General features: G+C 71.7%; 55 protein-coding genes and 1 riboswitch (2 of these 56 only partly in view). Of the genes, 41 read left to right on the top strand and 14 right to left on the bottom strand.

What is annotated here, in order from left to right; all coding sequences use genetic code 11:
* From DB033_RS14180 to DB033_RS14160, 5 genes are all read left to right on the top strand, one after another.
* Positions 1 to 1283, top strand: the 3' portion of a protein-coding gene (locus DB033_RS14180) for a sulfate adenylyltransferase subunit 1 (protein WP_111767606.1). 88 nt of this gene lie to the left of the window's left edge; only the last 1283 of its 1371 coding nucleotides appear in the window; its start codon lies beyond the left edge, outside the window; its stop codon occupies positions 1281 to 1283.
* Between the two features lie 52 nt (positions 1284 to 1335).
* Positions 1336 to 2547 carry an ABC transporter substrate-binding protein gene (locus DB033_RS14175; RefSeq protein WP_111767605.1) on the top strand — a complete coding sequence of 404 codons (1212 nt, stop codon included), beginning with the start codon at positions 1336 to 1338 and terminating at the stop codon, positions 2545 to 2547.
* Between the two features lie 5 nt (positions 2548 to 2552).
* Positions 2553 to 3371 (top strand): ABC transporter ATP-binding protein, encoded by an 819-nt coding sequence (locus tag DB033_RS14170; protein WP_111767604.1) that lies wholly within the window; start codon positions 2553 to 2555, stop codon positions 3369 to 3371.
* Positions 3364 to 4278, top strand: coding sequence for an ABC transporter permease (locus DB033_RS14165; RefSeq protein WP_111767603.1), 915 nt, complete (start codon positions 3364 to 3366; stop codon positions 4276 to 4278). Before DB033_RS14170 ends, DB033_RS14165 begins: the two co-directional genes overlap by 8 nt.
* A 589-nt stretch (positions 4279 to 4867) precedes the next feature.
* The gene (locus DB033_RS14160; RefSeq protein ID WP_111767602.1) at positions 4868 to 5569 is read left to right on the top strand and encodes a sirohydrochlorin chelatase; all 702 of its coding nucleotides are present in this window, start codon (positions 4868 to 4870) and stop codon (positions 5567 to 5569) included.
* 1046 nt (positions 5570 to 6615) lie between these two features.
* On the opposite strand, the gene DB033_RS14155 is transcribed toward DB033_RS14160, so the two are convergent.
* Together DB033_RS14155 and DB033_RS14150 are read right to left on the bottom strand one after the other, a co-directional pair.
* Entirely contained in the window at positions 6616 to 7518 is a 903-nt protein-coding gene (locus tag DB033_RS14155) for a DNA-3-methyladenine glycosylase family protein (RefSeq protein ID WP_111767601.1), read from the bottom strand.
* Between the two features lie 16 nt (positions 7519 to 7534).
* Entirely contained in the window at positions 7535 to 7699 is a 165-nt protein-coding gene (locus DB033_RS14150; RefSeq protein ID WP_157970695.1) for a hypothetical protein, read from the bottom strand.
* A gap of 84 nt (positions 7700 to 7783) precedes the next feature.
* On the opposite strand from DB033_RS14150, the gene ychF reads away from it, so the two are divergent.
* Positions 7784 to 8863: a redox-regulated ATPase YchF gene (gene ychF / locus DB033_RS14145; protein WP_111767599.1), complete on the top strand. Its 1080-nt coding sequence runs from the start codon at positions 7784 to 7786 to the stop codon at positions 8861 to 8863.
* A 176-nt stretch (positions 8864 to 9039) separates the two neighbouring features.
* The gene (locus tag DB033_RS14140; protein ID WP_111767598.1) at positions 9040 to 9240 is read left to right on the top strand and encodes a hypothetical protein; all 201 of its coding nucleotides are present in this window, start codon (positions 9040 to 9042) and stop codon (positions 9238 to 9240) included.
* A gap of 53 nt (positions 9241 to 9293) precedes the next feature.
* Here DB033_RS14140 and DB033_RS14135 read toward each other — a convergent pair whose 3' ends face one another.
* From DB033_RS14135 to mptB, 6 genes are all read right to left on the bottom strand, one after another.
* A complete protein-coding gene (locus tag DB033_RS14135) occupies positions 9294 to 9689 on the bottom strand; it encodes a VOC family protein (protein ID WP_111767597.1) in 396 nt (131 codons plus the stop codon).
* A gap of 12 nt (positions 9690 to 9701) precedes the next feature.
* A complete protein-coding gene (locus tag DB033_RS14130; protein ID WP_111767596.1) occupies positions 9702 to 10436 on the bottom strand; it encodes a dienelactone hydrolase family protein in 735 nt (244 codons plus the stop codon).
* 319 nt (positions 10437 to 10755) lie between these two features.
* Positions 10756 to 12078 carry an HNH endonuclease signature motif containing protein gene (locus tag DB033_RS14125; RefSeq protein ID WP_111767595.1) on the bottom strand — a complete coding sequence of 441 codons (1323 nt, stop codon included), beginning with the start codon at positions 12076 to 12078 and terminating at the stop codon, positions 10756 to 10758.
* A 367-nt stretch (positions 12079 to 12445) separates the two neighbouring features.
* Positions 12446 to 12748 carry a hypothetical protein gene (locus tag DB033_RS14120; protein WP_111767594.1) on the bottom strand — a complete coding sequence of 101 codons (303 nt, stop codon included), beginning with the start codon at positions 12746 to 12748 and terminating at the stop codon, positions 12446 to 12448.
* 155 nt (positions 12749 to 12903) lie between these two features.
* The gene (locus DB033_RS14115) at positions 12904 to 13131 is read right to left on the bottom strand and encodes a hypothetical protein (protein WP_111767593.1); all 228 of its coding nucleotides are present in this window, start codon (positions 13129 to 13131) and stop codon (positions 12904 to 12906) included.
* 116 nt (positions 13132 to 13247) lie between these two features.
* On the bottom strand, positions 13248 to 15965 hold the full coding sequence (gene mptB, locus DB033_RS14110) for a polyprenol phosphomannose-dependent alpha 1,6 mannosyltransferase MptB (protein ID WP_157970694.1): 2718 nt from the start codon (positions 15963 to 15965) through the stop codon (positions 13248 to 13250).
* Between the two features lie 68 nt (positions 15966 to 16033).
* Positions 16034 to 16144, top strand: a riboswitch (TPP riboswitch).
* 40 nt (positions 16145 to 16184) lie between these two features.
* Here mptB and DB033_RS14105 point away from each other — a divergent pair.
* The 7 genes from DB033_RS14105 (at position 16185) to DB033_RS14075 (ending at position 23977) form a co-directional block, all read left to right on the top strand.
* The gene (locus tag DB033_RS14105) at positions 16185 to 17315 is read left to right on the top strand and encodes a thiamine ABC transporter substrate-binding protein (RefSeq protein ID WP_111767591.1); all 1131 of its coding nucleotides are present in this window, start codon (positions 16185 to 16187) and stop codon (positions 17313 to 17315) included.
* Positions 17316 to 17329: 14 nt separating this feature from the next.
* Positions 17330 to 19069: an ABC transporter permease gene (locus tag DB033_RS14100; protein WP_111767590.1), complete on the top strand. Its 1740-nt coding sequence runs from the start codon at positions 17330 to 17332 to the stop codon at positions 19067 to 19069.
* On the top strand, positions 19066 to 20064 hold the full coding sequence (locus DB033_RS14095; RefSeq protein ID WP_111767589.1) for an ABC transporter ATP-binding protein: 999 nt from the start codon (positions 19066 to 19068) through the stop codon (positions 20062 to 20064). The genes DB033_RS14100 and DB033_RS14095 overlap by 4 nt, the downstream gene beginning before the upstream one ends.
* Before the next feature lie 52 nt (positions 20065 to 20116).
* Positions 20117 to 20980, top strand: a complete 864-nt coding sequence (locus DB033_RS21475) for a (deoxy)nucleoside triphosphate pyrophosphohydrolase (protein ID WP_240615907.1) — start codon at positions 20117 to 20119, stop codon at positions 20978 to 20980.
* 227 nt (positions 20981 to 21207) lie between these two features.
* The gene (locus tag DB033_RS14085; protein ID WP_205843904.1) at positions 21208 to 22185 is read left to right on the top strand and encodes a transporter substrate-binding domain-containing protein; all 978 of its coding nucleotides are present in this window, start codon (positions 21208 to 21210) and stop codon (positions 22183 to 22185) included.
* Positions 22186 to 22310: 125 nt separating this feature from the next.
* The gene (locus tag DB033_RS14080; RefSeq protein ID WP_111767588.1) at positions 22311 to 23117 is read left to right on the top strand and encodes an amino acid ABC transporter permease; all 807 of its coding nucleotides are present in this window, start codon (positions 22311 to 22313) and stop codon (positions 23115 to 23117) included.
* A 5-nt stretch (positions 23118 to 23122) separates the two neighbouring features.
* Positions 23123 to 23977 (top strand): amino acid ABC transporter ATP-binding protein, encoded by an 855-nt coding sequence (locus tag DB033_RS14075; RefSeq protein ID WP_111768312.1) that lies wholly within the window; start codon positions 23123 to 23125, stop codon positions 23975 to 23977.
* Positions 23978 to 24128: 151 nt separating this feature from the next.
* Here the strand turns inward: DB033_RS14075 and DB033_RS21680 are convergent, their stop codons facing one another.
* Complete coding sequence (locus DB033_RS21680; protein WP_276309217.1) at positions 24129 to 24260, bottom strand: hypothetical protein; 132 nt, start codon at positions 24258 to 24260, stop codon at positions 24129 to 24131.
* A gap of 297 nt (positions 24261 to 24557) precedes the next feature.
* Between DB033_RS21680 and typA the strand changes: the two genes are divergently transcribed.
* The 6 genes from typA (at position 24558) to DB033_RS14045 (ending at position 34898) form a co-directional block, all read left to right on the top strand.
* A complete protein-coding gene (typA, locus tag DB033_RS14070; protein WP_170315559.1) occupies positions 24558 to 26417 on the top strand; it encodes a translational GTPase TypA in 1860 nt (619 codons plus the stop codon).
* Between the two features lie 44 nt (positions 26418 to 26461).
* Positions 26462 to 28213: an ABC transporter substrate-binding protein gene (locus DB033_RS14065; RefSeq protein ID WP_111767586.1), complete on the top strand. Its 1752-nt coding sequence runs from the start codon at positions 26462 to 26464 to the stop codon at positions 28211 to 28213.
* Positions 28214 to 28482: 269 nt separating this feature from the next.
* On the top strand, positions 28483 to 30318 hold the full coding sequence (locus tag DB033_RS14060; RefSeq protein WP_111767585.1) for an ABC transporter substrate-binding protein: 1836 nt from the start codon (positions 28483 to 28485) through the stop codon (positions 30316 to 30318).
* 155 nt (positions 30319 to 30473) lie between these two features.
* Entirely contained in the window at positions 30474 to 32012 is a 1539-nt protein-coding gene (locus DB033_RS14055) for an ABC transporter permease (protein WP_111767584.1), read from the top strand.
* A gap of 7 nt (positions 32013 to 32019) precedes the next feature.
* Entirely contained in the window at positions 32020 to 33114 is a 1095-nt protein-coding gene (locus DB033_RS14050) for an ABC transporter permease (protein WP_240615906.1), read from the top strand.
* Entirely contained in the window at positions 33111 to 34898 is a 1788-nt protein-coding gene (locus DB033_RS14045; protein ID WP_111767583.1) for an ABC transporter ATP-binding protein, read from the top strand. Before DB033_RS14050 ends, DB033_RS14045 begins: the two co-directional genes overlap by 4 nt.
* Before the next feature lie 27 nt (positions 34899 to 34925).
* Here DB033_RS14045 and DB033_RS14040 read toward each other — a convergent pair whose 3' ends face one another.
* Positions 34926 to 35561 carry a PH domain-containing protein gene (locus DB033_RS14040; protein ID WP_157970693.1) on the bottom strand — a complete coding sequence of 212 codons (636 nt, stop codon included), beginning with the start codon at positions 35559 to 35561 and terminating at the stop codon, positions 34926 to 34928.
* Positions 35562 to 35924: 363 nt separating this feature from the next.
* Between DB033_RS14040 and DB033_RS14035 the strand changes: the two genes are divergently transcribed.
* The 8 genes from DB033_RS14035 to dapC all read left to right on the top strand — a co-directional run bounded on the left by DB033_RS14035 (position 35925) and on the right by dapC (position 44518).
* Positions 35925 to 37604, top strand: a complete 1680-nt coding sequence (locus DB033_RS14035; protein ID WP_205843902.1) for a peptide ABC transporter substrate-binding protein — start codon at positions 35925 to 35927, stop codon at positions 37602 to 37604.
* Positions 37605 to 37791: 187 nt separating this feature from the next.
* Positions 37792 to 38718 (top strand): ABC transporter permease, encoded by a 927-nt coding sequence (locus tag DB033_RS14030; RefSeq protein WP_111767580.1) that lies wholly within the window; start codon positions 37792 to 37794, stop codon positions 38716 to 38718.
* On the top strand, positions 38711 to 39709 hold the full coding sequence (locus DB033_RS14025; RefSeq protein WP_240615905.1) for an ABC transporter permease: 999 nt from the start codon (positions 38711 to 38713) through the stop codon (positions 39707 to 39709). The genes DB033_RS14030 and DB033_RS14025 overlap by 8 nt, the downstream gene beginning before the upstream one ends.
* Positions 39706 to 41454 (top strand): dipeptide ABC transporter ATP-binding protein, encoded by a 1749-nt coding sequence (locus tag DB033_RS14020; RefSeq protein ID WP_111767579.1) that lies wholly within the window; start codon positions 39706 to 39708, stop codon positions 41452 to 41454. Before DB033_RS14025 ends, DB033_RS14020 begins: the two co-directional genes overlap by 4 nt.
* An 83-nt stretch (positions 41455 to 41537) precedes the next feature.
* Entirely contained in the window at positions 41538 to 42380 is an 843-nt protein-coding gene (gene mshB / locus DB033_RS14015) for an N-acetyl-1-D-myo-inositol-2-amino-2-deoxy-alpha-D-glucopyranoside deacetylase (protein WP_111767578.1), read from the top strand.
* Positions 42377 to 42955 (top strand): hypothetical protein, encoded by a 579-nt coding sequence (locus DB033_RS21150; protein ID WP_205843901.1) that lies wholly within the window; start codon positions 42377 to 42379, stop codon positions 42953 to 42955. The genes mshB and DB033_RS21150 overlap by 4 nt, the downstream gene beginning before the upstream one ends.
* 136 nt (positions 42956 to 43091) lie before the next feature.
* Positions 43092 to 43418, top strand: coding sequence for a ferredoxin (gene fdxA / locus DB033_RS14000; protein WP_157970692.1), 327 nt, complete (start codon positions 43092 to 43094; stop codon positions 43416 to 43418).
* 2 nt (positions 43419 to 43420) lie between these two features.
* Entirely contained in the window at positions 43421 to 44518 is a 1098-nt protein-coding gene (gene dapC, locus DB033_RS13995) for a succinyldiaminopimelate transaminase (protein ID WP_240615904.1), read from the top strand.
* Positions 44519 to 44573: 55 nt separating this feature from the next.
* On the opposite strand, the gene dapD is transcribed toward dapC, so the two are convergent.
* The gene (gene dapD / locus DB033_RS13990) at positions 44574 to 45518 is read right to left on the bottom strand and encodes a 2,3,4,5-tetrahydropyridine-2,6-dicarboxylate N-succinyltransferase (RefSeq protein WP_111767575.1); all 945 of its coding nucleotides are present in this window, start codon (positions 45516 to 45518) and stop codon (positions 44574 to 44576) included.
* Between the two features lie 24 nt (positions 45519 to 45542).
* Positions 45543 to 46532, bottom strand: a complete 990-nt coding sequence (locus DB033_RS13985; RefSeq protein WP_111767574.1) for a hypothetical protein — start codon at positions 46530 to 46532, stop codon at positions 45543 to 45545.
* Between the two features lie 87 nt (positions 46533 to 46619).
* Here DB033_RS13985 and dapE point away from each other — a divergent pair, with 87 nt between their 5' ends.
* The 12 genes from dapE (at position 46620) to DB033_RS13930 (ending at position 55976) form a co-directional block, all read left to right on the top strand.
* Positions 46620 to 47687, top strand: coding sequence for a succinyl-diaminopimelate desuccinylase (dapE, locus tag DB033_RS13980; RefSeq protein ID WP_111767573.1), 1068 nt, complete (start codon positions 46620 to 46622; stop codon positions 47685 to 47687).
* Positions 47688 to 47808: 121 nt separating this feature from the next.
* Positions 47809 to 48576 (top strand): LOG family protein, encoded by a 768-nt coding sequence (locus DB033_RS13975; RefSeq protein WP_420814075.1) that lies wholly within the window; start codon positions 47809 to 47811, stop codon positions 48574 to 48576.
* 117 nt (positions 48577 to 48693) lie between these two features.
* On the top strand, positions 48694 to 49887 hold the full coding sequence (aroC, locus tag DB033_RS13970) for a chorismate synthase (RefSeq protein WP_111767571.1): 1194 nt from the start codon (positions 48694 to 48696) through the stop codon (positions 49885 to 49887).
* Entirely contained in the window at positions 49884 to 50426 is a 543-nt protein-coding gene (locus DB033_RS13965; protein WP_240615902.1) for a shikimate kinase, read from the top strand. Before aroC ends, DB033_RS13965 begins: the two co-directional genes overlap by 4 nt.
* Positions 50423 to 51538 (top strand): 3-dehydroquinate synthase, encoded by a 1116-nt coding sequence (gene aroB, locus DB033_RS13960; protein ID WP_111767570.1) that lies wholly within the window; start codon positions 50423 to 50425, stop codon positions 51536 to 51538. Before DB033_RS13965 ends, aroB begins: the two co-directional genes overlap by 4 nt.
* Positions 51539 to 51604: 66 nt before the next feature.
* Positions 51605 to 52678, top strand: coding sequence for a M24 family metallopeptidase (locus tag DB033_RS13955; protein WP_111767569.1), 1074 nt, complete (start codon positions 51605 to 51607; stop codon positions 52676 to 52678).
* 44 nt (positions 52679 to 52722) lie between these two features.
* Positions 52723 to 53286 (top strand): elongation factor P, encoded by a 564-nt coding sequence (efp, locus tag DB033_RS13950; RefSeq protein ID WP_111768308.1) that lies wholly within the window; start codon positions 52723 to 52725, stop codon positions 53284 to 53286.
* A gap of 75 nt (positions 53287 to 53361) precedes the next feature.
* Complete coding sequence (gene nusB, locus DB033_RS13945) at positions 53362 to 53781, top strand: transcription antitermination factor NusB (RefSeq protein WP_111767568.1); 420 nt, start codon at positions 53362 to 53364, stop codon at positions 53779 to 53781.
* 402 nt (positions 53782 to 54183) lie between these two features.
* A complete protein-coding gene (locus DB033_RS20760) occupies positions 54184 to 54321 on the top strand; it encodes a hypothetical protein (RefSeq protein ID WP_157970691.1) in 138 nt (45 codons plus the stop codon).
* Positions 54318 to 54911 carry a PRC-barrel domain-containing protein gene (locus tag DB033_RS13940; protein WP_111767567.1) on the top strand — a complete coding sequence of 198 codons (594 nt, stop codon included), beginning with the start codon at positions 54318 to 54320 and terminating at the stop codon, positions 54909 to 54911. Before DB033_RS20760 ends, DB033_RS13940 begins: the two co-directional genes overlap by 4 nt.
* Positions 54911 to 55342, top strand: a complete 432-nt coding sequence (locus DB033_RS13935) for a PRC-barrel domain-containing protein (protein ID WP_111767566.1) — start codon at positions 54911 to 54913, stop codon at positions 55340 to 55342. Before DB033_RS13940 ends, DB033_RS13935 begins: the two co-directional genes overlap by 1 nt.
* 79 nt (positions 55343 to 55421) lie before the next feature.
* On the top strand, positions 55422 to 55976 hold the full coding sequence (locus DB033_RS13930; protein ID WP_111767565.1) for a hypothetical protein: 555 nt from the start codon (positions 55422 to 55424) through the stop codon (positions 55974 to 55976).
* A gap of 229 nt (positions 55977 to 56205) precedes the next feature.
* On the opposite strand, the gene bldD is transcribed toward DB033_RS13930, so the two are convergent.
* Positions 56206 to 56688 carry a transcriptional regulator BldD gene (bldD, locus tag DB033_RS13925; RefSeq protein WP_111767564.1) on the bottom strand — a complete coding sequence of 161 codons (483 nt, stop codon included), beginning with the start codon at positions 56686 to 56688 and terminating at the stop codon, positions 56206 to 56208.
* A 240-nt stretch (positions 56689 to 56928) separates the two neighbouring features.
* Between bldD and pyrR the strand changes: the two genes are divergently transcribed.
* On the top strand, positions 56929 to 57507 hold the full coding sequence (gene pyrR, locus DB033_RS13920; protein WP_111767563.1) for a bifunctional pyr operon transcriptional regulator/uracil phosphoribosyltransferase PyrR: 579 nt from the start codon (positions 56929 to 56931) through the stop codon (positions 57505 to 57507).
* Here pyrR and DB033_RS20755 read toward each other — a convergent pair.
* A protein-coding gene (locus DB033_RS20755) for a hypothetical protein (protein WP_157970690.1) crosses the window boundary here: on the bottom strand, positions 57458 to 57671 show its 3' portion. 158 nt of this gene lie beyond the right edge of the window; only the last 214 of its 372 coding nucleotides appear in the window; the start codon falls outside the window, past its right edge; it ends in the stop codon at positions 57458 to 57460. The genes pyrR and DB033_RS20755 overlap by 50 nt on opposite strands.

The raw sequence follows: 57671 nt of genomic DNA, 5'->3' as shown, positions 1-57671 counted from the left end.
CCACACTGGTCGGACGGCTTCTGTTCGACTCGAAGTCGGTGCTGAGCGACACGCTGGCCGCCGCCGAGCGGACCTCCACGGCCCGCGGCTCGGACACCGTCGACCTGTCGCTGCTGGTCGACGGCCTGCGCGCCGAGCGCGAGCAGGGCATCACGATCGACGTCGCCTACCGGTACTTCGCGACCGACAAGCGGACGTTCATCCTGGCCGACACCCCGGGACACGTGCAGTACACGCGCAACACCGTCACCGGGGCGTCCACCGCCGACCTGGTGATCATCCTGGTCGACGCCCGCACCGGGGTCGTGGCGCAGACCCGGCGGCACGCCACCGTGGCCGCCCTGCTCGGCGTCCCGGAGATCCTGCTGGCGGTCAACAAGATCGACCTCGTCGACTACGACCGTGACGTGTTCGAGCGGATCACCGCCGACTTCGGTGCCTTCACCGCCGGTCTCGGGATCCCGGCGGTGGTCGCGATCCCGATCTCGGCCCTCAACGGCGACAACGTGGTGACCCGTTCGGAGCGGATCTCCTGGTACGACGGGCCCAGCGTGCTGGAGCACCTGGAGACCGTCGAGGTGGCCGACGCCCGGTCCGGTGCCGCGTTCCGGTTCCCGGTGCAGTACGTCATCCGGCCCGGCTCCGATCACACCGCCGACCCGGACTACCGCGGCTACGCCGGACGTGTCGCGGCCGGCACCGTACGGCCCGGCGACGCGATCGTGGTGCTGCCGGACGGTCACCGCACCACCGTCACCGGCGTCGAGACCGCCGACGGGCCGAGGGCCGTCGCCGTCGCCGGCGACTCGGTCACGCTGCTGCTGGCCGACGACATCGACATCGCCCGCGGCAACCTGATCGCCGCCGCCGACGACGCGCCGGAACCGGTCAACCAGTTCACGGCCACCGTCACCCAGGTCAACGAGAAGGCGCTCAAGCCCGGGCAGCGGTTGCTGCTCAAGTACGGCACCACGACGACCCGCGTGATCGTCGGCGCCATCGAGCACCTGCTGGACATCGACACCCTCACCGAGCTCGACGGCGCCGCGTCGCTGTCGCTCAACGACATCGGCCTGGTGTCCCTGCGCACCGCCGAGAGTCTGCCCATCGACCCGTACCAACCGAGAGGAGCAGTGGGAGCTTTGCTCATCATCGATCCCGCCGACGGCACCACGCTGGCCGTCGGCATGGTGGGTGACCGCCGTGCGGCGATCACCGCCGGTTCCGACATCCGATGTCAGGCCGCCGCGACCGAGAACGACGCTCTGACCCCTGGCCCGTAGCGGCCGTCCGGCTCCGCCACGACGGCGGGGCCGCCGAGAACCCGAGGAACCCATGAGTACCGCACGCCGTTTCCCCTTCTTCGCCGCCCGCCCCGCCCGGGTGATCGCCGGCACCGCCCTCGCCGCGCTGGTGCTCAGCGCCTGCGGCGGCAGCGACTCCGGGTCCGGCTCGTCGACGACGTCGACCAGCCCGAGCCCGTCGAGCAGCGCCTCCCCGGCCAGCAGTGCCGGCTCCGGGAGCACCGGGACCGCCGCCGGATCCGACACCGGCGCCGCCGGGGCCACCCAGGACTTCGGCGCCGAGGCCGACACCCTGCGCCTGGGGTACTTCGGGAACCTCACCCACGCCGCCGCCGTGCTCGGCGTCGCCGACGGCACCTTCCAGGAGGCGCTGGGCGACACGACGCTGGAGACCTCGGTCTTCAACGCCGGCCCCGCCGAGATCGAGGCCCTGACCGGCGGTGCCATCGACGCCGGCTTCATCGGCCCCAACCCGGCCATCAACTCCTACGCCAAGTCCTCCGGTGACTCGCTGCGCATCGTCGCCGGAGCCACCGCCAACGGTGCGGCGCTCGTCGTCGCGCCGGACATCAACACCGTGGAGGACCTCCGCGGCAAGACCATCGCCACCCCGCAGCTGGGCGGCACCCAGGACGTCGCGCTGCGCAAGTACCTGCTGGACAACAACCTGCTGGTCGACACCACCGGCGGCGACGACGTCAGCATCGCCAGCCAGGACAACGCCACCACACTCGACCTGTTCAAGAACGGGGACGTGCAGGGCGGCTGGCTGCCGGAGCCGTGGGCGTCCCGGCTGATCGTCGAGGCCGGCGCCAAGGAACTGGTCAACGAGAAGACCCTGTGGGACGACGGGCAGTTCCCGACCACCCTGCTGATCGTGTCCCGCACGTTCCTCGAGCAGTACCCGGGCACCGTGGCGAAGCTGCTGCAGGGCCACCTGGCGGAGCTGGACAAGATCGAGGCCGACCCGGCGGACGCGCAGACCCGGTTGAACGACGCGCTGGCCGAGGTGGCCGGCAAGCCGCTCGCCGACGGCGTCATCTCCCGGGCGTTCGCCGAGATCACGCCCACCTACGACCCGCTCGCCAACCACCTCACCGAGCTCGGTGAGGACGGCGTCAAGGCCGGCACGTTGAAGGAAGTTCCGGACCTGTCGCAGATCTACGACCTGCGCATCCTCAACCAGTTGCTGGTCGCCGACGGCAAGAAGCCCGTCAGCGCCGGCGGCTTCGGACAGGAGTAGCCCCGATGGCCCTCGTGACGGACACCGACAGCGCGACCGCGGCGGTCGCGACCGCGGCACCGGCGGCACCGGAGTACAGCGTCGTCCTGGACGGTGTCTCCAAGATCTACCGGACCGGCGCGAAGCCGGTGCAGGCCCTGGACACCGTGACGCTGAAGGTGCAGCCGGGGGAGTTCGTCTCCCTGGTCGGCGCCTCCGGCTGCGGCAAGTCCACCCTGCTCAACCTGGTGGCGGGGCTCGACCAGCCGACGGCCGGGACGGTCACGTCGGTGTCGCGGCCGGCCCTGATGTTCCAGGAGCCGGCGCTGCTGCCGTGGCTGTCCGCGGGCCGGAACGTGGAACTGGCGCTGAAGTACGCCGGAGTGCCCCGCAAGGAGCTCCGCGGCCGGGCCGAGGAGCTGCTGGAGACGGTCCGCCTGGGCGGCACCCACAAGCGCCGCGTCCACGAGCTGTCCGGTGGTCAGAAGCAGCGGGTCGCGATGGCCCGGGCGTTGGCCCAGAACTCCCAGGTCCTGCTGATGGACGAGCCGTTCGCGGCGCTGGACGCCATCACCCGGGACGTGCTGCACGACGAGCTGGTGCGGATCTGGACCGCGACCGGCCTGTCGGTCATCTTCGTGACGCACAACGTCCGCGAGGCCGTCCGCCTCGGGCAGCGGGTCGTGTTGCTGTCGTCCCGCCCCGGCCGGGTGGTCCGGGAGTGGGCCGTCGACATCCAGGGGCACCGCACCATCGAGCACCCACTGGTGGGCGACCTCGCCTCCGACATCACCGTGAGCCTGCGCGAAGAGATAGCCCGTCACGCCGGGGACAAGAATGCCTAGCGCGCTGGAGACGACCCGCGTCGTCGGCGGGCAGGACTACGAACCCGCGGACGCGGCCGCGGTCAACGCCGGGCTAGACGCGCTCGAGGCGCACACCGAGGTCAAGACCCCGCTGGTGAAGAAGTTCGCCCGGTCGGTGCTGCCGCCGTTCCTGGCCATCGCCCTGTTCATCGGGATCTGGCAGTGGGCGTTCGCGATGAAGTTCAAGCCCGACTACGTGCTGCCGTCACCGGCCACCGTGTTCGACACCCTCGTCGGGCTGTTCGAGTCCGGCCGGGCGTTCGAGGTGGTGTGGACGAGCCTGTCGCGGGGGATCCTGGGCTTTGCGATGTCGGTGGTCATCGGCACCCTGCTGGGCCTGGCGATCGCCCGCAACCGCTGGCTGCGCGCCAGCGTCGGGCCGCTGATCACGGGGCTGCAGTCGCTGCCGTCGATCGCGTGGGTGCCGCCGGCGCTGCTGGTGTTCGGGCTGACCAACACCACGTACTACGCGGTGGTCCTGCTCGGTGCGGTGCCGTCGATGGCCAACGGGCTCATCTCCGGCGCCGATCAGGTGCCGCCGCTGTTCAACCGCGTCGGTCAGGTGCTGGGGCTCGGGCGCTGGGGTTACATCCGGCACATCCTGCTGCCGGGTGCGCTGCCCGGCTACCTCGCCGGTCTGCGGCAGGGCTGGGCGTTCGCGTGGCGGTCGCTGATGGCTGCCGAGCTGATCGTCACCACGTCGAAGCTGGGCTTCGGGCTGGGCCAACTCATGGACCAGGGCCGGGCGCTGTCCGAGATGGACCTGATGCTGGCCGCGATCGTGCTGATCTTCGTCATCGGGGTGGGCATCGAGGTGCTGTTCTTCCGGCCGCTGGAGCGGGCGGTGCTGCACTCCCGCGGGTTGCGGCCGGCGGGCGGGCGCTGATCCCGGCTGGGCACATTCCTCCCCGATTCGGGTAGGGATGTGCCCGCGTCGGGGTGGGGGCGGTTTTTTCGTGGAGCTGGTGTGCGACGTCGGGGTGGGGCGGCGTACTCCCCGGTCTGTGCACGGATGCGGCGACGGTGAGGCTGGGCGGATTGCTTCCGGGTCTCGGTAGGGATGTGTCGACGTCGGTGTCGGGGCGGGCGCATTTCTCCCCGCTCGCGGTGCTGGTGTGCGACGTCGGGGTCGGGCGGCGCGCTCTCCGATCCAGGTACGCATGTGACCATGGCGAGGCTGGGCGGATTCCTTCCGGATCTCGGTAGGGATGTGCCCACGTCGGTGTAGGGGCGGGCGAATTCTTTTCCGCTCGCGGTGGGGATGTGCAGCGTCGGTGTAGGGGCGGGCGAATTCTTTCCGCTCGCGGTGCTGGTGGGCGACGTCGAGGCTGGGCGGCGTCCGCTTCTGATGCCGGCCCGAGGTGAGCACGCCGGGTTTGCGGAATCCCCGGTTTCGGTGCGGGTGAGCCCACACCGGGACTCGGCGGATCCCTCTCCGATTCGGGCCGGGCAGTGCCCGCAGGGATGATGGACCGATGTTGCCGCTGGTGGGGTTGGCCCACGGATCACGTGACCCGCGCGCCAGTCCGGCCACCGAGGAGTTGCTGGCGGCCGTCGCCGCGCTGCGTCCGGGGCTGCGCGCGGTCCCGGCGTACCTCGACCTGGCCGAGCCCGACCTCTCGGCGGCCTTGACCGCGCTCGATGTGCCGGAGGCGGTGGTGATGCCGCTGCTGTTCACCCAGGCCTTCCACGCCGACGTCGACACCCCGTCCGCGATCACCGAGGCATCCGCGGCGACGGGCACACGCATCCGCCGGGCCGGGATCCTCGGAATGGGCCCGGCGGTGCTCGCCGCGCTGCAGCTGCGCGCCGTCGAAGCCGGGATCGCCGACATCGACGGCATCGTGCTCGCCGCGGTCGGCTCGTCGTCCGCCTCGGCCAACGCGGCCGTCGGTGAGCTGGCCGCGCGCTGGGCCGCCGAGCGCACCGGACCGGTGCGCGCGGCATTCGCGACGGCGGGGCAGCCCAAGGTGCGGGCGGCCCTCGAGGCCGTCGCCCAGTCGCTGGACCCGCCGGCCCGGGTCGGCGTGGTGCCCCTGTTCGCCGCTCCCGGGTTGCTGCTGGACGTCATCGCCCGGCACGCCGCGGTCTTCGACGCCCCGGTGGCCGAGCCGCTCGGGGTGGAGCTGGCGCCGCTGATCCTGCAGAAGTACGACGAGGTCGCCGGCGGGCGGTGAGGCGATGGACGCGTCTGCCCTCCCTGCGGAGTGAGCAGATCCGGATTCGCGCGGCAGATCCGAATGGGCCACCGAGTGCGCGGGTGCCGGCAGGGTGAGCAGATCCGTACCTGTGCGGTAGACCCGGGGTGGGACGGACTCGTGACTGGCTCTGGCGTCGTTCGGGGCCGCTGTGCTGCGTCTGCCTACTGAATGCGGGTGTGCCGACCCTGCAGGGTGCGCAGTTCCGTTTCCGTGCGGCAGACCGGGGTGGGACGGGCTCGTTCGTGAGCGGCTCTGGCGTCGTTCGGCGCCGCTGTGCTGCGTCTGCCTACCGAGTGTGGGTGTGCCGACCCTGCAGGGTGAGCAAGTTCGTATCCGTGCGGCATGCCGGGGTGGGGCGGGCTGGTGCGTGGCCGGCTCTGGCGTCGTTCGAGGCCGCTGTGTTGCGTCTGCCTACTAAATGCGGGTGTGTCGACCCTGCAGGGTGAGTAGATCCGTATCCGTGCGGCATACCGGGGTGGGGCGGGCTGGTGCGTGGCCGGCTCTGGCGTCGTTCGGCAAGCCTGCCCCGCCTCCGCTGCGTCCGCGGATCCATTCCGGGTGTGCCCACCCTGCAGGGTGCGCAGATCCGTATCCGTGCGGCAAACCCGGGGTGGGAGGGGCTCGTTTGTGACCGGCTCTGGCGTCGTTCGGCGTCGATGGCTTACGTCCACCGTGTCTGCTCACCGAAAGCGAGCGTGCCCGTCCTGCAGGGAGGTAGACCCGCTTCGTGGGCTGGACCCGGGCGCGTGAGCGGTGGTCCGCTTCGTTCCCCGCGTGTGCCCACCGAATGCGGGTGTGCCCACCCTGCAGGGTGAGCAGACCCGAGTTCGTGAGGCAGACTCGCGCCCAACGACTCCGCACGACCCCCCGCGCGCTCAGCCCGCCCCCGCGCGCTCAGCCCGCCCCCGCACGCTCAGCCCGCCCCCGCACGCTCAGCCCGCCCACCGACGCCGCACGAACCCCCCCCGGCGTTCAGCCCGCCCCGGGCGTTCAGCCCGCCCCGGGCGCGCGGCCCCGGGCACTCAGCCCGCCACGGCAGGCAGCCGGGACGCCCGCCACAGGTGCTGCCCGGCGTAGGACCGGTAGGGCGCCCAGCGCGTGCCGTGCGCCGCGAGCTCCCGTGCCGTGTCCGGCAGCCCGAGCCGACCGGCCCCGGTCCGCAACGCCAGATCTCCGGTCAGCAGCTCGTCCTGCTCGCCCAGGACCCGCATCGCGATGTACTGCGCCGTCCACGGCCCGATCCCGGGGCGGGCCATCAACTCCGCGGTCAACGCGGCCGGATCCAGCCCCGGGGCGACGACGAGCGTGCCGTCCGCGAGATCCCGGGCGGCGGCGACCAGCGTCTCGGCCCGGCGCCGGGGTCCGCCGATCTCCACGGCGGACAGCTGGGTCAGCTCGGCCGGTGAGACGAACAACCGGGTCAGCCCGGGTCGTGCCAGCGGTGCCGGCAGCCGGGCGCCGACCGACGCGGTGAGCTTCCCGGCGGCGGTGCGGGCGGCGGCCACACTGACCTGCTGCCCGAGGATCGTCCGCACGATGATCTCGTCACCGTCGACCATCCCCGGTACCCGGATTCCGGGGATCGCGGCGACCCGGTCGGTCAGCGCCGGGTCGGCGGCGAGGTGAGCGTCGATCGCCACCGGATCGGCGTCGGCGTCCAGCAGCCGGTGCACCAGGTCCAGAACGACGGCATGGTCCCGGGGGTCGGCGTCGCCGGTGACCTGCACGTCCGCGGAGTCGTCGAACTCGATGCCCAGCACGGCCGGGCCGTGCGGCAGCCGGAGGGTCCGTTGGTAGCCGGTGTCGGTCACGACCTCGACCTCGGGGACGGCCCGGATGCGCAGGTACCAGAGCAACCCGTCGGCGTCGAAGGGCAGCCGGACGCTGATGGTCGTGCTCACGACGTGCCGGGCGGAAGAGCTCACCCGGTGAGTATCCGCATCAGCCGCGACGGTGCTTGCGCGCTTCCTGCTCGCGGCTGGCCATCCCGCCTTCGCCGCCGCGATCGGTGGGACCGGGGGCGAGGTTCACGTCGCCGTCGGGGAGCGGTTCGGTCGGGTCCTCCTCGGGGCCGGTGTGGAGGTCGTCGTCCGGCGATGTCGTCATGACGGTGTTCTGCCCGGTGACGGGCGTCTCGAACACCGCGCGGGCGGCGTCCGAGGACCTGCATCCTCACTAGACTCGACCGACGTGACCCTCACTCTCGGCATCGTCGGACTGCCCAACGTCGGCAAGTCCACCCTGTTCAACGCGCTGACCAAGGCGGATGTGCTCGCCGCGAACTACCCGTTCGCCACCATCGAGCCCAACGTCGGCATCGTGCCGCTGCCCGATCCGCGGCTGGACAAGCTCGCCGAGGTGTTCTCGTCGCAGAAGATCGTGCCCGCCGTGGTGTCGTTCGTCGACATCGCCGGCATCGTCAAGGGCGCCAGCGAGGGTGCGGGGCTGGGCAACAAGTTCCTGGCCAACATCCGTGAGGCCGACGCGATCTGCCAGGTCGTGCGGGTGTTCGCCGACGACGACGTGGTGCACGTCGACGGCCGGGTCGACCCGCTGGCCGACATCGAGACGATCAACACCGAGCTGATCCTGGCCGACATGCAGACGCTGGAGAAGGCGATCCCGCGGCTGGAGAAGGAAGCGCGGATGCAGAAGGACCGGCGCACGGTCCTCGAGGTCGCCCAGGCCGCGCAGGCCGTGCTGGACTCCGGTGCGACGCTGTTCTCGGCGCAGAAGAAGATCGACCTGGACGTGCTGAAGGAACTGTCGTTGATGACGACGAAGCCGTTCCTGTACGTCTTCAACGCCGACGAGTCGGTGCTCACCGACGACGCGAAGAAGGCCGAGCTGCTCGCTGCCGTCGCGCCCGCCGACGGCGTGTTCCTCGACGCGAAGGTCGAGTACGAGCTGCTGGAACTGGACGACGAGTCGGCGCTGGAGCTGCTCGAGTCGGTCGGCCAGGAGGAGCCGGGGCTGCACGCGCTGGCCCGGGCCGGCTTCCACACCCTGGGGCTGCAGACCTATCTGACGGCGGGCCCCAAGGAGTCGCGGGCCTGGACGATCCACCAGGGCTGGACCGCGCCGCAGGCCGCCGGCGTCATCCACTCCGACTTCGAGAAGGGCTTCATCAAGGCCGAGGTCATCTCCTTCGACGACCTCGTCGCCGCCGGCTCCGTCGCCGCCGCCCGCTCGGCCGGCAAGGCCCGCATCGAAGGCAAGGACTACGTCATGCACGACGGGGACGTCGTGGAGTTCCGCTTCAACGTGTGACGGGCGGTGCCCTTCTTCAAGGAGCCGCCCCCGGATCCGGCCATCGACACGTTCCGCGACGGCATCGCCGTGCTGGGCCAGGACGGAGAGATTCGCGGCCACGTGGCGACGTCGGTGGGCGCCTTCGGCACCCTTGGCGCCCACGGTCCCGCCAGGACTGGGTCTGGTTCATCCTCGTGTGGTCCGACGGCACCCGTGAGCGGCCGTTCGAGGATTATCCGCCGTGGAGCTGGGTCGCCGAGATGTCGGAGGGTTTCTTCGACTGGGACGTCCGCCCGGGTGATCCCCGGTCCGGACGGTACGAGGTGGAGTGGATGAACGCGGATGACGCCCGACGGGCCTGGGCGGAACTCTCCATCCGGCCGGAGTACTTCTGACTTCGGCAGGTCGCCAGTCTGAGACCGCGCGAAGGAGTCTTGGGGGGTCTGAGTCAGTCCTCGTAGCCGATCAGCCACCGCACCCCAAAGCGGTCGGTGACCTGACCGTCGGAGGCGCCCCAGGGGCGCCGCTGGAGCGGATCGACGTCGCTGCCGCCGTCGGACAGGGCTTCGAACCAGGTCGTCAGGGTCTCCGGGTCGGCGGTGCCGAGCAATGAGAACAGCACGCCCTCGATCCGTACGGTTGCCTCGCCGGCCGCGGCGTCGGCGGCGAACAACGCCACCGGTCCGTGCAGGATGCCGTGGGCGATGGCGTCGGGTGGGCCGTCATCGCGGGCGAAGTCGGCGAAGGTGTGCAGCGTCAGCTCACCGCCGAAGACGTCCCGATAGAACGTCAAGGCTTCCCGGGCCGTGCCGGGGAGCGTCAGGTACGGAATGGGTGGCGTCATCGGGACCTCCGGTCAGCGCCCGGTGAAGAACGACACGGCCTCGGCGATGGCCAGATCGGTGAGGACCGGGTCGTGACGGGGGCCGATGTCGCGCATGAAGGCGTGCTCACCGCCGGCGTAGACGTGCACTTCGGTGTCGGTGTGGCCCGCGGCGTAGAGCGCGGTGAGGATCTGCAGCCGCGCGTCGGCGGGAACGTGCGGGTCCTGGGACCCGAAGACGATGAGCAACCGGCCCTGGATGTCGGCGGCGCGGGCGAGCGACCCCGCGTCGGCGTCGGCACCGAGGGAGCCGTTGTGCACGCCGGTCGGATAGAAGCACACGGTCGCCGCGACCCGCGGGTCGAACGCCGCCCGGAACGCGAGGTGTCCGCCGATGCAGAAACCGGTCGCGAACAGTGCGCCGACGTCCTCGCGGTCGCCCAGATAGTCGAGGGCGGCGATCCGGTCGGCGTCGAAGGAAGCGACCGGCGTGGCGGCCGCGCCGCCCATCCCGGCGGCCTTGCCCGCGTCGTCGAAGTCGAGCGCGACCCCGGCCAGCTCGCCGTGGGGATAGATCTCCGGGACGCACACCACGAAGCCGTGGGCGGCGAGGCGCCGCGCGGTCCGCAGCGTCGACTCGGTCAGCTGGAAGATGTCGGTGTAGAGCAGCAGACCAGGCCAGGTGCCGCCGCCGATCGGGGCGATGACCTTCGCGCGGATCGGCCCGCCGGGGGACGGGATGCTGACCTCGACCTCGTTCAGTTTCACGGGCGGGAGCCTAGCGGTGGGACGGACCCGAGGGACGGTGGAGCCGAGCGTGTGAGGTCTCGACCACGGGCGCGCGGCCGTCGGTCACCGGAGCAGCAGACCCGGGCGGCAGGGCACGCGGAGAGGTCACCACGACCAGTGCTGCAGTGAGGATCGCGCCCTTTTCGCCACCAGAACCGCTGCGTTCGCACGGGGTTGAACGAGGCCAGTGACACTGCTCAGGCACATCGGCGAGAACATCGTTCGACGAACATCGCATCGATGATGAAACACTTCAAAGAATGCTGTCGCCGAGGTGCGGTGTGATGGGCGGCCGTCATCACGTGCCGGGCGCCAGAGAATGCACGGTGTTGCGCCGCGGTGATCGTGCAGGGTCGACCCAGGCTGGTGGGATGAATTCCGGGAATCCGTCGTCGGAAATTTGAACGCGCCATTCGTTTTTGTGGACCTCGGAATGGTGATACTGGCAGAGCAGGCAGCCGTTGCGATAACTGGTGTCGCCGAGGTCGCGCACCCACCATCGGATGTGGTGGACGTCGGTGAACGCGGGTGGCCTGTCGCAGCCGGGGAAGGCGCACCCGCCGTCCCGCAAGGTGATGGCTCGGCGGACGGCTCGCGGGAACGTACGAGCGGATCGGCCGATGTCGAGGACCTCGCCGTCGCCGCCCAGGACGGCGGGGATGACGGTGGCGTCGCAGAGCAGTCGGCGGGCCGCAGCCGGGGTGAGGGTGGTGCCGCCGGCCGTGACCGCCGAGCCGATCTGCCGACGGAGGACGTCCCAGTGCAGGGTGACCGTGACGTGCGGCCGCTCGCCACTGTGAGTGGGCAGCGTCGCGTGGGTCATCGCCAGGCGCACGACCTCGACGAGAGCCTGGGCGCGGCGGGTGGCCGCCGGACGAGCGTCCTTGACGCCGTCGGCTCCGGGTCGGGGCGCGGCCAGCCCTTCGATCGCACTCCGGAGGACTTCCACCGACAGGTCATCCAGCTTGCCGTTGATGCTGGTCAGACCGGTCGACGAGCTGCGCGCTCCGATGGTGAACATCACGTGTGAAGACGGATCCCGGTCGTCGAGCGTGCCGTCCGGGTTGAGAGCCTCGGCGAGGTGCTGGGCGACCCGTCGGAACTGGTCGGGGTCGAGGTCGAGCGCATGGGCGACGAGAGCCTGCTCAGCCTCAGACCGGGTGTCGGCGTCCACCGCCGGTGGGAGCCGGTGCATCGTGCCGATCACCGTGGCCGCCGCGTCGCGATCGATCAGGCCACTGGTGACGGCAGCGCCCAGCACGGGCAGAGCCGCGGGCGTCTCGCCGCCCGACGGCAGGTCCTGCGCATGAATTGCCCGAGCGGCACGTAGCCGTGCCGAGGCGTCGCGGGCAGGGATGTGCAGGGCCGCCTGCAGCAGCGACTTCGTGGACGAGCAGGAGCGGGCCGCGGCCAGGCCGCGCTGGTCGGCCTCGTCGGTCCAGGCGACCTGTGCCGCCCACACCAGACGAGCCAGCGTTTCGAGCCTCCGACCGACGGCGAAGAAGTCCTCGTCGAGGAGCTTGGCGAATTCGCCGTGGATCAATTCTTCGGTGCCCGCACACACCTCCGAGAGAACGGCGTGGCCGTCTTCCGCGGTGGCGAATCCTGTGCGTTCGAACATATGTCCAGAATAGCAACGACCACCGACGATGACCCGACTCTGTCCACACCCGGAAATGGCTTCTGAAATGCTTGGCGCGACGGGCCCTTCACGGGTGCTGTCGGCACGCGCACCGCCGACGAGCGCCCGGTGGCGGTAGCGATGGCGATCATGCAACGGGAAACATCGCGGGCCTCAGACCTAACCGGGTTCTGCGCCCGGCGCGGCTCTCCCTCGGGGGCTGCGACGCCGACGCGGTCGCAGCCGTCGGATGAAACCGCCCACCGTTGCACCAGCCAGTCTCAGTTGAATGCCACGGACCACCGAACCCCAGTTCGTCCGCGCCTCAGAGTCCAGGTGCATCCGTCACGCGACCGCGGCGCGACGCCTAGACGAACACCGGCGTCGTCCCCGGCAGCACCAACCCGCGGAGCTCGAACTCCTCACCCTCGGGCGCCGGCGTCTCACCCATGCCGAGCCGCTGCACCACCTGCGGCCAGACGTCGGCCACGAACCGTAGGTAGGCGTCCCGCGACTGCCAGGCCTCGAGGATCTCGAAGCCGTCGGCCGTCTCCCAGGCCAGGTGCGCGAGCATGCCGTTGTCGCCGCCGGCGATCTCCTTCACCACGGCGTGCATCGCGTCGTACGCCGCGATCGGCATCGGGACCCGGAACCGCACGGAGTAGGTCATGGCGCCCTCCTGACGCTGTCGTCCCCCCGAGCGCCTTCATCGTGCGCGCCCCGCCCGGGCCGCACGACCGCCATCCGGGGCATCCGCAGCTCCCACCGCCGTCGACCCCGCCCGACGCGCAGGTCACGACCCGGACCGCTCAGCGGCACCTCAGGTCAGCGCCGTGCCGATCGGACGAGTCCGGCGACCACCAACGCCACCCCGACGCCGGCCATCGCCAGGTGCACCACCGCGGACCCGACGGGATCGTCCGCGGTGGTGGCGGTGAACACCCCGGTGAGATGCACCAGGGCCACCACGAGCAGCGCCACCCCGGCGACGCCCAGCCGCAGTCCGGGACGCGTCGCGGGCAACAGCTGGTGGCGGGGGTTCGGGCTGGTCATGGTGTCCTCCGGGGTCGCGCGCCGCGGGTGCGGTCACCCACCCAGCCTGTCGCCGGTCCGCCGGGTACACCGTCCACCGACCGGACGCACCACCGGGGGAGCCGCCGGTCCGCCGATCAGAGCGCGTCGAACGCCTTCGCGTACCGGAACGGCCCGGCCATCGACGGGCGCCAGGCGGTCAACGTCCGCAGCTGGAAGTAGTCGCCCCAGCCGGCGTCCGGCGATGCGACCCCCACCGACGACGCGGCGACGAAGCCGAATCGTCCGTAGAACGCCGGCTCACCCAGCAGGCCGACCGCCGGCTCGCCGACCGCGTCGGCCGCACCCAGCACCGCGTGCATCAGCGCCGCGCCGATCCCACGGCCCTGTCTGCCGGGGGAGACCCCGATCGGCCCCAGCCCGGCGCACGGCGTCGATCCCACCGAGCCGCGGCTGCACAGGACGTGGCCGACGATCTCGCCGTCCAGCTCGGCGACGAGAGACAGAGCGGCGATCACGTCGCCGTCGGCACGCAGCTGGTCCAGCAGGGCCGCCTCGACGACAACCCCTTCGGCACTGGCCTTGAACGCCAGTCGGTGCACCGCCCGCACGGCGTCGTCATCGGAGGGCAGCTCGCGGCGCAGCAACATCCGAGCAGTATCGCGTGACCGGCGCTGCGGCGCCCGGGAGAGAGCGGGCCCGGTTCGGTGCGGCGCGCGTCCCGCTCCCGGCGCCCCGAGAGACGGGCATCCGGTCCATGGGGCGTGTCCGGTGCTGTGGCGCCGGGGGAGTCCGGGTCCTGGTCCTGTGCGGCGCGTCCGGTGCTGTGGCGCCGGGGGAGACCGGGCCCCGGTCGCGGCGGCGTGCCCGACGCTGTGACGCCGGGGGAGTCCGGACCCCGGTTGCGTGCGGCGCGTGTCCGGTGCTGTGGCGCCGGGAGAGGCAGGTCGCCTGCGGCTTGTCCCACGTTGCGTCACCCGGAGAGAGCGGCCCCGGTTCGGTGCGGCGCGCGTCCGGTGCTGTGGCGCCCCGGAGAGTCCAGGCCCCGGTCGCGGCGGCCCGTGACCAGCGCTGTGGCACCGGGGAGTCCGGGGGCCGGTCCTGTGCGGCGCGCGTCCGGTGCTGTGGCGCCGGGGGAGTTCGGGGGCCGGTCCTGTGCGGCGCGCGTCCGGTGCTGTGGCGCCGGGGGAGTTCGGGGGCCGGTTCCGTGTGGCGCGCGTCCGGCGCTGTCGCGCTCCGGAGAGTCCGGGCCCCCGGTCCCGTCCAGCGCTGCGGCGACCAAGGCGCCCGGGCCCCGGTCCCGTCCGGCGCCACCCCGGACGCGCCGACGTGCGGCTCAGCGCCCGACGCGCCCGTCGCCGCGGTCGCCGCGCCCACAGCGAGCGCGCCCGCCCGGGCAGCGTCCGCACGTCGATGCCCTCCACCCGGCAGGTGTAGAGCGCCAGCAGCACCAACCCCACGGCGGTCATCCCCGCGCGGACCGCGACGCCCCAGCCGCCGACCTCGTAGTCCCTCGGCGCGTCCATGGTCTCGGCCACGCTCACCCAGGCGAAGAACACCGACGCCGCGACCAGCCCCCAGGTCTGCGGCCCGCGCCGCACCCCGGCGATCGCGAACAGCACGATCACCCACGCGGCGTACCAGGGGTGGATGAACGGCGACAGCACGACGGCGGCCGCGAACGCGACGGCCAGCCGCAGCAGCGGGTCCAGCCGCCGCGTGGTCAGCATCGTCCAGGCGACGATCACCGCCATCACCGCGAGGAAGACGGCCTTGACCACCGATTTGACCAGGTCGCCGTCCAGCCCCACGAGCCGCACCAGCCAGCCGCTCAGCGACGCCAGCCAGTTGACCGGCGCGTACCAGTGCGCCACCGAGCCGGGGGTGGCCAGCGCCCCCACCCAGCCGAAACCGACGTCGATCGCGAGTCCGATCACGCCGAGCAGGGCGACCGCGAGCCCGGTGGAGATCGCCCAGTACCGGATCGTCGTCTTCAACGTGCGGTCCGGGCCGGCCCAGATGATGCCGATGACGGGCAGCGCGATGATCGCGATCGGCTTGACCCCGATCGCCAGCGTCACCAGCACCACCGCCCACACCGGGTGCCGCTGCAGCGCGTAGTACACCGCCGCCACCAGCAGCGCGAGCATCAGGGCGTCGTTGTGGCCGCCGACCACGAAGTTGAACATCGTCACCGGCGACGCGGCCACGATCCACAGCACGAGGGGCCGGTCCAGGCCGCGGACCACGGCGATCCGGTGGGCGTACCAGGCCATCGCCACCACGGCGGCGACGGCGAGCAGCCGGAAGATCGCCACCGCGATGACGGGGGACTCCCCGGACGCGCCGACGACCAGTTCCTCGATGTAGAGGAACACCGGTCCGTACGGGGTGCGGGTGTTGGCCCACCGCGGGTCGACGCCGATGGCGTACCAGCCGCCCTCGGCGGCGATGCCGTCCAGGTAGGGGTTGATGTCGTTGAGCAGCAACCGGCCCTGACCGACGTAGGCGAACAGGTCGCGGGAGTACAGCGGGACCGCGGCGATCAGCGGCACGGCCCAGGCGATCGCGGCCGTCACCACGGTGCGCACCCCGCCGGATCCCGCCGCGCGGGCGACGGCCCCCACCCGCAGCCAGGCGCCGATGAGCAGCAGTCCGCCGAGGACGACGACGAAGGAGGCGACGTTCTGCCGGAGGTCGGTGGCGCGGGGCCAGTCGATGATCGGCCACTCACGGACCGTCGACCCGGGACCGATCCAGCCGACCGAGGTCGATCCGGCGACGATCAGCAGCGTGGCGACGACGCCGAGGACGGTGGCCGGCACCGCCGACCTGGTCCCCAACCGTGTCCCCATTCCGTCATCATCGCAGCCCCGAGGGGCTCGACCGGTCGACACGACGCACCGCCGCCCGGGGTTAGAGTGGTCGGCGACACGGGAGTCCGGTGCGCCGGGCTGAGAGAGCGACACGAAGTCGCTGACCGTCGAACCTGATCCGGATCATGCCGGCGCAGGGACGTCGAACATCTCTGAGCAGTTCACCCGTGCTACCGACTTCGTCGATCGGAGCACACCATGAGCACGCGTCTGTCACGCGCCGCCGCCACCCTCGCCGCCGGCCTCCTGCTGGCCGCCTGCGGGTCCGGCACGTCCACCGGCACCAGTGCCACGAGCACGAGCACTCCCACCGGCACGAGCACCACCCCCGGCAGCACGAGCACTCCCACCGGCTCGAGCACCACCCCCGACAGCACGACAGGCACCACCGTCACGCTGGTCACCCACGACAGCTTCAACGTCGACCCCGCGGTGCTGTCGGACTTCGAGGCCGCCAGCGGCGTCACGGTCAGCCTGCTGAGCGAGGAGGCACTCGCCAACCAGCTCATCCTGACCAAGGACAACCCGCTCGGCGACGTGGCCTACGGCATCGACAACACCTTCGCCTCCCGCGCGGTCGACGAGGGTGTCTTCGCCCCGTACACCTCACCGCTGCTGGATCAGGGCTCGGCCGACTACGCCTTCGACGCCGGCAACAGCCTCACCGCGGTGGACTTCGGTGACGTCTGCGTCAACGTCGACCACACCTGGTTCACGGAGAAGGGTCTCGCCGAGCCCGTGACCTTCGACGACCTGCTGAAGCCCGAGTACAAGGACCTGCTCGTCGTCGAGTCGCCGGTCACCTCCAGCACCGGCCTGGCGTTCCTGCTCGGCACCGTCGGGCACGCGGGCGAGGACGGCTGGCAGCAGTACTGGACCGGACTGAAGGACAACGGCGTCAAGGTCGTCTCCGACTGGAACAGCGCCTACTACGTCGACTTCTCCGGCTCGGACGGCAAGGGCGACCGCCCGCTCGTCGTGTCCTACGCGTCCTCGCCGCCGTCGGAGGTCAAGGAGGGCATGACCGAGGCCCCCACCGGCACCCTGCTCGACACCTGCTTCCGCCAGGTCGAGTACGTCGGCGTGCTCGCCGGCGCGAAGAACCCGGAAGCGGCGCAGCAGGTCGTGGACTGGATGCTGTCGCCGGAGTTCCAGGCCGGCCTGCCCGAGAGCATGTACGTCTACCCGGTGGACACGGCGACCGAGCTGCCCGCCGACTGGGCGAAGTACGCCACCGTCGCCCCCAGCCCGGTGACCGTCGACCCGGCCACGATCGCGGCGAACCGCGACAGCTGGCTGCAGGACTGGTCCGATCTGCTCGAAGGCTGATCCGGAGCCCCTCGATGACCCTGCTGCGACCGGCGCCGCCGACGGCCCCCGGGCCGCCGGCCCCGACCGCCGCGTCCGGGCGTGACCGCGCCGCCGCCCGGTTGCGCCGGGCCGGGCTGATCCTGGCCGGGCTGGTGCCGCTGGCGGCGTTCGCGGTGTTCTTCTTCCTTCCGGTCGCGTCGCTGGTCGGGCAGGGTTTCACGGGTCCGGCCGGGCTGGACCTGAGTGGCTTCTCCGAGGTGCTGTCCCGGCCCCGGTTCCGCCGCATCCTGTGGTTCACGGTGTGGCAGGCGGCGGCGTCCGCGGGCCTCGCGGTGCTGCTCGGGCTCCCCGGCGCCTATCTGCTCTACCGGGTCCGCTTCCGCGGGCAGCGGGCGCTGCGCGCGGCGATCGCGGTCCCGTTCGTGCTGCCGACGGTCGTGGTGGGGCTCGCCTTCCGCAGCCTCACCGCGGACGGCGGTCCGCTCGGCGGCTGGGGACTCGACGGCAGCGTCTGGACGATCCTGGCCGCGCACGTCTTCCTCAACTACGCCGTCGTGGTGCGCACCGTCGGTGCGACCTGGGCGTCGCTGGACCGCCGCCCCGAGGACGCCGCCCGCTCCCTGGGGGCCGGGCCGGTCCGGACGTGGTGCACCGTGACGCTGCCCGCGCTGGGCCCGTCGATCGCCGCGGCCGCGGTGCTGGTGTTCCTGTTCTGTGCGGCGAGCTTCGGCATCATCCTCATCCTCGGCAACTCCGCGTACTCGACGCTGGAGACCGAGATCTACCGGCAGACCACCGAGGTCCTGGACCTGCCGGTCGCCGCGGTCCTGTCGGTGCTGCAGCTGGTGCTGGTCACCGTAGTGCTGGTCGTCGCCGGCCGGGTGCGCCGGCGCACCGAGTCGACCCAGGAGCTGCGCACCGCGGCCGACGTGCAGCGACCGTTGCGGCCCGCCGACCTGCCGGCGGCGGTGGTCACCGGGTCGGTGCTCGTGCTGCTCGCCGCGCCGGTCGTGACCCTGGTGCTGCGGTCCCTGCAGACGCCGGACGGGTGGGGCGTGGGCAACTACACCGCCCTCGCCGGCAACGGCGACGGCCGGCTGTTCCTGATCACCGGGTGGCAGGCGCTGGGCAATTCGCTGCGCGCCGCGGTGCTGGCCACCGCGCTCGCGGTCACGGTGGGGGTGCTGCTCTCGGTGGTCCTGGCCCGCAAGCCCCGCGAGACACTGCCCCGGCGCCTCATCGCGCTGATGGACGCCACCTTCATGCTGCCGCTCGGGGTCAGTGCGGTGACCGTCGGCTTCGGCTTCCTCATCGCGCTGGACGAACCGCCGCTGGACCTGCGGACCTCGCCGTGGCTGGTGCCGATCGCGCAGGCACTGGTGGCCACCCCGCTCGTCGTGCGGCTGATCCTGCCCGCGTTGCGCGGCGCCGACGACCGGCTCCGGCAGGCCGCCGCGGTCCTCGGCGCGGGTCCGCTGCGCGTGTGGTCGACCGTGGACCTGCCCATCATGAGTCGGGCGCTGGCCGGGGCGTCGGCCTTCGCTTTCGCGATCGCGTTGGGCGAGTTCGGGGCGACCAGCTTCCTCGCCCGACCCGAGACCGCGACGCTGCCGGTGGTCATCGGCCGGTTGATCTCCCGGCCCGGCGCCGGCAACGCCGGGATGGCGTTCGCCGGTGGGGTGGTGCTGGCGGTGATCTGCGCGGCGTCGGTGCTGCTGGTCGACCGGCTGGGCGGGCGTGACCGGGAGTCGTCGTGGGGGGTGTTCGCGTGAGTGCGGTGTTGCAGATCCGGGACGCCACCGTGCGGTACGGGTCCGTCACCGCCGTCGACGGGGTGTCCGTCGACGTCCACCAGCACGGCACGCTGGCGCTGCTGGGCCCGTCCGGCTGCGGGAAGTCGACCCTGCTGCGGGCCGTCGCCGGCCTCGAGCCGCTGGCGGCCGGCCGCATCACGATGGACGGCACCGACCTGGCCACGGTTCCGGTGTTCCGGCGCCGTTTCGGGCTGATGTTCCAGGACGGGGTGCTGTTCGGGCACCGCACGGTGGCCGGCAACATCGGCTACGGGATGCGGATGGCCGGGGCCGGCCGCGCCGCGATCCGGGCCCGCGTCGGCGAGCTGCTCGACCTGGTCGGGCTGCCCGGCTACGGCGACCGGCCGGTGGGCACGCTGTCCGGGGGGCAGGCGCAGCGGGTCGCGCTGGCCAGGGCCCTCGCGCCACGACCGCGGCTGCTGTTGCTGGACGAGCCGCTGGCCGCGCTGGACGCGGCGCTGCGGGAGCAGCTGCTCGTCGACCTGCGCCGCATCCTGCGCGAGACCGGCACCCCCACCGTGTTCGTCACGCACGACCAGGACGAGGCCTTCGCGATCGCCGACCGGGTCGCGGTGATGCGCGACGGCCGGATCCGCCAGCAGGGGACCCCGCGGGAGGTGTGGGACCGACCGGCCGACGCGTGGCTGGCCCGCTTCGTCGGCTACTCCTCGGTGCTCGACGGGGGCCCCGCCGCCGCGGCCGCCGCACTGCTCGGGTCGCCGCCCGGGATGCCCGTCGCGCTGCGGCCGGGCGCGTTGCGGGCCGATCCGGCCGGTCCGCTGCGCGGCACCGTCGTGGGTGCCGTGCCGGGGCCGGAGAGCACCCGGCTGGAGGTCGACCTCGACGGCTGGGGCCGGGTGGCCGCCGTCGCCGGCCCGGGGGCGGTGCCCGAGGGCGCGGTACGGCTGCGGTTCGACCCGGCGGGTGCGAGTGTATTGAGCGGCGCTCAGTGAGCGGCCGGGCCCGCCGCCGCGCCGCCGGGCCGGCTCTGGCATCGTGCTCGGGATGACCTGGCAGGCGATCCCGCTGCGGGCGGCGACCGTGGTGGACCGGCCCGCGTCCGAGGTGCGCTCGCGCCTGTCGTCGGTGGCCCTCTGGCGGCGCAGCGCCGCCGCGGTCGGGTACCGGCTCACGGCGACACCGGCCTCGGACACCTGGAGCCCCGGCGCTCACGTCCGGCTCGACCGCATCGGCCGCCGCCGCCGGCCGGTCGCCCGGCACCGGGTGCAGGTCGACCTCGACCCGAACGGACTTCCTGCCTTCACCGTCGTCCGCGGCCCGGGCACGGGCGGCCGGCTCACCCTGGCGGTCGACGACACCGGCGCCGGCGTCCTGGTGACCGCCGGGTTCGCCAACCCGGCGGCCGGCTCGCGGCCGGCCGAACAGGTCCGGCGGCTCCTGCAGTCGCGACACCGCGCCCGCATCGTCTGGGCCTTGCGGGTGCTGACCGGGATGACCGTGCTGGCCGCCCACCAGACCCGCACCGTGGTCGCCGCCGCGGTCCTCCGCGACGGCGCCGTGCTCGCCGCCCGCCGCAGCTATCCGGCCGACGTCGCCGGACGGTGGGAGTTCCCGGGCGGCAAGGTCGCCCCGGGTGAGACCGAGGTCGAGGCGGTGCGCCGGGAGCTCGCCGAGGAGCTCGGTGACGCCTTCGCGGCCGGGCTGGAGGTGGGGGAGCGGGTGGGCCCGGACATCGCCCTGGACGTCGAACTGGTGCTGCGGCTGTACGCGGTCCGGGGCGGCGGCGAGCCGGTGGCCGCCGGATCCCACGACGACGTCCGGTGGATTCCGGCGGCGTCGCTGGACGACCCGGACTGGCTCGACGCCGACCGCCGGTTGCTCCCCGCGCTGCGTCCGCTCCTGGACTGAGGCCCAGCTCACAGCGTTACCGGCGGGCGCGGAGGCTGGGCCGTCCGGGTCATGCCGGGGTCGACGAGGGGCCGTCGGAGGGGCAGCCGGGTCGGGTGGCGGCACCACCCGGGCGTGTCGTGCATCCCGACGTGTTATGCAGCTGTAACCCAGTGGTGCCAAGATCCGCCGTAGTTCTGCTGCACGGGCCGGAGTGGCCGGCCCGGTGACACAAAGGTGGATAGCTCGTGAATTTCCGTCGTTCCCGTTCTCTGCGCACCGTGGCGATCGCCGCCGCGGCCGTCGGCACCATGGTCCTGACCGCCTGTGCCCCCGACTCGTCCAACTCGGGCACCCCCACGTCCTCGTCCCCGGCGGGCGCCACCACCAGTTCGTCCCAGTCGGCGGAGTCGCCGGCCGAGAGCGCGGAGACCACGTCGTCGGGCTCGGCCACCTCCGGCGGTGCGACCGGCTCGACCACCGCCGGCGCCGCCTCGCCCGAGGACATCGCGGCCGCCACCGCGTCGCTGATCGCCCCCGGCTCGCTGACCGTCTGCACCCACCTGCCCTACGCGCCGTTCCAGTCCAACGACGACAGCGGCAAGGCCGTCGGCTTCGACATCGACATGATGGACCTCGTCGCCGAGCAGCTCGGGGTCACCCAGGCCATCGTCGACACCCCGTTCGAGGGCATCAAGAGCGGCCAGGACATGGCCACCGGCAAGTGCGACATCGCCGCCGCCGGCATGACCATCACCGAGGAGCGCTCGAAGGTCATCCTGTTCTCCGAGCCCTACTTCGACGCCACCCAGGCCCTGCTGGTCCGCAGCGCCGACCAGATCTCCTCGCTGGAGGACCTGCGCGGCAAGCGTCTCGGCGCCCAGGCGGCCACCACCGGTCTGGACTACGCCAACGCCAACAAGGACCAGTACGGCTACGAGATCGTCGAGTACACCGACCTCGCCGCCGAGCAGCAGGCGCTGACCACCAACCAGATCGACGCCGCGATCAACGACCTCCCGGTGTGGAGCGAGTTCATCAAGGGGTCGGGCGGCTCGGCGAAGATCGCCGCGCAGTTCGACACCGGCGAGCAGTACGGCTTCGGCATGAAGCTCGGCAACGACGCGCTCAAGGCCGTGGTCGACAGCACCATCGCCGCCGCCCGTGCCGACGGCACCTACGACGAGCTGTACGCGCAGTGGATCGGCGACGTCCCCGCTTCCTGACATCACTCCCGTCGAGGGCGGCCCGGATCATCGTCCGGGCCGCCCTCGACGCAGCTGACGGACCCTGTGGCCCTCGCGTGTGACAATCTCCGATCCTCGACAGAAGGGTGGAAGCAATGGCTTCCATGACCCGGCGACAGCGCGCACGCGCGGTCCGCGGAGTGCAGTACGGCGTGCTGCTGGCGATCATCGTGGCCATCGCCCTGGTCGCCGACTGGCACCAGTTCGGTCAGGCCTTCGCCCGGTCGGACATCATCGCCCGGATGTGGCCGCGGGTGGTCACCATCGGCATGGTCAACACGATCATCTACACGCTGCTGGCGTTCGTGTTCGCGTTCGTCGTGGGTCTGATCCTCGCCCTGATGCGGCTGTCGCAGGTCGGTCCCTACCGGTGGATCGCCACGGCCTACGTCGAGCTGTTCCGCGGGCTGCCCGCCCTGGTCGTGCTGTTCATGGTGGCCTACGGCATCCCGAACGCGTTCCCGGGCTTCAAGTTCCCCGACTTCGGCATCCAGGGCGGTGAGTTCTACATCCTGGTCATGCTCGGGCTCGGGCTCACCGCCGCGGCGTACATGGCCGAGACGTTCCGCGCCGGTATCCAGGCGGTCCCCAAGGGTCAGGTCGAGGCGGCCCGGACACTGGGGATGTCGTCCGGCCGGACCACCCGGGTCATCGTCATCCCGCAGGCGTTCCGCATCGTCATCCCGCCGCTGACCAACGAGATCATCCTGCTGATCAAGGACTCGTCGCTGGTCTACGTGCTGGGGGTGACGGCCAACCAGTACGAGCTGACCAAGTTCTCCCAGGACTTCCTCAACCGCTCGGTCAACCCGACGCCGCTGATCGTCGGCGGCGTGCTGTACCTGATCATCACCCTCCCGCTCTCGCAGCTGGTCCGCCGGCTCGAGGTCCGCTTCGCAAAGGCCAGGTGAGCACCGTGACCGCATCGACCGCGTCCACTGCACCCGCGAGCACGCACGCCATCTCCATCCGCGGCCTGCGCAAGTCCTTCGGCCCGGTGGAGGTGCTCAAGAACATCGACCTGGACATCGAACCCGGTCAGGTGGTCTGCGTCATCGGCCCGTCGGGCTCGGGCAAGTCCACGTTGCTGCGCTGCGTCAACATGCTGGAGACCCCGACGGCGGGGAAGGTGTTCATCGGGGCGGACGAGATGACCGATCCGGACGTCGACCTCGACAAGGTGCGCCGTCGGGTCGGGATGGTCTTCCAGAGCTTCAACCTGTTCCCGCACCTCACCGTGCTGAGGAATCTCACCGTCGCCCAGATACAGGTGCTCGGCCGCAACCGGGGTGAGGCGGAGCGGATCGCCCGCGAGAACCTCGAGCGGGTCGGCATGGCGCACAAGGAGAAGGCCTACCCGGCGCAGCTGTCCGGCGGGCAGCAGCAGCGGATCGCCATCGCGCGGTCGCTGTCGATGTCGCCGGAGCTGATGCTGTTCGACGAGCCGACCTCGGCACTGGACCCGGAGCTGGTCGGGGAGGTCCTCGCGGTGATGAAGGGCCTGGCCAAGGAGGGCATGACGATGATGGTCGTGACCCACGAGATGGCCTTCGCCCGGGACGTGGCCGACCGGGTGGTGTTCATGGACGGCGGCTACGTCGTCGAGGACGGCACCGCCGAGGAGGTCATCGGCAACCCGCAGGAGGACCGCACCCGGTCGTTCCTGTTCCGCGTGCTCAACCCCACCCAGGTCGACGCGGGGGACGAGTACGCCGCCGCGCCCCGGCCGACCACGTTGCCGTCGATCATGGACCCGCTGAAGCCCGTCTGACCGTCCCGTCCCGCCGTCCGGCGCAGACCCTCGCGGGGTCTGCGCCGGTCGTCGTCGCGGGGTCGGTCAGGTCAGTGCAGGTCGGTGCAGGTCGGTGCGGCTCAGTGCAGGTCGGTGCAGGTCGGTGCGGGTCGGTGCACGTCGGTGCACGTCAGTGCGGGTCGGGCTCGGCCCGCTCGACGTCGGCCAGTTCCTCCTCGGGACGCGGCGGGACGGTCTCGTCGTCCTCGAGGATCTGCAGGGGCGGGTTGTCCGGGTCGAAGGCCGGTTCGGTGGTGGTCATGGCGTCACTGTGCCCCGGACCGCCCGGCGCCACCCGGGCGGGGAGCTTGGCGTCACAGGCACGACGGGGTCGCCGGCGCGCCCCGACCGGTAGGCTGGGAAGGCTGCGCTGATCGGTCCGTACCGGGTGGTTGTGGCTGGCCGACGGGAATTCGCCCTGTTCAGGGTGCGTTCGACCAGAGGTCAGGTGCTGTTCAGGAGTCGTCAGGTGTTCCACCGGCGGCCCGCCCCGCGCCATCCGCGCCATCTGCACGCCCCGACCGATCCGCACCTCCCGCAACCTTTGGAGTACAACCGCGTGACCCGCCAGACCCGCCATGACCTCCGCAACGTCGCCATCGTCGCCCACGTCGACCACGGCAAGACCACCCTCGTCGACGCCATGCTCTGGCAGTCCGGGGCGTTCCGTGAAGGCTCCGCCCACACCGACCGGGTGATGGACTCCAACGACCTGGAGCGCGAGAAGGGCATCACGATCCTGGCCAAGAACACCGCGGTCCGCCGCGGGGACATGGTCATCAACATCGTCGACACCCCCGGTCACGCCGACTTCGGTGGCGAGGTGGAGCGCGCCCTGATGATGGTCGACGGTGTCGTGCTGCTCGTCGACGCCTCCGAGGGCCCGCTGCCGCAGACCCGCTTCGTGCTCCGCAAGGCGCTGCAGGCCAACCTCCCCGTGGTGCTGGTCGTCAACAAGACCGACCGCCCCGACTCCCGCATCGACGAGGTCGTCGACGAGACCTACGCGCTGTTCATGGACCTCGACGCCGACGACCACCAGATCGAGTTCCCGATCGTCTACTGCGCCTCCCGCGCGGGCCGTGCCTCGCTGAACAAGCCCGCCAACGGCGAGATGCCCGACCACGAGAACCTCGACCCGCTGTTCGACACCCTCCTCGAGGCGATCCCGGCCCCGACCTACGAGCCCGGCGCCCCGCTGCAGGCCCAGGTCACCAACATCGACGCCTCGCCGTTCCTCGGCCGCATCGGCATGTGCCGGATCATCGAGGGCGAGATGAAGAAGGGCCAGTCGGTCGCCTGGATGAAGGCCGACGGCACCGTCGCCCGCACCAGGATCACCGAGCTGCTGATCACCGAGGCGCTGGACCGGGTCCCGGTCGAGACCGCCTACGCCGGCGACCTGATCGCCGTCGCCGGGATGGCCGAGATCACCATCGGTGAGACCCTGGCCGACCCGGAGAACCCGGTCGCGCTGCCGCCGATCACCGTCGACGAGCCGGCCATCTCGATGACCGTCGGCATCAACACCTCGCCGCTGGCCGGCAAGGACGGCGGCAAGAAGCTGACCGCCCGCCAGGTGAAGAACCGTCTCGACGCCGAGCTGATCGGTAACGTCTCGATCCGCGTGCTCAACACCGAGCGTCCCGACACCTGGGAGGTGCAGGGCCGTGGCGAGCTGGCGCTGGCCATCCTCGTGGAGACCATGCGCCGGGAGAGCTTCGAGCTGACCGTCGGCAAGCCGCAGGTCGTCACCCGCGAGGTCGACGGCAAGGTCCAGGAGCCGTTCGAGCGCCTCACCATCGACGTCCCCGAGGAGTACCTCGGTGCGGTCACCCAGCTGCTCGCCGTCCGCAAGGGCCGCATGGAGCAGATGAGCAACCATGGCACCGGGTGGGTCCGCCTGGAGTTCCACGTGCCGTCGCGTGGCCTGATCGGCTTCCGCACCGACTTCCTCACCGACACCCGAGGCACCGGCATCGCGTCGACGATCTTCGACGGGTACGGCCCCTGGGCCGGCACCCTGCGCGGCCGCCCGACCGGTTCGCTGGTCGCCGACCGCGCGGGCAAGGCCACCGCCTTCGCCATGATGTCGCTGCAGGAGCGCGGGCAGCTGTTCGTGCCGCCGACCACCGAGGTGTACGAGGGCATGATCGTCGGCGAGAACGCCCGCGCCGACGACATGGACGTCAACATCACCAAGGAGAAGCAGCTCACCAACATGCGCAAGTCCTCCTCCGAGGAGCTCGTGCACCTGGTGCCGCCGAAGAACCTGTCGCTGGAGCAGGCGCTGGAGTTCTGCGCCGACGACGAGTGCGTGGAGATCACACCGGTGGCCGCCCGCATCCGCAAGGTCGAGCTGTCCGGCAACATCCGGGCCCGCAGCCGGTCCCGCAGCAAGGCCGCCGCGAACTCCTGAGCCGTCCACCGGGGTTCCCCATCCCGGGAAACTAGGCTGACCCCGTGAACCGCCGCCGCTCCCACCGCTCCCGGTGGGGCCGGCGGCGGAGTGCGTTCCTGGCCCTGGTGCTGGCGTCGACCGCCGGCTGCACGGTGCCGAACCTGCCGGCCCCGCTGGCCCCCGAGACCACCGGCGGCGACACCACACCGCTGCCGCCGGTCGTCGGCGGGGTGATCAGCCTCGGTGTGGACGACGACATCCGCGGCTTCAACCCCTACGTCGCCTCCCAGTGGTCGCCGGCCGGCGCCGCAGTCGCCGGGCTCGTGCTGCCGGGCGCGTTCACCCCCGGCCCGTCGGCCGAGGTCGCGGTCCCTACCGCGCTGATCCGCCGGGTCGCCGTCACCGCGACGGAGCCGTTCACGGTCACCTACGAGCTCAACCAGGGTGCCTCGTGGTCCGACGGCACCCCGATCGCCGCCGAGGACTTCACCTACCTCTGGCGGCAGATGACGTCCAACACCGACGTGGTGAGCCCGGCCGGGTACCAGCTGATCTCCAGCATCCAGTCGGCCGACGCCGGTAAGACGGTGACCGTGGTGTTCCGGACGCCCTACGCCGACTGGCGCACGCTGTTCTCGCCGCTGCTGCCGGCACGCACCCTCAAGGACGAGCCCGGCGGCTTCGCGACCGCCCTGCAGACCGGGATCCCGGTGGCCGGCGGCCGCTACCGGATGGACGCCTACGACCCGGTGATCGGCCAGACCACCCTGGTGCGCAACGACAAGTACTGGGCCACCGAGACCACGACCACCAGCGTGGTGCTCCGCGCCGGAGCGCCTGCGGACCTGGTCGACGCGTTGCGCCGCGGCGACGTGCAGGCGGTGTACCTGCGGCCGGGGGAGTCCGCGGCGACGGCGCTGGCCGCGCTGGACACCGACGTCCGGCGGATCACGGTGCCGCTGCCGGCCACCACCGACCTCGTCTTCAACCTGGGCGCCGACCGGCTCACCGCCGACGCCGCGGTACGCGACGCGGTCGCCGCCGCGATCCGGTCCGCCCCCCTGCGGGCCGCGCTCGGCGACGGTGCGGCGGGCAGTGCGCTGGCCACCACCTCGCCGTTCGTGCTGCCGGCCGCGCCCGGTGCGCCCACCGTCGCGCCGGCCGGGGTCACCGACGATCCGGACGGCGTCGCCGACGCGCTCAGCGGCGCCGGTTACCGGCGCACCGGCCTGTATTGGCACGACCCCGACGGCCGGGTGCTCACCCTCGTGATGGGCTACGACGCCGCCGACAGCACCGCGCAGTCCGCGGCGCGGCTGCTGCAGCGCCAGCTCGGGGCGGCGGGCATCCAACTCGACCTGGTCGCGCAGACGGCGGTCGACGTCGTGGCCCCGTTGACCTCGGTGTCGGTCCCCGACATCGTGCTGACGCTCACCCCGCGGACGGCGTCCGACCGTGGCCGGGCCGCGACCCTGCTGGCCTGCGCGGCGGGCTACCCGCAACCGGCCACCGGTACCGCCGCCGCCGAGACCCCCACCACGACGGTCACCACCGCGCCCGACGGGGAGGAGGCGCCGCCGCCGTTCTGCGACGACCGGGTGCGGGCGACGATGACCGGCTACCTCGCCGGCGGCGGCGTGGACGATCTGGACGCCCTGGCCTGGCGGCGGCTCGCCGTGCTGCCGCTGGCCGAACCCACCGCCGTGCTCGCGCTGGGACCCGCCCTGGGTGCGGTCGACCTGCCGCCGGACGCCGCTGACCTGCTGTGGAGCGGGCCGCTGCGGACCCTTCCCGACTGGCGGTCGCCGGGGTGACGGTACGTGTGGGTAACCCCGGACCGCCGGTCCGCCCCGTGCCGAACGGGACGAAGTACCCCCGTTAGGACCGCCGCGTTCACCTCGCGTTGACCTGTTCGGACCGTCCCGGACTGTTTCCTTTCGGTAACAACCGGCACCCCGCTCTCGTCGCTCACAGACGTTCCGCATACGTTTGCCTGCGTCGCACACATTCAGCAGGGGATGTTTCGGACAAATGGTGGGCGCAACGCCCGTTCCTCCCGTCCGACCCCAGAGGGAGACGCTCCATGAGAAGACGCATTCTGGGTTACGCCGCGGCGGGGATCGCCGCGTCGATGGTCCTCGGGGCGTGCAGTGGTTCGGTCGGTGGTGACACCACGACCAGCAACACGCCGCCGCCCGCGGGCACCGCCACCAGCAGCGCCGCCACCGGCGAGTCGAGTGGGTCGTCCTCGGCACCCGAAGGACCCATCGCCGACACCATCAACATCGGCCTCGAGCAGACGCCGGGCGGCTACAACTGCAACAACGCCGCCTCCAACAGCGTCTACTGCGCCTACGTCGACAACGTCACGCAGAGCGCGCTGGTAATCGTGCAGCCCGACGGCACGCTCAAGGCCAACGCCGATTTCGGCAGCTACGAGAAAGTCTCCGACGATCCGCTGACCATCGACATCACCATCGCCGACGACGCGGTCTGGTCCGACGGGGTGCCGATCGACTTCGACGACGTGCTGCTGCAGTGGGCCGCCTTCTCCGGCACCCACCCGGGCGGCAAGGACGCGGACGGCAACGACGTCGACCTGTTCACCGCCGCCAGCACCAACGGCTTCGCCGAGCTGAACATGCCCGAGGGCGCGGCCGGCGACAAGAAGTTCACCTGGGTCTTCAAGGAGCCCTACGCCGACTGGGAGGCGCTCGTCGGCACGACGTTCGCGCCCGCCCACATCGTCGCCGAGCAGGCCGGCCTGAGCAGCGCCGACAACGGCGCCGAACTGGTCAAGGCCATCCAGGACAACGACACCGCCAAGCTCACCCCGGTGGGTGCGTTCTGGAGCACCGGGTTCGACTACGAGGTCGACCTGCCGTCGCTGCCGGACACCGCCATCCTGCCGTCCTCCGGCCCCTACAAGGTCGACAGCGGCTCCGGCGGCAACCTCACCGTCGTGCGCAACGACGCCTACTGGGGCACCCCGGCCGTCACCGACTCGCTGGTGTTCAAGCTGGTCGACGACCAGGAGTGGGTCCAGGCCATGGCCAACGGCGAGATCGACGCCTTCGACCCGTCCAACCCCTCGGGTGACATCAAGGCCCAGCTCGACGCGGCCACCGACTCCATCACCTACGAAGCCGGTGAGAGCTACACGTTCAGCCACGTCGACTTCAACTCGGGCCCCGGTGGCGCGATGGAGAACATCTCCGTCCGACAGGCTTTCGAGCTGTGCGTGCCCCGCGAGGAGCTCGTCGAGAAGTACGCCAAGCCCGTCTTCGAGGGTGCCCAGGTGCTGAACCTGCGCGAGTTCCTGCCCGCCCAAGGCAACTACGAGGACATCCTCGCCCAGGTGCCCAGCGCCAAGCTGTACGAGAACGTGGACATCGAGGGCGCCAAGGCCAAGCTGGCCGAGGCCGGGGTCACCATCCCCTACGAGGTCCAGCTGACCTTCTCGGGCACGTCGACGCTGCGCGCCGACCAGGCGCAGGTCATCAAGGCCTCGTGCGACCAGGCGGGCTTCAACATCGTCGCCAAGCCCGACGAGGACGTCTTCACCACGCTCGCGCTCAAGGACACCAGCTGGGGCCTGGCCCTGTTCGGCTGGTCGGGTTCCGGTCTCGTCGCCTCCGGGCAGTCGATCTACGTGACCGACGGCGCACAGAACTACGGCCGCTACTCCAGCAAGATCGTCGACGACGCCTGGGAGAAGGTCATCCGCGACACCGACCGTGAGTCGGCCGAGCAGGCGAAGATCCCGATGGAGGAGGAGCTGTGGGCCAACCCCTACAACGCCGTCCTCTACGCCAACCCCGGCATCGCCGCGTGGAGCTCCAAGGTCACCGGGCCGGCCTTCAACCCGACCCAGTACGGCGTGACCTGGAACGCTTTCACCTGGAGCAAGTCCGAGTAGTCCGCAGTCCACGCCCGGCGGGTGGAGCCTCGGCTCCGCCCGCCGGGTGCGTACTGTGCCCGGGACGGGCGACCCCCGTTCCGGGATGATCCGGCGGCCGACCAGGCCCGCCGTGTCGGACACGACCGAACTGCTCGAACCCGATCGGGGGCTGTGTGCTCGTCTTCATCGCGAGAAGACTCGTGGTGTCGTTCTTCATCCTGCTGGCGTCCACCGCACTGACCTACGTGCTGGTGGCCCTGTCCGGGAACCCGCTGCAGGACCTGCTGGAGGACCGCGGTCCGACGCGCGAGGCCAAGATCAGCGCCCGGACGCAGGCGTTGAACCTCGACACCCCGGTGCCGCTGCGGTACTTCCTGTGGCTGGGCGACGTCGGCCGCTGCCTCTGGCCCTGGGCCCGCGAGTGCACTCTCGGCCTGAACCGTGACGGCAAACCCGTGCTGCCCCAGCTGGAGGCGGCGATCGGGTCGACGCTGCGCCTGGTGATCGCGGCGACCCTGCTCGCCCTCATCCTCGGCGTCGTCACCGGCATCGTGACCGCGTTGCGCCAGTACAGCGTCTTCGACTACTCCATCACCCTGGTCGCGTTCCTCTGCTTCTCGCTGCCGGTGTTCTTCGTGTCCACGCTGCTCAAGCAGTACCTGGCGATCGAGTTGAACACCTGGCTCGGCGACCCCTCGCTGACCTACGCCGGCATCGCCGTCGTGGCGCTGCTGTCCGGCCTGTTCTGGGCGCTCATCATCGGTGGCGGCCGCCGGCGGGCGCCGCTCGTCTTCGCCGTCGCCTTCGTCGCCACGTTCGCGATGGTCTACCTGCTGCTGGCCACCGGGTTCTTCCGGACGCCGTCCTTCGGGGTGGTCGGCATCGTCGTCGTGGGCCTCGCCGCGGCGGTCGGCTGGACGGCGCTGTTCGCCGGGCTGTCCGCCCGCACCCGGTCGGTGCTCATCGCCGCCGTGGCGACCGTGGTGCTCGCGACGGTGGCCATCGTGGCGCTGGCGCGACCGGTCATCGACGGCGGGTATGTGGTCGTGCTCGCGGTCACGGTCGGGCTGATCGTGCTGGGGGTGGTCGTCGGCAAGCTGATCGGCGGTGAGCAGCGGCTGCTGGCCGGCCGGGTCGCGGGTCTCGTGGGCCTGACCATGGCGCTGCTGATGATCTACGACCGGCTGCTGGCGGCCTACCCGACGCTGTTCGCCCGCACCGGGGGCCGTCCGATCAAGACCACCGGCAGCGAGTCCGCCAACCTGAACGCGGACTTCTGGACGACCAACCTCGACTACCTGATGTACCTCATCCTGCCGACGCTGGCGATCATGCTGATCTCCTTCGCCAGCTACACCCGCTACACCCGGGCGAGCATGCTGGACGTGATGGGCCAGGACTACGTGCGCACGGCCAAGGCGAAGGGCCTCAACCACCGCACGGTGATCGTGCGGCACGCCTTCCGCAACGCGCTGATCCCGCTGACCACCCTCGTCGCGTTCGACTTCGCCGGCATCCTCGGTGGCGCGATCATCACCGAGACGGTGTTCGGCTGGAGCGGCATGGGGAAGCTCTTCTCCACTGGTATCACCAACGTCGACCCGAACCCGGTGATGGCGTTCTTCCTGGTCACAGCGACGGCCACGGTGTTGTTCAACATGCTGGCCGACATCGCCTACGCCTATCTCGACCCACGAATCCGGCTGGGGTGATGTGCAGATGAGCAGCCCGTACGACCCGAACGACCGCGCCGACGGCGCGGTCGACCCGCTGGAGCCCGACGCCGTCCCGTTGGGCACGCCGGCCGCCGGCACGGATCCGCACGTCCCGGAGACCGAGCGGCAGATGACCTCGCTGGTCACCCTGGACACCGAGACCGCCGGCCCGGCGGTCTCGGCCGGTGCGGTCACCGCCGCCCAGTCCGAGCTGCGCCTGGTGGTGCGGCGGTTCCTGCGGCACCGCGCGGCGATGGTCGGGCTGGTGGTGCTGGTCCTGATCGTCCTGCTGGCCTTCACCTCGATCGGCTGGGGACCGCTCCCCGGCTGGTGGAAGCAGTCGTACCTGACCTTCGAACCCAGGTTGACCAACGGCGGCGAGCCGACCCTGCAGCTGTGGCCGTTCTCCCTCGGGGACCACCCGTTCGGACAGGACACCTCCGGGCGCGACTACTTCGCGCTGGCCATGCGGGGGATGCAGCAGTCGATCATCATCGCGCTGCTCGTCGGGATCGTCTCGACGGTCATCGGCACCGTGGTGGGCGCCCTGGCCGGGTACTACCGCGGCTGGGTCGAGGGCGTGCTGATGCGCATCACCGACGTGCTCATCACCATCCCGCTGATCGCGGTCGCGGCGGTGGTCGTGAACAAGATCGGCGGCGGCGGCGTGCTGCTGCTCGGCGTCTTCCTGGGCCTGCTGACCTGGACCGGACTGGCCCGCATCGTCCGCGGTGAGTTCCTGTCGCTGCGGGAGCGGGAGTTCGTCGACGCCGCTCGCTCCGTCGGGGCCTCGAGCCCCCGCATCATCTTCCGGCACATCCTGCCCAACACCATCGGCGTCATCACGGTGTCGGCGACGCTGGCCATCTCCGGCGCCATCCTGCTGGAGACCGCGCTGAGCTTCCTCGGGTTCGGCGTCAAACCGCCGGACACGTCGCTCGGCCTGCTCGTGCAGATCAACCGGCAGGCGATCGACGCCCGGCCGTACCTGTTCTGGTGGCCGGCGGTGTTCATCGTGGTCATCTCGCTGGCGATCAACTTCATCGGCGACGGCCTCCGCGACGCGTTCGACCCGAAGCAGACGAGGTCCAAGGCATGAACCGGCCGTTCGGTTTCCGCAAGCAGGGTGCCGAGGGGCCGGCCACCGAGGCCGGTGGCCCGGTGCTGTCGGTCCGCGATCTGGGGGTCGACTTCCGGGTCGGCGGCGAGTGGGTGATGGCGTCCCAGCACGTCAACTTCGACATCATGCCGGGCAAGGTGCTCGCGGTGGTGGGGGAGTCCGGCTCGGGCAAGTCGGTGACCTCGATGGGCATGCTCGGCCTGTTGCCCGCCAACGCGCGGCTGTCCGGCAGCGCCAAGATCCGCGGCGCCGAGCTGATCGGCGCTCCGGAGCCGGCGCTGCGGCGGATCCGCGGCAGCGAGATCGGGCTCATCTTCCAGGAGCCGATGACCGCGCTGAACCCGGTGCTGTCCGTCGGCTACCAGGTCGCGGAGGTGCTGCTGTCCCACCAGGACATCAGCCCGTCGAAGGCACGCGAGCGGGCCGTGGAGCTGTTCACCCTGGTCGACCTGCCCGACCCGGCCGGCCGCTACGACCTCTACCCGCACCAGCTGTCCGGCGGCCAGCGGCAGCGGGTGATGATCGCGATGGCGATCGCCTGCGATCCGGTGCTGCTGATCGCCGACGAGCCGACGACCGCCCTGGACGTCACCGTGCAGGCGGAGATCCTCGATCTGCTCCGCGACCTGCACCACCGCCTCGACTCGGCCATCCTGCTCATCACCCACGACATGGGCGTGGTCGCCGACCTGGCCGACGACGTCGTGGTGATGCGCCACGGCGACATCGTCGAGCACGGACCGGTACGGGAGATCTTCGCCCGTCCGCAGGTCGACTACACCCGGGACCTGCTCGCCTCGGTGCCGCACCTGGGTGCCGACATCGCTGCGACCAGCGTCCGGGAACCATCGAGGAACGACACCGCGGCCGCCGCCGATCCTGGCCCGGTACCGGCGCTGTCCGTGCGCAACCTGGTGCTGGAGTACACCGGCCGCGGCCGGGTGCCGGCCTTCCGGGCCGTCGACGACGTCTCGTTCAGCGTCGCCCCCGGTGAGGTGATGGGCCTGGTCGGCGAGTCCGGGTCGGGCAAGACCACGATCGGCCGCTCGGTGGCCGGGCTGCTGCCCATCTCCAGCGGGAGCGTGTCGGTGGGCGGCGTCGAGCTGTCCGGACTGAGTCAGAAGCAGTTGCGTCCGTTGCGGCGCAAGGTGGCCATCGTCTTCCAGGACCCGGCCGCCTCCCTCAACCCGCGCATGAGCATCGGCGAGTCCATCGGAGAGCCGCTGTACCTGCACGAGAAGCTGCGCCGCAGGGACCTCGACCGCCGGGTCGAGGCGTTGCTGGAGTCGGTGCGGCTGCCGCACCAGTACCGCAACCGCTACCCGCACGAGCTGTCCGGCGGGCAGCGCCAGCGGGTCTCGATCGCCCGGGCCCTGTCGCTGGGTCCGGAGCTGCTGGTCGCCGACGAGCCGACCAGCGCGCTGGACGTCTCGGTGCAGGCGCACGTCCTGGAGCTGTTCAAGGACCTGCAGCAGCAGTACGGCTTCGCCTGCCTGTTCGTCAGCCACGACCTCGCGGTCATCGAGATCGTGGCGCGCTCGATCGCCGTGCTGCACCACGGCAAGGTCGCCGAGTACGGCACCCGTGAGGAGATCCTGCTCGACCCGCAGGACGACTACACGCGGCGGCTGATCGCCGCGGCACCGGTGCCGGACCCCGACGAGCAGCAGGCCCGCCGCTCCGAGCGCGCCCGGCTGCTGGCCGCCGGCGCCGACGAGGAGCCCGACGCCGCCGCCGTGGCGCGGGGGTCGCTGTTCACCTGACCGCGACGGGGGCGGGACGGACCCGGATCAGGCCAGGACGAGGACCAGCGCGGTGGCCGCGGCGGTGACCAGGACGGCGGCCAGCACGCCGCCGGCCCACCGGACCTGCACGGCACGCGCGGCGGCCGGGTCGGCAGGGGCGGCGCCGGGCGACCAGAACCGGCGGATCAGCGCCGCGGCCGCCCCGGAGTCGCTGCGCAGGGTGGCGCTGGCCGGGATCGGACCGTCGGCGTCGCTCCAGGCGACGGTCTTCAGGTCGGCGGGGGTGGTCCGCGCGGTGGACAGCCGCGACGACGCGGGCGCGGCCCACGCCGCGTACCGACGACCGCCGGCCGACAACGTCAGGGCGTACCGGGTGTCCACCGCCTCCAGGGCCGGCCACGGCACCGTCACGTCCCGGAACACGTTGCGCAGCACCACGCCGTCCGGTCCGACGGCCACCAGCGGCCGGGTGCACGTCGCGTAGACCAGCACGCACAGCAGCGCGAGGGGCGGCAGCTGGACCAGCAGCGACCGCCATCCGGCGGTCGCTGCCGCAGCCAGCCAGGCGACGGTCACCAGCACCCACAGCGCGCTGACCACCATCCCGACCGGGGGCCGGAAGACCCGGGTGGCGCCGAGCCGCGCGGCGGTGCGGTCGGACCAGCGGTTCAGGATGCGCACCGGTCCATGGTGACACCGGTGTCGCGGGCACCGGACCTCCGCGGCGGCGGGCGGCAGGGCCGGGGTGCGGCCCGTCGACGGGCCCGCGTCATGCGCCGGAAAGATTCCTGCGGCACGCTGGCCCGGTACCGGTCGACCCGGACGGTGCACTCCCCGCGGCCAGGGTCGTCGAAATGACCGGTTGTGCATGGTTCGGCGGCCCGACAACCCCCGTTCGGGAACGTCCGGAGCCGTGGCTGACCCTTCCGGCACAGCTTCGCGGCCCAATTGTTACCGCGCGGTAGGTTGGTCGGCCGGTAAAGGTACATAGTGAGCAAGGCGTAAATCCGCGCCGTGCAGCCATCCACCCGAAGAGGAGGATCCGTGGGGCACACCCCGAGATCTGTCTTACTCAGGACCGTCGCCGTCATCGTCGGCACCAGCCTCGTGCTGACGGCCTGCGGCAGCAGCAACGACAACAGCAACACCACGACGAGCACCTCGTCCAGCGATAGCGCCGCCGGCTCCGGCGGTGCCGGCTCCGGTGGAGCCACCACGGGCATCGTCACCGCCCTGGGCTCCGAGCCGCAGAACCCGCTGGTCCCGACCAACACCAACGAGGTCGGCGGCGGCAAGGTCCTCACCTCCATCTTCGCGGGCCTGGTGTACTACGACGCCGAGGGCGCCCCGCAGAACGAGGTCGCGGAGTCCATCACCTCCGACGACTCCCAGACCTGGACCATCACGCTCGAGCCGGGCTGGACGTTCACCAACGGCGAGCCGGTCACCGCGAACTCCTTCGTCGACGCCTGGAACTACGGCGCGCTGGGCACCAACGCGCAGCTGTCGTCCTACTTCTTCGATCCGATCGAGGGCTTCGCCGAGGTCAACGCCGAGACCCCGACCGCGCAGACGCTGTCCGGTCTGACCGTGGTCAGCGACACCGAGTTCACCGTCAAGCTGGTCTCCCCGCAGTCGGACTTCCCGCTGCGCCTGGGCTACTCGGCCTACATGCCGCTGCCGAAGGCGGCGTTCGCCGACATGGCCGCGTTCGGTGAGAACCCGATCGGCAACGGCCCCTACAAGCTGCAGGCCTGGGACCACGGCAACTCGATCAGCCTGGTGCCGAACGAGACCTACACCGGCGACCGCGTGCCGCAGAACGGCGGCCTGAACCTGGTCTTCTACGCGACCAACGACGCCGCCTACGCCGATGTGCTGTCGGGCAACCTCGACGTCATCGACCAGCTGCCGCCGAGCGCACTGACCACCTTCGAGTCGGACCTGGGCGACCGCGCCGTCAACCAGCCGGCCGCGATCTTCCAGTCCTTCACCATCCCGCAGAACCTGCCGCACTTCGGTGGCGACGAGGGCAAGCTGCGCCGGGAGGCCATCTCGATGGCCATCAACCGCGACGAGATCACCTCGGTCATCTTCAACAACACGCGCACCCCGGCCAAGGACTTCACCTCGCCGGTCATCGCCGGCTACTCCGACTCGGTCCCCGGCAACGAGGTGCTGACCTACGACGCCGACGCCGCCAAGGCCAAGTGGGCCGAGGCCGACGCCATCGCCCCGTGGAGCGGCTCCTTCACCATCGCCTACAACAGCGACGGGCCGCACAAGGAGTGGGTCGACGCGGTCAGCAACAGCCTGAAGAACACGCTGGGCATCGACGCCTCGGGCGTTCCGTTCCCGTCGTTCGCCGACATCCGGACGCAGATCACCGATCGCACCATCACCGGCGCGTTCCGCAGCGGCTGGCAGGCCGACTACCCGTCGATGTCGAACTTCCTCGGGCCGCTCTACTACACCGGTGCCGGCTCCAACGACGGTGACTACTCCAGCGCCGAGTTCGACAAGCTGATCGACCAGGCCGCCGCCGCTCCCGACACGGAAGCGGGCACCGCGCTGTACCAGCAGGCGCAGACCGTGCTGTTCAACGACCTCCCCGCCATCCCGCTCTGGTACCAGAACGTCGACGGCGGATCCGCGGACACGGTCGGCAACGTGACGTTCGGCTGGGACAGCGTCCCGCTGTACTACGCCATCACCAAGGAGTAACAAGGACCCGGCGGTCGGGCGGGTGTGTCGCCCGCCCACCGCCGATCCAGCAACGCCCGCCACGCGCGGGTCTGCCGCGGGGTGGTCCGTCACCTGTCAACGGTGACGGGCACCCCGCGGTGTGCTGTGCAGCATCCAGCGTGCCTGTGAGGCCTCCGGGCCCGGTTCCAGACGGAGGTGTCGGCTCATGTGGTGGTACGTCGGGCGGCGGTTGATCGCCTCGATCCCCGTGTTCATCGGGGCCACGTTGTTGATCTACGCGATGGTCTTCCTGCTCCCGGGTGATCCGGTGGCGGCGCTGTTCGGTGACCGGCCGGCCAACCCGGCCACGGTCGCGGCCCTGACCGCCCAGTACAACCTGGACAAGCCGTTCATCGTGCAGTACCTGCTGTACCTCAAGGGTGTGCTCACCCTGGACTTCGGCACCAACTTCGCCCAGCGCCCGGTCATCGACCTGATGGCGCAGGCGTTCCCCACGACCATCAAGCTCGCCCTGATGACGCTGGCCTTCGAGGCCGTCCTGGGCATCGTGGTGGGGGTCATCGCGGGGCTGCGCCGTGGGGGCGTCTTCGACTCGACCGTGCTGATCCTGAGCCTCGTCGTCATCGCGATCCCGGTGTTCGTGCTCGGGTTCGTGCTGCAGTTCCTGTTCGGCATCAAGCTCGGCTGGGTGGAACCCACGGTGGGAGCGGACGCCACGTTCGCGAAGCTGATCCTGCCGGCCATCGTGCTGGGGTCGCTGTCGCTGGCCTACGTCATCCGGCTGACCCGGCAGTCGATCTCGGACAACCTCAACGCCGACTTCGTCCGGACGGCCCGCGCCAAGGGCATCAGCAACCGGCGGGTCATCTCGGTGCACGTGCTGCGCAACTCGATGATCCCGGTGGTCACCTTCCTCGGCGCCGACCTCGGCTCGCTGATGGCCGGCGCGATCGTCACCGAGGGCATCTTCAACATCCAGGGCATCGGCCGCCTGCTCTACGACTCCATCCGACGCGGCGAGTCCACCGTGGTGGTGTCGGTGGTGACCGCCCTCGTGCTGGTCTACGTGATCAGCAACCTCATCGTCGATCTGCTGTACGCAGCCCTGGACCCGAGGATCCGCTATGTCTGACCCGCTGTTCCCCTCCACCCCGCAGGCGCCGTTGATGTCGACCGGTTCGGCCGGCCCGCGCGCGGGGCAGACGCACTACCTGGCCGACCTGGAGGAGACGCCGCTGCTGGCCACGGACGCGCTCACCAAGGAGTCCGCGCCCAGCAGCCTCTACCGGGACGCCTGGAAGGCGCTGCGCAGGAACCCGATCTTCGTCGTCTCCGCACTGCTGATCCTGTTCATCCTGTTCGTGGTCTTCTTCCCCGGGGTGCTGACCAGGAACGACCCCCGGTTCTGCGAGCTCGGCAACAGCCTCGCGCCGAGCCGCAGCGGCCACCTGTTCGGCTTCGACAAGCAGGGCTGCGACATCTTCTCCCGGGTCGTCCACGGCGCCCGCGCCTCGGTCACCGTGGGTGTGGCGACCACCGCGGCCGTGGTCCTGATCGGCGGCACCTTCGGCGCCCTGGCCGGGTTCTACGGCGGCTGGTTCGACGCCATCCTGTCGCGCATCACCGACATCTTCTTCGCCGTGCCGCTGATCCTGGCCGCCATCATCTTCATGCAGATGTTCCGCGGCTCGAACACCGTGTGGCAGGTCGTGGCCGTGCTGGCCGCGTTCGGCTGGCCGCAGATGGCCCGCATCACCCGCGGCGCGGTGATCTCGGTGAAGAACGGCGAGTTCGTCACCGCGGCCACCGCACTCGGGGTCAGCCGGTTCCGCAACCTGCTGCGGCACGTGCTGCCCAACGCCCTGCCGCCGATGATCGTCACCGCCACCGTGTCGCTGGGCACCTACATCGTCGCCGAGGCCACCCTGTCGTTCCTCGGGCTCGGCCTGCCCGGCTCGGTGATGAGCTGGGGCAACGACATCTCCGCGGCGCAGACGTCGCTGCGCAACGCGCCAGCCGTGCTGCTGTACCCGTCGGCCGCGCTGGCCCTGACGGTGCTCAGCTTCATCCTGCTCGGCGACGCCGTCCGCGAAGCCCTCGACCCCACCCAGAGGAAGCGATGACCGACACCACTCCGTCGCTCACCAAGGGCGGGCGCGGCGCCCCCGACCGTTCGACCCCGCTGTTGGAGATCATCGACCTGGACGTGAAGTTCACCGCCGCCGAGGGCGAGGTGCACGCCGTCCGGCAGGCCAACCTCACCGTCTACCCCGGGCAGACGGTGGCGATCGTGGGGGAGTCCGGGTCGGGCAAGTCCACGACCGCGCTGTCGGTGATCGGGCTGCTGCCCGGCAACGGACGGGTCGCCGGCGGGCAGATCCTCTTCGAGGGCCGCGACATCGCGCACGCCTCCCCGAAGGACATCGTGGCACTGCGCGGGGACTCCATCGGCCTGGTCCCACAGGACCCGATGACCAACCTCAACCCGGTCTGGCGCATCGACCACCAGATCGCCGAGGCACTCACCGCCAACGGCCTCGGCCGCGGCCGGGCGGCCAAGGCGCGGGCCGCCGAGCTGCTCGAGGAGGCCGGCCTGCCCGACGCCAAACGGCGGGCGCGGCAGTATCCGCACGAGTTCTCCGGGGGCATGCGGCAGCGGGCGCTGATCGCGATCGGGCTGGCGGCGCGACCCAAGCTGCTGATCGCCGACGAGCCGACCTCGGCGCTGGACGTCACCGTCCAGCAGCAGATCCTGACCCACCTCGACGAGCTGACCTCCGAGCTGGGCGTCGCCGTCCTGCTCATCACCCACGACCTGGGGCTGGCCGCCGAGCGCGCCGAGCACCTGGTGGTGATGTACAAGGGCCAGGTCGTGGAGAGCGGACCGGCCCGGGAGATCCTCGCCTCGCCGCGGCACCCGTACACCAGGCGCCTGGTCGCGTCGGCGCCGTCGCTGTCGTCGCGGCGCCTGCAGTCCGCGCACGCGGCCGCCGCCGACGTCGCGGTGGAGAAGCTGGACGTCGGGGAGGTGCGGGCCGAGGCGACCGCGCTGCCGGCGGCGGCGGCGGTGGACAACGTCATCGTGGTGGAGAACCTGACCAAGGAGTTCTCCATCCGGGGCGGCCGGCCGGGGGCGGGCTCGAAGTTCCTCGCCGTCGACGACGTCTCGTTCACCGTGCCGCGCGGCACCACCACCGCCATCGTGGGCGAGTCCGGTTCGGGCAAGTCGACCATCGCCCAGATGGTGTTGCGGCTGCTCGAGCCGACGCGCGGCCGGGTGATCATCAACGGCCGGGACATCGTCGGGCTGTCCACGCGGGAGATGTTCGCGCTGCGCCGCAAGATGCAGCCGATCTTCCAGAACCCGTACGGCTCGCTGGACCCGCAGTACTCGATCTTCCGGATCATCGAGGAGCCGATGCGCACGCACCGCATCGGCGACCGCAGGAGCCGGGAGGCCAAGGTCCGCGACCTGCTGGACAAGGTGTCGCTGCCGGCGTCGGCGATGCGGCGCTTCCCCAACGAGCTCTCGGGTGGGCAGCGGCAGCGCGTCGCGATCGCCCGGGCGCTGGCGCTGGACCCGGAGGTCGTGGTCTGCGACGAGGCGGTGTCGGCGCTGGACGTCCTCGTCCAGGCGCAGGTGCTGGAGCTGCTCAACGACCTGCAGGCCGAGTTCGGCCTCAGCTACCTCTTCATCACCCACGACCTCGCGGTGGTCCGGCAGATCGCCGACGACGTGCTGGTGATGCAGAAGGGCAGGCTCGTCGAGCGCGCCACCACCGACGCGATCTTCGACCACCCGCAGCAGGAGTACACCCGGGCGCTGCTCGACGCGATCCCCGGGGCGTCGTTCGAGATGGGCCGCTGACCGGCCGTCAGGGCCCCGGCTCCCGCGTGGAGCCGGGGCCGTCGCGCGTCCGGCGTCCGCGGCGCGCGCCCTAGGCTGGGTCCATGAGCCACCGACTCCTCGCGGTGCACGCCCACCCCGACGACGAGTCGATCACCATGGGCGGCACCCTGGCCCGGCACACCGCCGCCGGCGACCGGGTCACGCTGGTGACCTGCACCCTCGGCGAGGAGGGGGAGATCATCCCGCCCCACCTCGCGCAGCTCGCCGCCGACCGCGCCGACCAGCTCGGCGGCTACCGGCACGGTGAGCTCGAGGCCGCCTGCCGTGCCCTGGGGGTCGTCGACCACCGCTACCTCGGGGGGATCGGCGGCCACCGCGACTCGGGCATGGCCGGCTCACCCGCACACCGGCACCCGCGGGCGCTGGTGCACGCCGCCGCGGGGGCGCCCGGCTTCGAGGCCGCGGTCGGCGAGCTGCTGGCGGTGCTCGACGAGCTGGCTCCCGAGGTCGTCCTGAGCTACGACGCGGACGGCGGCTACGGCCATCCGGACCACATCGCCGCGCACCAGATCGCCCGCGAGGCGGCCCGCCGGGCCGGGTCGGTGCGACGGTTCTTCGCCGTCGTGCGACCCGCGGACGTGGTGCGCGACGCCCTCGCCGGGTTCGTCCCCGCCGCCGGGTACACCGCGCCGGTGGCCGCGGACCTGGGCTTCGCCGTGACCGCGGACCGGGTCGACGTGGCCGTGCCGGTGGTCGGTCTCCGCGCGCGCCACCGGGCGGCGCTGGCCGCCCACGCCACCCAGATCGACCTGCTGCCGGACGGGTTCGCGTTGTCCAACCGGATCGCCCAGCCGGTGCTGGACGTCGAGTACTTCAGCCTGCTGGACGGCGAGCCGCTGCCCGCCGGTCCCGCCGGTGACGACCTGTTCGCCGGACTCGCGTGAGCACCCCCGCCACCCCCACCGCGCCGGACGGCACCCCGGCCGCGCCGGACGGCATCCCGGCCGCGCCGGACGGCACCCCGGCCGCGCCGGGCGACACTGCGTCCCCGACACCGACGTCGTCCCCGGGCGCGGCCCGGCTCGACCGGGTGATCGTGGGCTGGCTGACCCTGCTGGTGGTGATCGGCACCCTGTACGCGGTGCTGTTCCTGCCGCTGTACCTGGGCGTGGTGCCGGTCCCGGTGAGCGCGCTGCTCGGTGCGGGGGTGGTGTTCCTGGCGATCCGGCTGAGCTACCGGCTGACCGGGTCGATGCTCGCCGCGCTCGCTCCCGCGCTGGGGTGGCTGGTCGCCGCGGTGTACCTGAGCTTCTCCCGGACGCTGGGCTATCCGCTGGTCATCGGCGACTGGCGCGCGACCCTACTGCTCGGCGTCGGCGCGCTGGCGGCGGCGGTGGGCGTCGGGCTCTCCTGGGGGGCGCACCAGCTCGCGATGGTCGCCCGGACGCGCGCCGGTGACGGCGTCCGGCCGCCGGATGTGCCCGGGGTCACCACGCAACGCACACCGGCCGAGCACTGAGGGTGCCCCGTCCGGTCGGTCGCCCCACCACGGGCGGGTCATACTGGAAGGGCTCTGACCCGCATTCCGGTGAATCCGGACCGACGCGGGCGGGTGTGGTGACCGAAGACCCCGAGCTTGTGTGTGGAGCCCCGCCGTGACCTATGTGATCGCCGAACCGTGCGTCGACGTCCTCGACCGTGCCTGCGTCGAGGAGTGCCCCGTCGACTGCATCTACGAGGGCGACCGGATGCTGTACATCCACCCCGACGAGTGCGTCGACTGCGGCGCCTGCGAGCCGGTGTGCCCCGTCGAGGCCATCTTCTACGAGGACGACGTCCCCGAGCAGTGGAAGGACTACTACCGGGCGAACGTCGACTTCTTCGACGACCTCGGCTCGCCGGGTGGTGCCTCGCGGACCGGGAAGATCAACAAGGACGACCCGATGATCGCGGCCCTGCCGCCGATGGGCGAGGGGCACTGACGGTGCCCGGTTGGGAGACGCGGCTGCCGGCCTTCCCCTGGGACAGCCTCCTGGAGGCCAAACAGCGGGCCGGTGAGCACCCCGGCGGTCTCGTCGACCTGTCCATCGGGACCCCGGTCGACCGGGTCCCGCACGCGGTCCGCACGGCGCTGGCCGCCGCGAGCGACTTCCCGGGATACCCGACCACGCAGGGCACCCTCGCCCTGCGGGAGTCGTATTCGCGGTGGTTGGCGCGCACCCACGAGGTGCCCGACCTGGATCCGTCCGCCGTGCTCCCGACCATCGGCAGCAAGGAGCTGGTCGCCGGGTTGCCGTTCCAACTGGGCCTCGGGCCGACCGACACCGTCGGCATCCCGGAGCTGGCCTACCCCACCTACGAGGTCGGGGCCCGGCTCGCCGGCTGCCAGCTGGTGCGGCTCGACCACCCGGCGCAGTCCGGGTCCACGCACGTGTCGCTGCTGTGGCTCAACTCGCCGTCCAACCCCACCGGCGCGGTGCTCAGCGCCGAGCAGCTGCGCAAGATCGTCGGCTGGGCGCGGGCCCACAACACCATCGTGGCCAGCGACGAGTGCTACATCGACCTCGGCTGGGACTCCCAGCCCATCTCGATCCTGTCGCCCGCGGTCAGCGGCGGCGACCACACCGGCCTGCTGGCCCTGCACTCGCTGTCCAAGCGCAGCAATCTGGCCGGCTACCGGATCGGCTTCGTCAGCGGTGACCGCACCCTGGTGGACCGGCTGCTCCAGGTGCGCAAGCACATGGGGCTGATCACGCCGGGGCCGATCCAGGGTGCGGCGATCGCGGCGCTGGACGACGACGGTCACGTGATGGCCGAGCGGTCACGCTACGGGCAACGGCGGGCGGTGCTCATGGAGGCGCTGTCGGACGCGGGCTTCCGCATCGACCACTCCGAAGCCGGGCTGTATCTGTGGTGCACCCGCGGCATGAGCGCCGACGCCACCGTCGGCTGGTTCGCCGATCGCGGCATCCTGGTCGCGTCCGGGGCCTTCTACGGGCCGTCCGGGGCCTCGCACGTGCGGGTGTCGCTGACCGCCGCCGACGAGCGGGTCGCCAGCGCGGCCGAGCGCCTCGCCGCCTGAGTCATCGCCGACCGGCCACGGCGGCGGGCCGGGCGCCGCGCGCCGCCGTCGGTCCCTACTGCCCGGCGTGCAGGACGGCGTTCAGCCCACCCCAGGAGCCGGACCGCGGCACGGCCTCCACGGCGCCGCTGAGCGAGTTCCGCCGGAACAGCAACCCGGCCACCCCCGACAGCTCGCCGGCCTTGACCGTCCGCTTGCCGTCCGGGTCCTTCAGCGTCAGCTTCGTTCCGGCGGTGACGTACAGCCCGGCCTCCACGACACTGTCGTCGCCCAGCGAGATCCCGATACCGGCGTTGGCGCCCAGCAGACACCGCTCGCCGATCGACACGACCTCCTTGCCGCCGCCGGACAGCGTTCCCATGATCGAGGCGCCGCCACCGATGTCGCTGCCGTCGCCGACCACGACGCCCTGCGAGATCCGGCCCTCGACCATCGATGTGCCGAGCGTGCCGGCGTTGAAGTTGACGAAACCCTCGTGCATGACGGTGGTCCCGGCGGCCAGATGGGCGCCGAGCCGGACCCGGTCGGCGTGGGCGATCCGGACCCCGGCGGGCATCACGTAGTCGGTCATCCGGGGGAACTTGTCGACTCCGGTCACGGCCAGCCGCACACCCGCCCGCAGCGCCCGCAGCCGCACGGCCTCGACCGCCGCCGGCTCGACCGGGCCGAGGGAGGTCCAGACGTTGTTCGGCAGCAGGCCGAACAACCCCTCCAGGTTGACCGTCCGCGGCCGGACGAGCCGTGCCGACAGCAGGTGCAGCCGCAGGTAGGCGTCGGCGGTGGAGGTCGGCGCGTCGGCGAGTGACGCGATCACCGTCGTCACCACCCGCAGGCTCACCTCCCGGACGGCGTCGAACCGCTCGGCCTCGCCGAGGTCGGGCTGCGCGACCGGGTCGGAGCCGAGCGTCGGCGCCGGGTACCAGACGTCGAGCACGACGTCCTCGGCGGTCACGGTGGCCAGTCCGATGGCGGACGCGCCGCCGGTCACGAGATCAGTCATGCGGGAAACCCTATCGGGGTGCGGTCACCCGGCCAGCGTGACGCGGACCCGACCGGCCGGGGCCGCCGGGTCGAGCGCACCCCAGGCGTGGTCGAACCACAGCCGGTCGGCCACCGCGACGTGCGAGACGCCGGCGCCGGTGGCGTGCGCGACCGTCCACGCGGCGACCACCGCGGCGCTGCGGCCGGCGTCCAGCCCGCCGATCGACGCGTCGACGGTCGCGGTCCGCCCGTCGTCGGCCAGCCCGGCGACGGTCAGCCCGCCCAGCTCGGCCTGCGCCTCGGCGATCAGCGTCGCCAACCCGGGCACCGCGGCCTCCACACCGGCCACCGCCGGACGCCCGGGGGTGTCGGCGGTGGGCGCGACGGCGCCGGCCCGGCAGTCGACCAGGCCGGGCTCGGCCGACGAGAGCGCCACGGTCAGCCGCGACGCGGCCGGTTCCCACTTCGCGTAGGCGTCCGGGAACCCGGAATACTGCACCGCCTGCGCGGCGTCGGTGAGCGACAGGCCGGCCCAGTCGGGCACGTCGAGCAACGCGTCGTAGAAGGCGTTCGACGCGTACACCGGGTCACCGATCTCGGCGACGGAGCCCCAGCCCTGGCTCGGCCGCTGCTGGAACAGGCCCAGCGAGTCCCGGTCGCCGTCCGGCAGGTTGCGCAACGACGACTCCTGCAGGGCGGTGGCCAGCGCGATCACCCGGGCCCGGTCGGGCAGCTCGCGCAGCAGCCCGACGGCGTTGATCGTCGACGCGTGCTGCAGCTGCACCGCGTCCAGGGTCAGCGCGGCGGTGTTGGGGATCTCGGCCACGGTCCCGGTGGCCGACAGCACGACCGAGGACTCCGAGAGCGCGAGCGTGGTTGCGGGTGCGGCGGCCGTGAGCGCCACCGTGCACTCCGCGCCGGCGCCCGTGACGGAGGCCCCGGCGTCGCGGACGAACGACACCGCGACCCATCCGACGCCGACCACCAGGGCGGTGATCGCGCCGAGCAGGACGAGCGTGCCCGTGCGTGTCATGGCCCCGACGCTACCGGCGGCGGTCCCGGCATCCGGCCCGGCGCGGTCCCGAGGGAGCGTTCGGCACCCGCCAGTAAGGTCGGTCCGATGACGACCCCGGCAGCCCTGGACCTCACCGCCGACCCGGACGACCTCACCGCCACCCTGGTCGACATCGCGTCGGTGTCGGGCACCGAGGAGCCGCTGGCCGACCTGATCGAGGCCGCGCTGCGGGCGTTGCCGCACCTGGAGGTCCTGCGCAGCGGCAACGCCGTGCTGGCCCGGACGCACCTGGGCCGGGCCACCCGGGTGATCCTGGCCGGCCACATCGACACCGTGCCGATCGCCGACAACGTGCCGTCCCGCAGCGAGGGCGACCTCATCCACGGCTGCGGCACCACCGACATGAAGTCCGGCGACGCGATGATGCTGCACCTGGCGGCCACGCTGCCCGAGCCGTCCCGGGACCTGACGTTCGTCTTCTACGACTGCGAGGAGGTCGAACACGAGCGCAACGGCCTCACCCGCATCGAGCGCGAGCTGCCCGACTGGCTGACCGGCGATCTTGCGATCCTCGGGGAGCCCACGAACGGCGCGGTCGAAGCCGGCTGCCAGGGCACCGCCGCCGTCGAGGTCCGGCTGTCCGGCCGCCGCGCGCACTCGGCCCGCTCGTGGCTCGGCAGCAACGCCATCCACGCCGCCGCGCCGGTGCTCGCCCGGCTGGCGCAGTACCCCGGCCGGGACGTCGACATCGACGGCTGCGTCTACCGGGAGGGACTCAACGCCGTGCGCATCAACGGCGGGGTGGCAGGCAACGTCATCCCCGACGAGTGCGTGGTGCAGGTCAACTTCCGGTTCGCACCCGACCGTGACGCCGACGACGCCCTGGCGTTCGTCACGACGTTCTTCGACGGCTTCGACGTCCGCGTGCTCGACGTCGCCCCCGGCGCACGGCCCGGACTGTCCGCACCCGCGGCGGCGGAGTTCGTGGCCGCCGCCGGGGGCACCGCGGTGGCCAAGTACGGCTGGACCGACGTGGCGCGTTTCGCAACATTGGGAATACCGGCGGTGAACTACGGCCCGGGCGATCCGTCGCTCGCGCACACCCGGGAGGAACATGTCTCCCGACAGCAGATCCGCGAGATGGCCGCGGTCCTGCGCACCTTCTTCAGCTGACCTGACGAGCCGACCCGAACGGATGCCCGTGCCCCACGACCAGAACCCGACCGATGCGCAGGACGCGGCCGTCGCCGCCAACGCGCAGGCCCAGACCGCGGCCTCCGACGGCGATCCGAAGCTGCGCGCCGACACCGACGGCGAGCCCCGTCCGGAGCGTTTCCGCGGTCCGGTCGTGCTGCGCGGCGACCAGCGCATCCAGACCTCCACCACCGACGAGCGGCTGCTGGACACCCGCGGCCCGAGCGACTGGGTGCACACCGACCCGTGGCGGGTCTTCCGCATTCAGGCCGAGTTCGTCGAGGGCTTCGGGTCGCTGTCCAACCTGCCCCGCGCGGTCTCGGTGTTCGGCAGCGCCCGCACCCCGCGCGACCACCCGCAGTACGAGACGGCGCGCAGGATCGGCGCCGCGCTGGTCGAGGCCGGCTACGCGGTCATCACCGGTGGCGGCCCCGGGATCATGGAGGCCGCGAACTGCGGTGCCAAGGACGCCGACGGGATGAGCGTCGGGCTGGGCATCGAGCTGCCGTTCGAGCAGGGGATGAACCAGTACGTCGACCTGGGCATCAACTTCCGGTACTTCTTCGTCCGCAAGACGATGTTCGTCAAGTACTCGCAGGCCTTCATCTGCCTGCCCGGCGGCTTCGGCACCCTGGACGAGTTGTTCGAGTCGCTGACGCTGGTGCAGACGAAGAAGGTGACCAAGTTCCCGGTGGTGCTCTTCGGCACCGAGTACTGGGGCGGCCTCGTCGACTGGATCCGCAACTCCGTCCTCGCCGACGGCAAGATCAGCGAGAAGGACCTCGACCTCATCCACGTCACCGACGACGTCGACGACGCGATCCGTGTGGTCGACCAGGCGTGGAAGGCCTGGGAGGACGCGCACTGACCCGACGGCCGGAGATCCTGTGGCGGGTCGCCGTCGGCGCCGCGGTTCCTGCGGCGGGGTCGGTGGGGCAGGGCCGGCCGGATCGGGGCCACGAACATCCGTGGGACACTGGTCGGCGTGTTGAGGTGGATCACCGCAGGCGAATCGCATGGCCCCGCTCTTGTCGCCGTCCTCGAGGGGCTACCCGCCGCTGTCGAGATCACCTCCAAGGAGATCGCCGACCAGCTGGCCCGACGGCGCCTCGGCTACGGCCGCGGCGCGCGGATGAAGTTCGAGCAGGACGTGGTCACCATCCTCGGTGGCGTCCGGCACGGGCTCACGATGGGCGGCCCGATCGCCGTCCAGGTGGCCAACACCGAGTGGCCCAAGTGGAACCAGATCATGGCCAGCGACCCGGTCGACCCGGACGTGCTGGCCGGGCTGGCGCGCAACGCGCCGCTGACCCGGCCGCGTCCGGGCCACGCCGACCTCGCCGGCATGCAGAAGTACGGCTTCGACGACGCCCGCCCGGTGCTGGAACGGGCGTCCGCCCGGGAGACCGCCGCCCGGGTCGCGCTGGGCACCATCGCGCAGAACTTCCTCCGGCAGGTCGTCGGCGCCGAGGTCGTGTCCCACGTCGTCAGCATCGGTGAGGCCGACGCGGTCGACGGCCCGCTGCCCACCCCGGCCGACCGGGACGCCATCGACGCGTCCCCGACCCGCACCCTGCACCCCGACTCCACCGCGGCACTCTCGGCGGAGATCGACGCCTGCAAGGAGGACGGCGACACCCTCGGCGGCGTCGTCGAGGTGTTGGTCTACGGACTCCCCCCGGGGCTCGGCTCCTTCGTCCACGCCGACCGCAAACTCGATGCGCGGCTGGCGATGTCGCTGATGAGCATCCAGGCGATCAAGGGTGTGGAGATCGGCGACGGCTTCCGCACCGCCCGCCGCCGCGGCTCGCAGGCGCACGACGAGATCGACCCGCTGAACCCGGGAGTCCGCCGCCGCACGAACCGGGCCGGTGGCATCGAGGGCGGCATGACCAACGGCGAGGTGCTCCGGGTCCGCGCCGCGATGAAGCCGATCTCGACGGTGCCCCGCGCGCTGTCCACCTTCGACGTCAGCACCGGCGAGGTCGCCCAGGCCATCCACCAGCGCAGCGACGTGTGCGCGGTGCCCGCGGCCGGCGTCGTCGCCGAGGCGATGGTCGCGCTCGTGGTGGCCGAGGCCGTGGTGGAGAAGTTCGGTGGCGACTCGGTCGCCGAGACCCGCCGCAACCACCTCGCCTACCTGGAGACGATCGCCGGTACCGCTCCGGTCGATCGGTGACCGCGCACGAGCCGACCGACGGCGGACCGACCGGCCCGGTCGTGGTGCTGATCGGCGCGATGGGAGCCGGCAAGACCTCGGTCGCCCACGCCGTGGCGGCGAAGCTGCAGCTGCCCGTCCGCGACACCGACCACGACGTGGAAGCCGTCGCCGGCCGGCCCATCTCCGACATCTTCGTCACCGACGGCGAACCCGCGTTCCGTGCCCTGGAAGCCGCTGCGGTGGCCCGGGCCCTCACCGAGCACCGTGGGGTGCTCGCGCTCGGCGGGGGAGCGGTGCTCGCCGAACAGACCCGGACGCTGCTCGCCGGCCGGCCGGTCGTGCACCTGCACGTGTCGATGCCGCACGGCGTGCGGCGCACCGGGCTGAACACCGCCCGTCCCCTGCTCGCGGGCGTCAACCCGCGAGCCACCTACAAGGCCCTGCTGGAGGCCCGGTTGCCGATCTACCGTGGGGTGGCCGCCGTCGAGGTGGACACCGACGACCGCACCGTCGACGAGGTCGCCGACGCCGTGATCGCCTGGCTGGCGACCCGATGAGCACCCCCCAGCCGCCCGTCACCGTCCGGGTCGACGGGGCGTCGCCGTACGACGTGGTCATCGGCACCGGCCTGCTCGACGAGCTCATCGCCGCCACCGCCGGGGCCGGCACCGCGGCCCTGCTGCACCCGGAGTCGCTGAAGCTGACCGCCGAGGCCGTGCAGTCGGCGCTCGTCGACGCCGGTGTCAACACCCACCTGCTGGAGTTGCCCGACGCCGAGGACGCCAAGACGGTCGAGGTGCTGGGCTTCTGCTGGAAGGTGTTCGGCCAGATCAGCCTGGAGCGCCGGGACGTGGTGATCGGGATGGGTGGCGGATCGGTCACCGACCTCGCCGGTTTCGCCGCCGCGACCTGGCTCCGCGGGGTCCCGGTCGTGCAGGTGCCGACCACCCTGCTGGGCATGGTCGACGCCGCCGTCGGCGGCAAGACCGGCATCAACACCGACGCGGGCAAGAACATGGCCGGCGCCTTCTACGAGCCGGCCGCCGTGATCGCCGATCTGGCCACGCTGGAGTCGCTGCCGAAGCACGAACTGGTCGCCGGGCTCGCGGAGGTGGTCAAGGCCGGTTTCATCGCCGACCCGGTGATCCTCGACCTCATCCAGGCCGACCCCGAGGGGGCGGTCGACCCGACCTCACCGGTGTTGGCCGAGCTGGTGCGCCGGGCCGTGGCGGTCAAGGCCGCCGTGGTCGCGCAGGACCTCCGGGAGTCGAGCCTGCGCGAGATCCTCAACTACGGACACACCCTCGCGCACGCCATCGAGCAGCGCGAGAAGTACCGCTGGCGACACGGTGCCGCGGTCAGCGTGGGCCTGGTGTTCGCCGCCGAGCTCGCCCGCGCCGCCGGGCGACTGGACGACGAGACCGCCGACCGGCACCTCGAGGTGCTGCACCTGCTCGGCCTGCCGACCACCTACGACCCGGACGCGCTGCCGGAGCTGCTGAAGATGATGGGTGCGGACAAGAAGACCCGCGCCGGCGTGCTGCGTTTCGTGGTGCTCGACGGGCTCGCCAAGCCGGGCCGGCTGGAAGGTCCCGATCCGTCGCTGCTCGCCGCGGCCTACTCGGTGATCGCCGGGCAGAAGAAGCGCGGGACGACCATCTCGCTCTAGTCGGGTGGTGGGTCCGGGTGGTCGGCGGGATCGGGAGCCGGCCCGGGAGTCACTAGGGTTCCAGGGGTGTCGAACCATGCCGCCCGCCGTGCCGCCCTCCGTTCCCTGCTCGCCGCCGTCGAGGTGGAGGCGGTGCTCGTCACCGATCTGCTCAACATCCGCTACCTGACCGGGTTCACCGGGTCCAACGCCGCCCTGCTGGTCGCGGCCGGCGGGGACCATCGGAGCACCTTCTGCACCGACGGCCGCTACGTCACCCAGGCGGCGGCCCAGGTCCCGGACCTGCGGACGGTCATCGACCGGGCCTCCGCCCCGGCCCTGGTCCGGGAGGCCACCGGCCGGCTCGGCTTCGAGGCCGGTCACCTCACCGTCGCCGACCACACCCGGCTCGCCGCGATCGGCACCGCCCAGCTGGTCGCGACGAACGGCTTGGTCGAGCAACTGCGTGCGGTCAAGGACGCCGACGAGATCCAGGCGCTGCGCCGGGCCTGCGCGATCGCCGACGACGCCTTCGCCGCGCTGATCGCCGACGGCGGCATCCGGGCCGGCCGCACCGAGCGCGAGGTGGGCCTGGATCTGGACGAGCGGATGCGCCGCGGCGGCGCCGAGGACCCGGCGTTCGAGACCATCGTCGCGGCCGGCGCGCACAGCGCCATCCCGCACCACCGTCCCACCGGATCCATCCTGCAGCGCGGTGACCTGGTGAAGTTCGACTTCGGCGCCCGGTTCGACGGCTACCACTCCGACATGACCCGGACCGTGGTGCTCGGTGCGCCGCAGGCCTGGCAGCAGGAGATCCACGACGTCGTGCTGGCCGCCCAGACCGCGGCCGAGGAGCTCGTCGCGCCGGGCACCACCGGGCAGCAGCTGGACCGGGCGGCCCGCCGGGTCGTCGAGGAGGCGGGCTACGGGGACCGGTTCCTGCACGGGCTCGGCCACGGCATCGGCCTGGAGATCCACGAAGGACCGGCGGTCGCAGCGGCCGCCACCGGTACAATCGAGGCGGACATGGTCCTGACCGTCGAGCCCGGGGTGTACCTCGAGGGCCGCGGCGGCGTCCGGATCGAAGACAGCGGCGTGGTCCGCGCCTCGGGTTACGAGGTGCTCACGCTGACCGCCAAGAACTTGCTGGTGCTGTAGTTCAGTGCTGGCCGTGTGCAGCAGAAGGGTAAGTGGCGTCCGCCATGGCATCGACCAATGATCTGAAGAACGGCCTCGTCCTCAACCTCGAGGGCCAGCTCTGGACCGTCGTGGCGTTCCAGCACGTCAAGCCGGGTAAGGGGCCCGCGTTCGTGCGGACCACGCTGAAGCACGTGCTCACCGGCAAGCAGGTCGACAAGACCTTCAACGCCGGTCTCAAGGTCGACACCGCCACCGTCGACAAGCGCGACATGACCTTCCTCTACAAGGACGGCGCCGACTTCGTCTTCATGGACAAGGACACCTACGACCAGGTGACCGTGCCCGGTGCCGCCGTCGCGGGTGCTGCGGACTTCCTGCTCGAGAACAACGACGCCATGGTCGCCACCCACGAGGGCACCGTGCTGTTCGTCGAGAACCCGGTCTCGGTCGAGCTGGTCGTCTCCCACACCGACCCGGGCCTGCAGGGGGACCGCTCCACCGGCGGCACCAAGCCGGCCACCCTGGAGACCGGCGCCGAGATCCAGGTGCCGCTGTTCCTCAACACCGGCGACAAGATCAAGGTCGACACCCGCGACGGCCGCTACCTGGGTCGCGTCACCTCCTGACGCCGTGCTCGGCGGGACGACCCGCCCGCCGAGCCCCCGGTACCCCGTCACCGCAACAGAGAGCAGCACCCGCCGATGTCCGCCCGCAGCAAGGCCCGCAAGCGCGCGCTCGACGTCGTCTTCGCCGCCGACGCCCGCAACGTCGACCCCGTCACCCTGCTCACCGAGCGCGAGGAGACGGGCGAGTTGACCCCGATGGGCGAGTACGCCGAGCAGATCGTCCGGGGTGTCGCCACCCACTACCAGCGCATCGACGGACTCCTCGCCGAGCACTCGCAGGGCTGGGAGCTGCACCGGATGCCCGCGGTGGACCTCGCCGTGCTGCGCATCGCCGCGTGGGAGCTGCTCTACTCCGACGTGCCGGGCCCGGTGATCGTGGACGAGGCGGTCGAGCTCGCCAAGTCGCTGTCCACCGACAACTCTCCGCGTTTCGTCAACGGGGTGCTCGGCCGGCTGATGGGTATCGCCGGCAAGCTCCGGACCGCCCCGAACTGATCCCCGGTGGCCGACGCCGGTCCGCCGCGCCGTCCCCCGCGTCGTGTGTGGTGCCCGCCGGGTGCGTCCGCGGGGTCCGCTACCCCGGAAGCGGTGAAAACCCCGGGGGACGCCGGCCCTGCCGCCCGCGGTACCGGCTTCACCGCCGCTGCTGAGTGACGGCCCGACCCCGGCTTCCGCAGTGCGTCCGCCACCTCGGTCCTCGCAGCGACGACCGTCCCGGGCGGGGCCTCCGACCTGCGGTGACGTGAGCTGATTGACTGGTCCCGTACGCGGGCAAGTACCGGTCGGACCCGTCCGTCGTCACCCTCACGGGGCAGCCCGGGACGGGGGCCGGCCGGGGACATCCCGGTGCGACCGAACGGATCCGTCACAGCACGGCAGAGCAGAAGAGAGCGCGCGATGGACTGGTGGGTGTGGTTGATCATCGTGATCGTGGTGATCGCCGTGATCGTGGGCGGGATCATCGCCGTCCAGGCGAAGCGGCGCTCCGGCGGCGTCATCATCAACGACGGCAAGCGCAAGGGCGGCCGACGGTGAGCACGCTGCTGCGGGCCAGCGAGCTGGTCAAGATGCCGGTCGTCACCCACGGCGGTGAGGACGTCGCCCAGATCAAGGACATCGTGTACGCCGCGCACGGCGGTCACGTCGAGGCGTTCACCCTCGCCGGCCGCGGCCTGTTCGCCGGGCCGTTGAAGACCGCGCTGCCCTGGGCCCGGGTCGCCGGTCTCGGCAAGTCGGCGGTGGTCATCGAGTCCGAGGACGACCTGGTGCCCCTCGAGGAGGCACTGGCCGCCACCGCGCAGGACGGGCCCGGCCGCGGGGACGTGCTGAACTCGCAGGTCCTCACCGACCAGGGCACCGCGCTCGGCACCGTCAGCGACGTGGTCATCGGCATCCTCGGCGATCCGGCCAGCAGCCAGGCCGACGTCGTGGGCTACGAGATCCTGCCCGCCGAGACGATGAACCGCGGGAAGCAGCGTCTGCTCATCCCGTTGCCCGACACCATCGCCGCATCCGGTGAGCACCTGATGGTGCCCGCGTCGGCGAGCAACTACCTGACCGACGACCTGGCCCAGTTCGGGTCCGCGGTCGACGCGTTCCGCGCCCAGCTGGGAGGGCGGGTCTGATGCGGTTCTCCGAGGCCACCGGCCGCAAGGTCGTCAGCACCGCCGACGCGAGCACGGTTGGCACCATCTCCGGTTTCGTCGTCGACCCCGCCACGAAGAAGGTGGTGGCGGTGGCGCTGGGCAAGACCAGTGGACAGGGGACGATGCTGCCGTTCGGGAGCATCGCCGCCTTCGGCACCGACGCGGTGACCGTGGCGAGCGCCGACGCCGTCGTCGCCCCCGACGACCGGCTGACCGAGCTCAGCGCGAAGCAGCACACCATCCTCAAGAAGCGCGCGCTGACCACCGCGGGGGACGAGGTCGGCACCGTGCGCGACGTCGAGTTCGACCCCACCGACGGCAGCCTGGTGTCCATCCAGCTCGACGACCACACCTGGAACGGGCAGGGCCTCGTCGGCGCCGGCTCGTACGCGGTCATGCTCCGCCCCTGAGCTCCGCGGCAGCACCCGTCGGCCCCGGAGGCACCGCCTCCGGGGCCGATGCGCGTCCGGGGTGCGCCAGAATGCACGGATGACCACTGCCGGGACCACGCCGACCGGACGGGCCCGCGGGCGCCGTCCCCACTGGTCCGACGACCTCCCGCCGGCCACCGTCGGGACGATCCTGCGGGAGCGGCTCTACGGCAACATCGCGTGCCTGAGCACACTGCTGGTGCTGACCCAGCACGTCGGCGGGGACGCGACCGCCGGGTACGCGCTGCTGGACGTGGCCATCGCGACGGGCGGACTGTTCGGCGCGAGCCTGTTCGCCGAGTTCGTCGCCCACCTGGGGGTGCACGGCGAGCGGCTGCACCGGACCGACTGGCGGATCCTGCTCGGGACGTCCGGCCAGATCGTGCAGGCCGCGATGGCGCCGATGGTGCTGCTCGCGGTGTCGGCGGTGGGCTGGTGGGACTTCCACACCGCCCTGTGGACCAGCGTCTGGGTGCTGGTCGCCCAGATGGGCGTGTTCTCGTTCCTCGCCGTCCGCCGGACCGGGCTCTCGTGGTGGGGCCGCGGTCTGCTCATCGCCGCGATCGTGGCGTTCGGCCTCGTCGTCATCGGGGTCAAGACCCTCGCGCACTGACCGGCGGCCGGGAACCTCGCGCCCGGACCCATCGGGACCTCGCGCGGTGACCGGGCGGGCCCTCGCGTGACGGCCCACCGGACATTCCGCACCGACCGGACGTCCCTGCGCCGGACGTCCTGGAAGGCCACCACGGTCGGTGAGCGGCCGCGTCGGGGTGATCCGTTCGGGCGAAGCGGGCCCGACCGGCAGGAACCCGCGGCGGCACCCGGTCCCGCCGCCACCGTCCTCAGTGCAGCTCGGAACCTTCCGGCAGCACACCCCAGCGCACCAGCTGCTCGGTCAGGTCCTCGGGGGTCATGTCGTAGATGACTGCGAGTGACCGCAGATCCTCGGCCCGGATGGTCAGCACCTTGCCGTTGTAGTCGCCGCGCTGGGACTGGATGGCGGCGGCGTACCGGGCGAGCGGGCCGGCGAGATGGGTGGGCAGTTCACCCAGCCGCTGCAGGTCGATCTTGAGCTTGGGGGTGGCCGGTCCGCGGCGGGCACTGCGGGCGTCGGGCAGCAGTTCCGACACCGGAACCCCGTAGAACTCCGCGAGTTCGGCCAGCTTGGCCACGGTCACGGCGCGGTCGCCACGCTCGTAGGAGCCGACGACGACGGCCTTCCAGCGGCCGTCCGACTTGGCCTCGATGCCGTGTAGCGACAGGCCCTGCTGGGCGCGGATGGCACGGAGACGTGCACCGAGCGCACGTGCGTAGTTCTCTGACATGGCCGACCCTTCCACGCAGGCGACCGAACTGGTCACCGCACCCTCGCATTGTCGCATCAATGGTTACACACAGTACAGGCGACTCACGCATCGTTAGATGATTCGTGACAAAGTTTTCGGCTGGGTAGACTCCGGATCGCGGTTCCCGGATTCGGGGGCCGAGACATCCTTTAAGGCCGTCCCGTGAGGCGGGTAAGGAGGTCGGAGTAGGTGTCAACGCGCCCACAACCGGCACAGCCGGTGAGCGCCCCCGACGCGGGGCCCACCGAAGTTTCAGCCATTCGTGAACTCCTGACCGGTGCGGACATCACCCGGATCGTGGATCGCATCGCCCACCAGATCCTGGAGCGGACCGGCGAGGCCGCCGACGCCGGCGAGGTCGTCCTGCTGGGCATCCCCACCCGCGGCACCGTGCTCGCCGACCGGCTCGCCGCCCGGTTGAGCACCTTCGCCGGCCGCCCCTTCACCGCGGGCTCACTCGACATCACCCTCTACCGGGACGACCTGCGGCGCCGGGCGCCCCGGGCGCTGGAGGCAACCGTCATCCCCGGCGGCGGCATCGACGAGCGCATCGTGGTGCTCGTCGACGACGTGCTGTTCTCCGGTCGTACCGTGCGCGCCGCCCTGGACGCGCTGCGCGACCACGGCCGGCCGGCCCAGGTGCAGCTCGCCGTGCTGGTCGACCGGGGGCACCGGCAACTGCCGCTGCGCGCGGACTACGTCGGCAAGAACATCCCCACCGCGCTGGGCGACGACGTCGCCGTGCGGTTCACCGAGGTGGACGGCCGCGACGCGGTCGAGCTGCGGAGGGCCCCGTGAGCGGCGCGAACCCGACCGGCACCGTGAGCAGCGCGAACCCGACGGGCACCGTGAGCAGCGCGAACCCGACCGGCACCGTGAGCAGCGCGAACCCGACCGGCACCGTGAGCAGCGCGAACCCGACCGGCACCGGGAACACCGCGAACCACAGCAGCACCGTGAGC

Origin of the sequence: Nakamurella deserti (assembly GCF_003260015.1) — a bacterium.
GTDB classification, from domain to species: Bacteria; Actinomycetota; Actinomycetes; order Mycobacteriales; family Nakamurellaceae; genus Nakamurella; species Nakamurella deserti.
The sequence above is the reverse complement of the archived record's forward strand: the minus strand, read 5'-3'. Positions and strand labels throughout refer to the sequence as shown.

Bases quoted from the DNA above. Each gene is read 5' to 3' on its own strand.
- DB033_RS14030 (WP_111767580.1), top strand. From the start codon at position 37,792: ATGTGGTGGTACGTCGGGCGGCGGTTGATCGCCTCGATCCCCGTGTTC.
- DB033_RS14150 (WP_157970695.1), bottom strand. From the start codon at position 7,699: ATGACGACATCGCCGGACGACGACCTCCACACCGGCCCCGAGGAGGAC.
- bldD (WP_111767564.1), bottom strand. From the start codon at position 56,688: ATGTCAGAGAACTACGCACGTGCGCTCGGTGCACGTCTCCGTGCCATC.
- mptB (WP_157970694.1), bottom strand. From the start codon at position 15,965: ATGGGGACACGGTTGGGGACCAGGTCGGCGGTGCCGGCCACCGTCCTC.
- DB033_RS14175 (WP_111767605.1), top strand. From the start codon at position 1,336: ATGAGTACCGCACGCCGTTTCCCCTTCTTCGCCGCCCGCCCCGCCCGG.
- DB033_RS13935 (WP_111767566.1), top strand. From the start codon at position 54,911: ATGCGGTTCTCCGAGGCCACCGGCCGCAAGGTCGTCAGCACCGCCGAC.
- DB033_RS14120 (WP_111767594.1), bottom strand. From the start codon at position 12,748: ATGACCTACTCCGTGCGGTTCCGGGTCCCGATGCCGATCGCGGCGTAC.
- DB033_RS14160 (WP_111767602.1), top strand. From the start codon at position 4,868: ATGTTGCCGCTGGTGGGGTTGGCCCACGGATCACGTGACCCGCGCGCC.
- DB033_RS13985 (WP_111767574.1), bottom strand. From the start codon at position 46,532: ATGACACGCACGGGCACGCTCGTCCTGCTCGGCGCGATCACCGCCCTG.
- nusB (WP_111767568.1), top strand. From the start codon at position 53,362: ATGTCCGCCCGCAGCAAGGCCCGCAAGCGCGCGCTCGACGTCGTCTTC.
- DB033_RS13930 (WP_111767565.1), top strand. From the start codon at position 55,422: ATGACCACTGCCGGGACCACGCCGACCGGACGGGCCCGCGGGCGCCGT.
- DB033_RS21680 (WP_276309217.1), bottom strand. From the start codon at position 24,260: ATGACCACCACCGAACCGGCCTTCGACCCGGACAACCCGCCCCTGCAG.
- DB033_RS14050 (WP_240615906.1), top strand. From the start codon at position 32,020: ATGAGCAGCCCGTACGACCCGAACGACCGCGCCGACGGCGCGGTCGAC.
- dapD (WP_111767575.1), bottom strand. From the start codon at position 45,518: ATGACTGATCTCGTGACCGGCGGCGCGTCCGCCATCGGACTGGCCACC.
- DB033_RS14170 (WP_111767604.1), top strand. From the start codon at position 2,553: ATGGCCCTCGTGACGGACACCGACAGCGCGACCGCGGCGGTCGCGACC.
- DB033_RS14060 (WP_111767585.1), top strand. From the start codon at position 28,483: ATGAGAAGACGCATTCTGGGTTACGCCGCGGCGGGGATCGCCGCGTCG.
- DB033_RS14100 (WP_111767590.1), top strand. From the start codon at position 17,330: ATGACCCTGCTGCGACCGGCGCCGCCGACGGCCCCCGGGCCGCCGGCC.
- DB033_RS14105 (WP_111767591.1), top strand. From the start codon at position 16,185: ATGAGCACGCGTCTGTCACGCGCCGCCGCCACCCTCGCCGCCGGCCTC.
- DB033_RS14165 (WP_111767603.1), top strand. From the start codon at position 3,364: ATGCCTAGCGCGCTGGAGACGACCCGCGTCGTCGGCGGGCAGGACTAC.
- DB033_RS14125 (WP_111767595.1), bottom strand. From the start codon at position 12,078: ATGTTCGAACGCACAGGATTCGCCACCGCGGAAGACGGCCACGCCGTT.
- DB033_RS21475 (WP_240615907.1), top strand. From the start codon at position 20,117: ATGACCTGGCAGGCGATCCCGCTGCGGGCGGCGACCGTGGTGGACCGG.
- efp (WP_111768308.1), top strand. From the start codon at position 52,723: ATGGCATCGACCAATGATCTGAAGAACGGCCTCGTCCTCAACCTCGAG.
- DB033_RS14115 (WP_111767593.1), bottom strand. From the start codon at position 13,131: ATGACCAGCCCGAACCCCCGCCACCAGCTGTTGCCCGCGACGCGTCCC.
- DB033_RS14135 (WP_111767597.1), bottom strand. From the start codon at position 9,689: ATGACGCCACCCATTCCGTACCTGACGCTCCCCGGCACGGCCCGGGAA.
- DB033_RS14020 (WP_111767579.1), top strand. From the start codon at position 39,706: ATGACCGACACCACTCCGTCGCTCACCAAGGGCGGGCGCGGCGCCCCC.
- mshB (WP_111767578.1), top strand. From the start codon at position 41,538: ATGAGCCACCGACTCCTCGCGGTGCACGCCCACCCCGACGACGAGTCG.
- dapE (WP_111767573.1), top strand. From the start codon at position 46,620: ATGACGACCCCGGCAGCCCTGGACCTCACCGCCGACCCGGACGACCTC.
- DB033_RS20760 (WP_157970691.1), top strand. From the start codon at position 54,184: ATGGACTGGTGGGTGTGGTTGATCATCGTGATCGTGGTGATCGCCGTG.
- DB033_RS14025 (WP_240615905.1), top strand. From the start codon at position 38,711: ATGTCTGACCCGCTGTTCCCCTCCACCCCGCAGGCGCCGTTGATGTCG.
- DB033_RS14080 (WP_111767588.1), top strand. From the start codon at position 22,311: ATGACCCGGCGACAGCGCGCACGCGCGGTCCGCGGAGTGCAGTACGGC.
- DB033_RS14045 (WP_111767583.1), top strand. From the start codon at position 33,111: ATGAACCGGCCGTTCGGTTTCCGCAAGCAGGGTGCCGAGGGGCCGGCC.
- aroB (WP_111767570.1), top strand. From the start codon at position 50,423: ATGAGCACCCCCCAGCCGCCCGTCACCGTCCGGGTCGACGGGGCGTCG.